Below are 57,671 nucleotides of genomic sequence, written 5' to 3' on the forward strand. Positions count from 1 at the left end.
TCATAACTTATTGTAAATCTGATTTTTACAAATCAAAGATTCGGCTAAACTTAGATAATCATTTCGATGGTACCACAAATTTCTTATCGAAGCTTATAAATATTTGGATATCATAAGTATTTATAAATTTACTTTTAACTGTACCATTAAGATAAAGACTAAAATGTCTATGAGAATAAAGTAGGAAGTTATTATACAACTTTTCCTAAATGGACATTTATCTATACTGTTGCCTCGCTAAAGCTTACTAAGAGTATCAACTTAGCTTTGAATATCTAAACTGAAATCAAAATCTTAAAGAGCTAGAAAACAAAAAGTATCTAAAGAGTCAAACTTCCAGTTAATTGCTTAAGAATTGTTTCAGATAATTTTGCTTGGTATTTTGCTTCGCTCAATCGCACTCTGGCATTTATATAGTTTAATTGTGCTGTCCTAAATTCAATCGTAGGAATTGTTCCTATGTCATATTTTGCTAATGTGATATCGAGATTCTCTTTATTGATTTCCTCATTCTCACTTTCTAATTCTATTAAACCGATATTCGTTATATAAGTTTGGTAGGCAGATGCTAACTGTGACATAATCATTTGTGTTTGTTGTTCAATGATTATTTCAGTATTCTCTAATTGAAGTTTTGCGATTTTTTCATTTCGGCTCTGATTGTTCCCGTTGAAAATATCGATGCTTGCGCTGAAGCCATAATTCCAACCCTGTGCGCTATTTTGTTTTGTAAATCCTAAGCTCGATTCAGAATCACTGAAGTTATAACCAGTATTTGCAGTAACAGTAGGATATCGATTTCCTTTTACATCTTTCAATTCTAATTCCGCAATACGTTTTTTAATAAGCTGCGCTTGAAGTTCTGGATTTTGTGCTTTGGCTAATTTTTCTAAATCAGCTAGCACTAAATCTTGTTGAACCAACATGTCGTTTTCCACCTTAAAATCTATAGTCACACTCCTGGCCATAAATTCATTGAGGCGGATTTTAGTATTTGCATACAGTTCGTTTTGTCTTACGAATAATGTTCTATCTGTATTTAAATCTACTTGCGCATTTAAAACCTCAAGTTTTGAAACTTTCCCGATGCTAAAACGGTTATCTGCAAGTTCTACGCGCTGCTGGGAAATCGTCAGAGTACTATCTAAAGCAGACAATTGTTGCTGCTGTTGCACGAGATCATAATAAGTGATCATAACATCGCTCACTCGACCTAGAACGGTAAATTGCAATTCTGCTTTACCTAGGTTTTCCATCTCCTTAAGCTTATCATACCTAGCAAACATGCTAAAGCCATCAAATATGGTCCAATCCAGACCGACTCCATAACTTAGATTATTATTTTTAGCACCATCTAAATCGATTTGAGTTCCATCATTTCGAGTTTGAGAGATGTTCTGTGTTCTATTGTCTGTGTCTGCAGAAGCAAATACTCTTGGAAGCATTCCTGCAAAACCAGGACTTACCGACATTTCATCAATCTCCAAGTCTTTGCTCGCCAAACGAATCTCATAATTGTTTTCTAATGCGATTTCAAGAGCATTCTCAAGAGTAAGTAAATCTTGAGCAGTTGTCTGTACAGTAATCATCCCGAACATTAAACTCAACAGCAAAGCAATAAATTTACTCTTTATCATAGCGCTCTATTTTATCAAATTCCACAGAATGGCTTTTTTCTCGCGACCATAACATATAAATGGAAGGGATTATAAAAAGGGTTAGGATTAAGGAAAAAATGGTTCCACCTATAATAACAACACCCATTCCGATGCGACTGGTAGAAGCTGCTCCTAGTGATAATGCAATAGGGAGTGCGCCTAAGGCAATGGTTAAGCTAGTCATTAAAATGGGACGTAAACGTGATTCTGAAGCTTTTACAATCGCGTCATATTTTGCCATTCCTTCCTCTCGCAACTGATTAGCAAATTCTACGATTAAAATTCCATTTTTGGTAACTAGACCTATGAGCATAATGGTCCCAATCTGGCTAAAAATATTCCACGATTGACCGGTTAACCATAAGGAGAATAGCGCTCCAGCAACTGCCATAGGTACGGTGAGAATAATTACAAATGGATCGATGAAACTCTCGAACTGTGCCGCTAAAATCAAGAATATTAGCAGCAGAGCTAGACCGAACGCAAATAAAGTATTGGAGCTACTTTCAACAAAATCTCGTGATTCTCCACCTAGATCAGTTGTAAAGGTTTCATCTAAAATTTTTTCTTTAATAGACTCCATAGCATCTATTCCATCATTGATACTCATTCCTGGAACTAGACTGGCAGAGACCGTCGCAGACATATATCTATTGTTATGATATAATTGAGGTGGGCTGCTGTGTTCTTCTGTAGATACTAGGTTGTCCATTTGAATCAAATCCCCCTTGTCATTTTTTACATACATCGACTTTAAATCCATAGGAGCATCTCGATCCTTCTTATCAAATTGACCAATGACTTGATATTGCTTACCATTCATCATGAAATAACCAAAGCGCTGTCCACTTAGTGAGAGCTGTAAGGTTTGTGCTACATCGAGAACAGAAACTCCTAAGCTCTTTGCCTTATCACGGTCAATGGTAACATAAATTTCAGGCTTGTTGAACTTCAAGTCTACATCTGTATTTGCAAATACTGGGTTCTTTTCAGCTTCTGCCATGAATTCTGGAATCTTTTCCTCTAGCTTTTCAAAATTTTGAGCCTGTATAATATATTGAATTGGCATTCCACCTCTTCGATTTACAGCGATTGTTGGTGTTTCTGAAACACTGGTACGGGCGTTTTCAAAATCCTTAGTCCATCGAGTAAGGTCATCAGCAATTTCCTTTTGGGATCGTTCCCGTTCACTTGGGTCTACTAGGGAGATAATTGCTCGACCACTATTTACAGATGATGATCCATAACCGGGAGAAGTAATTATTAAGCTCACCTTTTTTTCAGGAATAGAGTCATTAATTAATTCTGTAATTTCAGTCATAAAGCGATCCATATATTCATAAGATGCTCCCTCTTGAGCAGATACATTAACGCGCACATAACTGCGATCATCGTAGGGAGCAGTTTCTTTTTTAAGAAGATTGAAAAATAATGCAATCATCAAAAGACAGGCAACTAAAATCGGAAAGCTCAACCATTTCTTCTTCATAAAAGTTCGAAGAGAACTTGCGTATTTAGCATTCATTTTCATAAAATATCGCTCAGTCACTTCGTAAAACTTAGAATGCTTTTGTTTACCGGGCTTCATTAAATATGCGTTCAACATAGGAGTCAAGGACAACGAGACAAATGCAGAGATAAGCACAGCGGATGCAATTACTACACCGAATTCCCTAAACAAACGTCCTACGAACCCTTCTAGAAATATCACGGGTAGAAATACAGCCGCCAAAGTGATCGATATAGAAATAACAGCAAAGAAAATTTCGTTAGACCCCTTGATGGCAGCTTCAATAGGTGACATACCTTCTTCCACCTTTTTATAAATATTTTCCGTCACTACAATACCGTCATCTACAACCAGACCGGTTGCTAGAACAATAGCAAGAAGTGTCAAAACATTTATGGAAAAGCCGAACATCCACATTATAAAAAAGGTCGCAATCAAGGAAACGGGTATGTCAATCAAAGGCCTGAGTGCAATGGACCAATTTCTAAAAAATAAAAAAATCACTAAAATCACTAATACAATGGAAATAGCTAGTGTCTCAACAACTTCAACAATAGATCGTTTGACAAAGCGTGTGTCATCTATAACCACGTTGATTTTAAAATCTTCAGGAAGATCTTGTTTCAACTTTTCAAACTCCTCATAGAAAGCATCAGCAATCGCAACATAGTTTGCGCCTGGTTGTGGAACAATGGCCATAGCCACCATGGGCTGACCAGAATCACTCAATTTAGTTTCCATGTTTTCTGCTTCCAGTGTGGCATTACCTACATCACTGAATCTTACGATTTTCTCACCATCAGCGGTAATGATGATATTATTGAACTCTTCCTGCGTGGAAAGGTTCCCTATCGTTTTTACCGTCAACTCAGTATTTGCTCCCGATAATTTACCGGAGGGCAATTCTACGTTCTGTGCTGATAATGCCTGACGAACCTCAGATACCGTCACTCCATAAGAAGCCAGTTTTATAGGATCAATCCAGAGTCGCATGGCATATTTACGCTGTCCCCAGATTTGCACGCTACTCACCCCAGGAATGGTTTGCAGTCGTTGGGCAAGAACGTTGTCCGCATAATCAGATAATTCAAGAATGTTCCTGTTATCACTTTGGACCGTCATTGATATTATTGCCCTAGAATCTGCATCAGCCTTAGAAACTACAGGTGGCGCATCTAGATCTTCTGGTAGACTTCGTACTGCCTGAGAAACCTTGTCCCGCACGTCATTGGCGGCTTCTTCAAGGTCTTTATCAAGATTGAATTCAATATTGATCCTGCTGGAACCCTGGTTACTAGAAGAGGTTATGTTCCTAATGCCATCGATGCCATTAATTGATTTCTCAAGCGGCTCTGTAATTTGAGATTCAATAATATCTGAATTTGCACCAGAGTAGCTCGTGCTTACAGATATTTGTGCTGGATCAATAGATGGGAATTCTCGAACTCCTAGATAAGTGTACCCTATAATTCCAAACAATAGTATGGCCAGGTTCATTACAATGGTAAGTACAGGCCGCTTGATGCTTAAGGTTGATAAACTCACTGCTTGTCAGATTTATTCAATTCAACTTTCACAGGAGAACCATTCTTCAAAGACATTACTCCTGAAGTCAGAATAGTATCACCCGCTTTTATTCCTGAAAGGATTCGGACCATGCGATCTGTTCTGGTTCCTGTTTCTACCTTTACTTCCTGAGCTTTTCCTCCTTTTGAAACAAAAATAACTTTACCGTTTTGAACAGGTATCAGTGATTCCGTAGGAACTAGAATGGCATCATTAACCGTTTGTAAGGGTAACGTCACATTAGCAAATGTTCCAGGATATAATTTTCCCTCTTTATTATCTGCAATGGCTCTCACCTTTAAAGTTCTGGTAGCAATATCCACTTGAGGTTCAATAGCATAAATAGTTGCACTGTATTCCTCACCAGCATCTGATGTGCTAAAAGTCAGCGGATTCCCTACTTTCATTTGTGAAGCATATTTTCCAGGTATGGAAAATGTGATTTTGAGCTGGCTTGTATTTACCAGTTTTGCTATAGGGGTTGCTGGCGTTACATAAGTTCCTTTTGAAATGGAACGCAATCCTATAGTTCCAGAAAAAGGCGCACGCACCTTAGTCTTGTATAATTGTGCAGCAATTAGGTCAGATTCCGCCTTTGCTGATTGAAAGTTAGCATTGGAAACATCAAAATCTTCCTGACTTATAGCCTGCTTTTCAAGAAGGAGTTTAGCACGTCTTTGATTTTCAGAAGCTAATTGTTGACCTGTTTTTACCTTAGACAGTTGTGCTCGCAACTCCACATCATTCACGCTTAATAACAGCTGCCCTTTTGAAACTTTCGCTCCTTCCTCAAAATTAATATTTTCAACGACTCCTGATATTTCTGAACGAATATCAATCTCTTCATTAGCTTCTAATGTGCCAGAAAGAACCAGGTTATCCTCGAAGACTCTCGTCTCTAAAACCTCTCCTTGAACCGTCATTGCAGACGGCGCTTTTCTAGCGTTGTCTGAATTGTTTATTTTTTTATTCTCCATTATTCTGTAAATAATTAGAGCAATAATTCCAAGTGCAATAATGGAATAAATCAAATATCTTTTTTTCATTAAAAAGGAGAATTGAGTGCTGTTAGATAAGAGTCAGTAATTTTCACAAATTTAATTGTTAATACAAGTAAATGGGAACCTTGATCATAATTTAACAAATCGCAGTTTGTTCATTTTATAAAATTGACAATATATTAGAATAGAGCATTTTAAATCAGTATAAACGATGTCAAGCCATTTAAATATTGTCATTTGCTACAATTCAAAGTCTATGATCATTGCCTATAGCGCTTTAAAAATATTTCTAATTCGGCTCAATAGATTATTGGCAGGTTTTCAAGGAGAGTTTTACCGTGTCATATAAAAGTTAAAAAAGATGATGCGTTATTTTAATATTCTTAGAATAAGAATTTCACCATTTCGGTAACTAAAATTCATTGAACTAAATAATGCTCATAGAATCAACAAGTCTAGAAACCACGACATTTAAAAGAGTGAAATTTAATCGAATCCAGTTATATTTTGCTGAGTTTGCAACACAGTTGCAGGTTTCTTCTATTATCTTTGCATGGTGAGATACCTAGCAATCATATTATCGGTTTATTTCTTGTCACTCGGCTTTGCTCCGTGTCAAGATGCCATCGTTGATTCACAGGTCACTTCTTTAGAAGTTACACAGAATGCTACTGTTGATCACGATCACGCAGCAGTAGATCTTTGTACCCCTTTCTGTCAATGTCATTGCTGTCATGTCCACACTTTAGACGTGGGAATAGTGGCTTTTGAACCAGTTAAGTCTGATTTAATGCAAAAAGGCTTCTTCCATTTTGACAGTATTGGAAAGGATATTTCTCATTCTCTACTACAACCCCCACGAGTATAAACTCGATTTCTTAGGATAATTACATCCAGTTTTAATATTTCTAATATTAGTGATATTGAATCAATTTTCGCTTTCGCGAAAGCGAACCCTTATTTTTTTAACTGAATAAATGCCTTGATCCATGATTAATAAAATCATTGATTTTTCAATCAATAATAAATTTATTATTGGGCTACTTACACTCGCAATGATGGTTGCGGGAATATGGAGTATGACCCAAGTTCCCATAGATGCCGTGCCTGATATTACAAATAATCAAGTACAAGTCATCACACAATCCCCTAATCTAGGAACGGAGGATATTGAACAATTTGTTACTTACCCGGTGGAAGTCGCGATGAGTAATTTACCTAATGTTCAAGAAATCCGCTCCGTTTCAAGATTTGGTTTATCTGTCGTCACTATTGTTTTTGATGATGAGGTCGGTACCTACTTACCACGGCAACTGGTTGCAGAAAAACTAACCGAGGTGCAAGATCAAATTCCCATGGGATTTGGTGAGCCCTCAATGGGTCCCATTTCTACAGGTTTAGGTGAGATTTATCAATACACTCTGGAGGTAGACGATTCCATGCAAGGAACCTACAGTGCGATAGAATTACGTTCCATGCAAGACTGGATCGTGCGCCGTCAAATGGCAATGGTTCCTGGAGTTGTTGAGGTAAATGCCTTCGGTGGTCAACAGAAACAATATGAGGTTGAGGTTGACCCAGGTGAGTTGCGAGCCATTGGAATTACCATTTCTGATGTATTTTCTGCACTAGAAAATAACAATCAGAACACTGGTGGTGCTTACATCGAGCGCAATCATCAAGCAAATTTTATACGCGGTGAAGGTCTGGCAAGAACGGTGAGTGATATTGAGAATACCGTGGTGAAAATCAATAATGGTGTTCCTATTAAAATTAAGGATGTAGGTTCTGTAAATATAGGTGGTGCCGTACGTTATGGAGCACTGACTAAAGATGGAAAGGGAGAAGCTGTAGGCGGTATGATTTTGATGCTTAAAGGAGCTAATTCCAACGAGGTAATAAATAACGTGACAAATCGTATTGAGCAAATTCAAAAATCGCTTCCTGATGGAGTTACTATTGTTCCCTTTCTAGACCGTAGCGAGTTGATTGCTGAAACTACTGGAACCGTTACTGGCAACTTGCTAGAAGGTGGATTGATTGTGATTTTTGTACTGGTGCTCTTGCTAGGAAACTGGCGCGGTGGTCTGATTGTAGCATCTACAATCCCATTGTCCTTATTGTTTGCTTTTATTCTAATGTACACGTTTGACGTCTGGGCAAACTTGATGAGTTTAGGAGCTATTGACTTCGGGATTATTGTGGATGGCTCGGTGATTATTGTTGAAGCTACTGTTTTTATGATGTATTCCTATATCGTAAAGAAGAAAAAAATAAGTGATGAAAAAGCTTTAGCCAGTGCTGCTGGAAACGATGCTAATATTACTAAGCATGATCCAAAGTTAAATGATGAGGTAGCTGCCAAAGCATCAAAGAAAATGATGAATGCCGCCTTTTTCGGTCAGCTTATCATTTTGATTGTATTCTTGCCTATACTCGCATTAGAAGGTGTTGAGGGTAAAATGTTCCAGCCTATGGCTTTGACATTTATTTTTGCAATGATAGGAGCAATGATTCTTTGTCTTACTTATGTTCCTATGGTTTCTGCTTTGTTTTTGCGGGTTCCGAAAAATAATAAGAGATCTTACGGAGACAAATTTGTGCAATGGGTAGAACGAAAATACGAGCCATTACTTGCTAAATCTCTTTCAAAAGGGAAGGTGATTGTAGGTATTGCAGTAGCTCTATTCCTAGTCGCTATTTTTGCCTTTTCTAGAATGGGAGGTGAATTTATTCCACAGTTAGATGAAGGAGACATAGCTTTTCATGCCATTTTAAAACCAGGAAGTTCGCTATCAGAAACCATTGAAACTACTACTAGAATTGAGCAAATTGTTAAAGCTGAGTTTCCAGAAGCAATTACAGTAATTAGTCGCATAGGTGTTGCAGATGTTCCAACGGATCCTATGCCCATGGACATTGCAGATGTATTTGTGATTTTGAAACCTACTGATGAATGGACCAGTGCTGATTCAAAGGATGAATTAGTAGATAAATTGAAGGAAGCCGTAAGTATAGTTCCGGGAGTGAATTTTGAATTTACCCAGCCCATAGAAATGCGATTTAATGAATTGATTACTGGGGTAAGGGAAGATGTAGCGATCAAACTGTTTGGGGAAGACCTTAAAATATTGGCAAGTAAGGCAGAAGAAATGGGGAAACTCATTTCTACCATCCCAGGAGTAGGTGATTTGAAAGTGGAAGCTATCGATGGTTTGCCACAGATCACCATTAATTATAACAGAAACAAACTGGCACAATATGGCTTACAAATTAATGAGCTTAATAGTGTAGTCCAGGCTGCCTTTGCAGGTGGTAAAGCAGGTGTTATTTTTGAGGGAGAGAGGCGTTTTGACTTGGTCGTGCGACTCAAGGAAGAGAATCGGGCTGGTATTGACGATATTCAAAACTTATTTATCAACCTTCCTTCTGGAGAGCAGATCCCGCTTAGAGAAGTGGCTTCTATCTCTTACGAACCAGGGCCTATGCAAATAAGTCGGGATAACACAAACCGTAGAACTTATGTGGGAATTAACATAAGGGATCGAGATGTAAAATCTGTTGTGGAAGATATTCAAGCAAAGCTGGATGCAGAATTTGAATTGCCACCAGGATATTTTATTCGTTATGGTGGTGCTTTTGAAAATCTCGAAAGAGCTAGCAATCGATTAAAAACAGTCGTTCCCATCGCCTTGCTATTGATTTTTATCCTCATTTATTTTGCGCTCAAATCATTGCCTCAAACCATTATGATTTACCTCGCAATCCCTATGGCTACCATAGGTGGAGTTTTTGCATTATGGCTGCGGGATATGCCTTTTAGTATCTCTGCTGGAGTAGGATTTATTGTTCTTTTTGGAGTTGCAGTATTGAATGGGCTGGTGATGATTAGTGGTTTGAACGAGCTGAAAGAAGAAGGAGTTACTAATTTAAAAGACCGGATTTTCCAAGGTACAAAACGCAGAATACGACCTATTATGCTAACAGCGCTAACGGATATTCTAGGATTCTTACCCATGGCAATCTCAGCATCTGCTGGAGCGGAGGTGCAGCGACCACTAGCCACAGTTGTTATAGGTGGATTGCTAACCTCCACATTATTGACGCTATTCATTCTCCCTATATTCTATCAATGGGTAGAGAAAAGATCAGAACGAAAGATGAAATTGAATCCCAACTATGTTACGGCTATCGCTGGTATTTGTTTACTTTTTGCACTGCCCTATGTAGTTAATGCGCAAACGGGATCTGTGAAGAATGAGACAACAATCGATCAAGGTATAAATGCTCTAGAAGCCTTTCCTGAAATATCTATAGATAGCTCGGTTTCACTAGCAATGCGCAACTATCCTTTACTGCAAAGGGGAAGGCTAGAAATTGACCGTCAATATGCTTTGAATAAAAATACAGCTGATCTAGGTACAACCAAGGTTTTTACCGGTGGTGAGGAGATTTCTGACGATAGAGGAATATATACGTTGATAGGCATAGGTCAACAAGATATCGATCTGTTTGGGCTAGGTGCTAGAAAAAGATTGCAACAACAAAATGTTGCACTTGCCATTGCGGCCTATGATTTATCAGAAATCCAGGTCGTTCAAGAAGTTAAAACAGCTTGGTCTAACGCTTTTCAGAGCAAACGAAAGATGAATCTTTACAGGGAATTGGATTCCACATATGCGCAATTTGCAAAAGCTGTGGAACTAAACCTGGAGGTGGAAGCTATCTCACGTTTGGAGTACGCATCTGCTAAAAATCAGGCATTGCAAATTGAGAATAAGTACCAGCAAGCGCAAAGTGATTATGCCATCGCCTTGCAAAAACTTAATCTTTGGTTGGGTTCAGAATTATTTAGGACTGTGCCAAATGATTATGAACCCGATGTAGTTCCTAAGGCTTTGAATGATTTAGTTATTGGACATCCTGAATTGTTGCTTTCGCGAAAGCGAATAGATGCAGCTGAAGCAAACTATGATGTTGCAAAAAACAACTTACTGCCTAAATTTAATTTACAAGGAGGAATCCAGAGAGTGAATGGCAGTAGCGGTTTTTATAGTTATCAGGCAGGTATTACCATACCGCTACTTTCAGGTCCAGATCGCAGCATGGTAAAAGCTGCGGAAATTGAAAATAAAATAGCAAAATCTGAAGCTGATTTTAAAGAACGACAAATACAATCTCAATACCTTCAAGCAGTTCAATCTTTTGAAAAATGGCGAGAAACCTGGCGATTCTATAAAACTGAATCCCTGCCACTCGCCCTTGAACAGCGTCAAGGTGCCCTTCTCGCTTACCGGGAAGGAGCTGTTGATTATTCAGCATTTACACAGTTAATCCGCGATGCGATAACAACAGAAATGAATGCGCTGGAAGCACTCGATAATTATTTAAACGCACAATTCCAATTGGAATATTATACACAATAAAAATGAAGAAATTAAATACAGTGAAATGGATGTGGCTTATGGCAATCCTTATAGTTACTACAGCCTGCACCGACTCAAAATCAGAGGGGTCAGAGGTATCAGAAGAAAATAATGAAGAATCAACCGGTGTTACCGTGGTAGAAGCCATGTTAACACAACGACAGTTTGATGCATTGCAAATGAATATTGACACGGTACAAACCCGCAATATAAGTGGGTATGTAGAGGCTAATGGCCAACTGGAAGTGCCTCCTCAAAATGAGGCTACTATTACCACAGCGGTAGGGGCAAACGTGGTTTCCATTGAAGTCATAGAAGGCGATGCTGTTAAAAAAGGACAAAGTGTTGCTTACATCTCGCATCCTAATATTATAGAAAGACAAACGGCTTATCTAAATGCATATAGCAACAGTCAACTGCTTAAAAAATCCTTTGATAGGCAAAAAACTTTATATGATGCTGGTGTAGGGAGTGGCGCAAATTACCAAAGCGCAGATGCAGAATACACGGCCTCCCTTGCAATGGTAAATGGTATGGAAGCACAATTATTACAATTGAATATCAACGCAGCTGGAGTGAGAAAAGGAACCATTTATCAACGTGTGGCGCTGCGCAGTCCTATTGAAGGATTTGTGCAGAAAGTAAATGTTAGAATGGGTCAATATGTGGAGCCGCAGTCAGACTTGATGAATATTGTCAACACGCATCATGTGCATGCAGATCTTATGGTTTATGAAAAAGATGTCTATAAAATAAGTGTGGGACAGAAGGTGAATTTTAATATCCAATCCTTGAAAGGAAAAGAATTAACGGCAAAAATCTACTCCATCAGCAAGACTTTTGAAGAAGGACCTAAAGCGTTACATGTCCACGCGGAAATCGATAATAAAGAAGGGAATTTGATACCAGGAATGTATATACAAGGCCGTATTCTGACAGATGAAAATAGGGTAATTGCTTTTCCTGAAGGCGCTATTGCCGTTGATGGTGACAAAGCTTTTGTTTTTAGAGCAGATCCAGAGGGCGAGGACTGGAGTTTCAAACCTATGGAAGTTACAAGAGGTACTAAGGACGGTGAATGGATCCCAGTAACTTTCCTAGAAGAGTATGAGGACAATGTTCAATTTGCTATGAATAACGCATACTACTTAATGGCCGAAATGAAGAAGGGTGATGCAGGACATAGCCATTAATACGGTTTAAAAATGACTGATATTGAAGAGATCTTGATGAATCATGATGTTCGTCCCACAGCGATGCGCATTTTGATTTATAAGTATATGGCAAACAAAAATATAGCCGTGACTTTAAGTGATATGGAGACCGCTTTCGCGAAAGCGGAACGCACCACATTATACCGCACCTTAAAAACATTTGAAGAAAACGGAATTGCACATCAGATAGACGATGGAACAGGAATCGCCAAATATGCTTTATGTGAAAATGGATGCAATTGTGAGATAGATCAGGACTTACACTTGCACTTTCATTGCACAAACTGCGATGAGACGATTTGCTTGACAGAGCATAAAATCCCACACATAAATCTTCCTACCGGTTATATAGCGGAGGATGTGAACCTTGTGATTACTGGAATATGCAAGAAGTGTACTGGAAAAAATGCACTATAGTTGCATCTATTTTTCGTGTAAATTGGACTACTGACTTAAAAAGCATAGTTCTGTTTTTGTAAATGAGTCAAAAAACCACTTATTTAATTAAGTGACAATATGTCCAATAAATAATATTTGAAAGGTATTTAACGACCTGAATAGGACTTAAATATGTCTGCGTTTATTGGCATAAATGAAAATAAGAGAAATTAACTTGGATATAAATTAAATGAGCAAGAAGAAGGCAAACCTTAAAGATATAGATCTGGATCAACATGCGGGCGAGCACAGCCACGATGATGGTCACAATCATAGCAGTCCAGAAAGTACATCGAAATTTAAAACCTACATACCAGCAATTTTCAGTTTTGTGTTGTTGATTGTGGGAATTACTTTAGATTATTTTGACGTTCCCTTTTTTGATAAATGGGTGAGGATTGTGTGGTATGTAGTGGCTTACGTTCCCGTAGGTTTTCCTGTTTTAACAGAAGGTTGGAACAGCATTAAAAAAGGTGATTTTTTCACTGAATTTTTATTGATGTCTATTGCAACTTTAGGAGCATTTGCCATAGGTGAATATCCTGAAGGCGTTGCGGTAATGTTATTTTATGCCGTAGGTGAACTTTTCCAGCAAGCCGCAGTTAATAGGGCAAAAGGTAATATCAAAGCCTTGCTAGATGTACGCCCTAACGAGGCCATCGTCTCTCGAGATGGTGATTATACATCAGTTAATCCTGAGTCTGTAGAGATAGGAGAAAAAATACAGGTAAGAGTAGGAGAGAAGGTACCGCTGGATGGTATCCTGCTTTCTGATAAAGGATCGTTCAATACCGCTGCATTGACAGGTGAAAGTAAACCAGATACCGTGCAAAAAGGAGCAGCAGTTTATGCGGGAAGTATTAACCTTGATGGTGTTATAGAGATAGAAACTACTAAAGAATTTAAGGACAGTTCCATCGCACGCATTTTAGATATGGTACAAAATGCCACCGCAAGAAAATCTAAAACAGAACTGTTCATTAGAAAATTTGCACGTATTTATACGCCTATTGTGGTCTTTCTCGCGATAGGACTCACGTTTGTTCCTTATTTATTTGTAGAAGATTACATTTTCAGCGATTGGTTGTACCGCGCATTAATTTTCTTGGTCATTTCTTGCCCTTGTGCTTTAGTGATATCCATTCCACTGGGGTATTTTGGTGGATTGGGTGCAGCTTCACGTAATGGCATCCTTTTTAAAGGAGCGTCATTCCTGGATGCGATGACTAAGGTAAATACCGTGGTGATGGATAAAACTGGTACGGTGACAAAAGGAGTTTTTAAGATAAAGAAGATTGAAAATATTTCCGCTTTCGCGAAAGCGGAATTCATGAAATACATCATGGCCATGGAAGAGCAGTCCACGCATCCCATCGCGAGAGCCATTATGGAATACAGGACTGAGGGATCAGAGTTCAAGGCTACAGATGTATCTGAAATTGCCGGAAAGGGGTTGAAGGGATCTGTAAATGGAAAGATTGTACTGGTAGGAAACAAAGCATTGATGACCTCGAATCAAATCACGGTGCCCGCTGAAACCGATTCTATTGTAGAGTCCATCGTTATGGTCGCCATTGAGGGTAGTTTTGCTGGTTATGTTACTATCGCAGATGAATTGAAGGAAGACGCGCATGAAGCGATAAAAGCAATACGTGATTCTGGAATTTCTAAAATAATCATGCTTTCTGGAGATAAAGATTCCATTACACAGCAAGTAGCTAAAGAATTAGGAATCGATTGGGCAAAAGGAGGATTGTTACCAGAAGATAAACTTAAGGAAGTTGAAAAATTAAAAGAACAAATAGGAGTTACGGTTGCTTTCATAGGAGATGGCATTAACGATGCTCCGGTTATAGCCACAAGTAATGTGGGGATAGCTATGGGTGGTTTAGGAAGTGATGTGACTATTGAGACAGCAGACATTATAATCCAAAACGATCAGCCTTCAAAAATTGCTCAAGCAATCAAAATCGGTCGTTCTACGAGACGCATCGTATGGCAAAATATAGCATTTGCCTTTGGGGTAAAAATTATTGTTCTAATCCTAGGTGCTGGAGGACTTGCCACCATGTGGGAAGCTGTATTTGCAGATGTAGGCGTTGCAATGCTAGCCATCTTAAATGCAGTCAGGTTGCAAAAAATGAAATGGGATTAATTTAATGAACTACATTCTAGAAGGTTGAATTAAAGCAATTGAAAAAAACTTAAAAATTCAACCTGCAAACTAGGCCTAACTTTTTGTTTCATTTTACAATAAAAATTATTTACAGTAAAGAATCGATTACAGGACTGAAGCTAATTGCGTTTGAATTGTTTGATCTCTTCTGTCCTTAGCATAATTCGTTTTCTAGCAACTCTTCCAGAATAGATCAATTCTCAAAAACAAATGTGAGATTTTGTTTGAAACAATATTGAAATGGATGGGAAATGGAAACTTTAGGGAATCATCTCGATGGCTGTTTCAATTTTAGAAATCAGATCATTAATTTCAAATGGTTTATCTAGAAAAAAGTCTGCACCTGCATTTGTAGTTTCAGTTCTAGCCTCCGGGTGCGCTGACATCATGATGATAGGGATTTCTTTATAAGCATCGTCGCTTTTCAAAGTTCGGCACGCATCACAGCCGTTAGCGCCGGACAATAGCATATCCATTAAAATTATATCTGGTGCTATTGACGCGACATGGTCAACAAAGTCATTGAGATTTTTAAGTTTGGCAGATTCCCAGCCTTGTATTTCAAACATCAGTTCGAGCATTTCAAGAATATTTTCTGAATCCTCAACGATTAATATTTTAGGTACTTTATTCTTCATGTTTAATTAATTATTGATGGTAAGGAAAAATAGAAGGTAGAGCCTTTTCCCTTTGCACTTTTCACACCTATTTTACCACGGTGCTTTTTAATGATATCTGCAGCGATAAAAAGACCTATACCAAAACCTGGAAATGTCTTTTCGTCGCTGCCTTCTTCTCTGAAAAATCTTTTGAAGACCTTCTTTTCGTTAGACTTATTTATGCCGATACCATAATCTGTCACGCTTACTGTAAGCGTTTTATTTTCAATTTCTACAGCAACGTCGATCGATTTAGACTCAGGAGCATATTTTACAGCATTGCTTAGGAAATTAATTAGCACTTGTCTAAGTCGTTCCTTATCTGCTTTGACGTTTACCTTAAGTTTTCCTGTTAGTTTATAGGTGTGATCAGGGTTAATGATTTCCTGTTGCTCTAACACATCATGAAGGAAGGGCTTAAACTCGAAAGTTGTTTTATCCAACTTCAAACCGCCAGATTTCATTTTTGATAAATCCAGAAGATCTCTGATAAGTCCAGTCAATAAGCTGATTTGTGAATCAATTGTATGGAGCGTTTTACTTAAAAAAAGATCATCGCCTTTTCCATATTTCATATTTAAAAGCTGTACATAACCCTTTATAGAAGTGACTGGGGTATTAAGTTCATGACTTGCCATGCCTATAAAAAGATCTTTTTGTCGCTCTTGGATCTTGAGTTCGTTAATGTTCATAGCGGCATTTGTATACCCATCAAATTTTCCATCTACATCATATCGAGGTACTCCTACACTTGAGATCCAGTTGTACATGCCATTCTTATCCTTTATTCTATACTCAAGATTAAATTCACTAGAGGTTTTTATTGCTTTCTCGTAGGTCTTTTTATAAATAATTAAATCTTGAGGATGTAAATATTGATCCAAAGTACTTCCGAAAAGTTCTTTTTTAGTGGTATTCAAGAAAGCAAGCCAGTGTTCATTTACAAACGTCAATTTGCCTGACACGTCCGTCATGACTATGAATGCTGGAGTATTGTTAGCTAATCGTTTGAACCTGCTCTCACTTTCCATGAGACTTGCATTTATTTTCTCTAGTAAATGCTCTTTTTCTTTTATCGCGTCTATGTTAGAACCAGTCACGGCAAAAGCTATGATCTTGCCTGTGGATTCTTCTATGATTTGCGAGAAATTAGTCAGCATCCATTGCGCCGTTAGGTCTATATTATTAATGAACCTTAATTCCATGGATAATTCACGGCCAGAAGACAATTCTCTCAATATCTCTCTGGCTTCGCTTTTATCAGCTAGGTGAAGACAGCTCAATATGTTTGTTTCATTACTAACAATATCTCCTAAATATTTTTCAGCTGCAGGATTATATCCCGTTATAATCCCTTTTTGATTGGTAAGAAGAATAAGCTCACTACTGTATTGAAATAAGGAAGTAAGTTTTTTTTGCTCGACTTCAATCTCGTACTGTTTTGTGATGTCTTGAATCACTCCATTAAACCTTGTAGCTATACGGTTTTCATCAAAGTAAACCATACCCTGTGCACGCACAACTCTATCTTTTCCAGGTTCATTTACTATGTTGTAAATGATATCGTATTTAGGTGACGTGTCAGGGTCTAAAGCATAAGTCATAGCTTCTTTAACTCTAGACTTGTCTGAATCAATAATTGTAGCTAAAAAATTTTCTATATCTAGCGATTGTGTACCTTCTTGATTGAACCATTTTTTCAATCGATCATTACCGTATAATATATTTTCTTTAGGCCGCCATTCCCAAGTTGCAATATTTGCAGCTTCCATTGCAAAGTGCAGTTGATTTCTACTCTCTTCAAGAGCTGAAAAGTTTTTCACTTTATCAGTGGTTTCCATTACAGTAACCAGTGCTCCACCTATATTACCTAATTTATCACGTACAGGACTGTAACTATACGTCCAGTAAACATCTTCTATCCTGCCATTTCTAACAATGGGGATTAATTCATCGCTACTCCAATTAGCTTGCGAGCCATTTTTTATTTTTGCGATTTCCGGACCTGCAACTTTATCCCACACATCACCTTCCCAGAAAATATGCGCGGGAACACCTAGTAATCTATCGATTTCAAACTCTAATCCTAATGAAGGTAGGTATGCATCATTAATAAAGCACCGGTTTTCATCTCCCCAAAATAAAATGTAAGGGAATTTCGAAGATATTATGGTATTTAATATGGTAATAAGCTGTGGTGACCATTGTTTTATATCACCCATTACGGTAGCTTTCCAGTCTTTATTCCTAATGGCTTCTCCCATTAATCCACCTTCAAATATCATAGGAATGTGAATGGATTCTGAGGAAGCAGTTAAATCTTTTGACATTTAAGCAGAGAAAGTTAGTTGGTGATGTAATGAGTTGATAAAACATGTAAATATACTCTTAAATAATAAATCTATAAAGCAAGTTTTAAAATTCAACGTACTGTTTATTAGGTGTTTAATATGTAATACTATAACTTTAGTCGTTTTATCGAACGACAATTTCGGGATTCTAAATCAATTGATATACAAGTCATTTATTAGCTGTTCCTAAATATTTTCTCAAAAATAAAACTCTATGAATTTAGGGATTTTCCGCCGGAGAATTTGATGAATCAAAATACATATAAGGCACATTAGTAAAAACGCTTGATAAAAAATACAAATAAAGAATTCAAATGAGTGAAGAATTGAATAACGGGCTTTCAGTTGATCAACATTTTCATAAATGTTATGCGGTAATCAGCAGTCATATTTAGAATTCATCACGAACTGTAATTCCCATTTTTTCAAAATCGGTTTTCAATTCTTGCCAATTTCTTTTTCTCAATAGATCTGCACCCATCCTCAGTTCTTCGTAATCATTAAGAATTATCCTTAAGTTTCTCGATTTTAGTATATCAATGAGCATTACATTTTTATCTAAAACAATTGCTAAAATATCATTCAAGTCAATTTTAGTTTCAAACCAAAAGAAATTTTCGTTTCTAATAATTAAATGATGATTTGCTATTTGGAAATAATACATGGACCTAGATTGAACGTATACTATAACAGTACATAAACCTATGATGAAAAATTTACCATTGCTATTAATTGAATTAGATAAAGTAAAATTATTAATGAGCAGATAGGCTACAATGCCCCAAGTAATCCATCCACGCAATTTAAATAATTGATTGAACCTATAGATACAGTCCTTACTATCACGCGACATTAAACGCCGCTCTTTATGACCAAGGAAAAGTTTTGATAATTGTTGCTTGAATAAATAAAGATCTCTGTAGACGTGATTGAAGAGGTTTATAGTTTCTCCTTTTTGTAGTTTTAAGGAAAGCCCTTCTTTAAATTGTAGCTCTTTAACGTTATACCGGCCTGCATATTGATAGTGATATTTTCCAGTTAACTGAACATTTTGTAGATCATCCCATTTGAAACGTCTTTTTCCAATTTCAAATGAGTTTGAAGAAAAACGTATTGAAGGAGCTATTTTGAGTTGTTTATAAAGTACTTGAAAACAGACAATAACTAAAAGAAAACAGCCTAAAAATGATTGATAAAATGTTTAATCTAGCGGTTGATTAGAGCGCTGAAATTCGTTTATCAACATTACCATCCCACCGGCTCCTATTGGGAAAAACATAAAAAATAGAATTGCAGGTTTGAGTAAAATCTGGAAATAATTACTTTTAATCTTAACCTGTGTCAATACAATTTTATGTTTTTAGCTAAATAACACCCATTATTTATAAATAGGATCAAAGGTCAAAATAGACACGTATTCTATATTTATTATTGACTATTTTCTGAATTATTCTTCATCTCTTCCACATCAGATTTTGTTTCCTTTTTGATCTCCTTAATCTGCTTTTTCACATTGATATCATCGCTTTTATCCTCATTGTTATTCCTAAGGTCTGCTCGAAGCTCTACGCGATTAATCTTACGTTCCTCTCTACGTTTAGCACGATCATATTTTCTTCTATTACGATCGTCAACTTGATCAGCACCTAATTCTGCATCTCTAAAATCAATGGTTCCATCCACAGAGTTATTAAAGGCTCCAAACCATCCATTCTCAAAAATATTGAACACGGACGCCCACGCACTCGCCGCCGCATCGTCTAGCGGGCCTTCAATAGGAATTTTTGTCGCCAGTGTATCGTTTCCTTGATTCTTTAGCAAGAATTTAAACATCCCAACAAATCCTTCCCACATTTTTTTGAAGATATTAGAATCTTCCTTATCCCAACTATCAACGATCTTGGAATCTATAAAAAACGGTTTAAAATAGCCCTTCATGTACGAGTCAGCAATTGCTATTTCACTAAATAATTCAAAGGTTCCAGACTCAAAATCAATCCCAGCATAGTGCAGGGTTAGATCGTTTAAAGCAGTAATGTCAGCATCTTCTAGAGACATTTCTAGATTCATATCTGGAATCTCTTTAATCAGATTAATTTTACCATTGGTTTCAAACCGTCCATTACCTATCGTAGTGGCAGTGGCTTCAAAGTCTGACGGTAGAATGCGTTCAGATTGTATGGTATTCTGCAGGTTTGTGGCCAGGAGATTGACATTATTCATGTAAAGGTCAATATTAGGTTCAGAATAGAGTGCGACGAAAGTCAGTTTTCCATCCACGACTTCATAACGGTTTATTTCCAGCGGTACTATTTCGGTTAATGCTTTGGTCCAGACCTCGGTACTGGGCTCGTCCAGTGAACCATCTGCGGCAACATGATCTTCAAAAACATAAGTTACTTCTGGGCTTACCATTGTGATTTCACTCACGATACGGCCGTCTAGTAAAGCACGCCATTGTATGGAAATATCAGAAGTTGGAAAATTTAAGAAGGGACTGCGTTTGTTTGCAGGATCTACTTTATCCAGAAACAAACCATTGAGCTGGTAAGCGCCACGCCACAGGGAAATGCCTACATCATCTACCTGACCATAATATCCCGGAATGTCTGCAAGAGTCTCATTCAATTTATCCCTAATATAATAAGGAAGGTAAACGCGTCCCGCTATGAGAATTAGAATAATCACGAACGGTACGATAATTTTTTTCTTTTTGTAAAAAGGCTTTTTTACTTTAGACATGATCAGTTCTTATGAAAGGTATGTAAGTACAGCTCCTCCACTTTTTCTCGTGCCCATGGAGTACGACGTAAAAACTTTAAACTTGATTTTACCGTAGGGTTTGTATTGAAAGCGTTGATTTTAATCCTGCCGCCCAGATCGTGCCAGCCATAATGCTCAACGAGTTTTTCAACAATATGAGCTAGTTTGACGCCGTGTAACGGATTGTTAGGCTGGGCTTCCATTACTCTTTTTCAAATTCCATGGATTCCATCATGGCACTGGAATTACCTTTTTCATCAACCTTGACAATAAAATAATGATCAAAATCGGCATCATCTAGTTCGCCATAATTCTCATCAGTTTGTAGGTCATTTGCATAAGTATTGATCGTATTACTATGTCCGAAGAGCACAACGGTTTTCCCTCGATATTTATCCAATAATGTTTTGCCGTCTATTGCTTTGACATCATAGATTTCAGTGGTTAGTTTTTTTGCTTTGGCGAGTGGTGCGGCAGTGCTACGGGTACGCTCTGTATCTGACGATAACACCACGTCAACATCCTTTAAGAAGAAATAACTCACCCACTCATCAGCACGTCGCGCACCGGTTTCTGTCAACTGTGGATCAGATCCTTGGTCAGTTCGCTTTTCTGCATGACGCACAAAATAGAAGGTAGTCACGCCATCGTTATTTTCCTCTTGCGATTGCGAGTTTGAGTTGTTGCAAGACACCAGAGACAGGCATAATATAAAGAGTAGATTTTTCATAAATATATTTTGATAATTGTAAAAATAAGGAAACTTGCACGGCATCAGATTTTAGTTGGTAATTCCTTATTAGTTCAAACTGGTATTTTAAAGCCAAATTTTAAGGTTTGTGTATTTGGACGATAGCGATAGAAGCAGAAAATTATTGTTTGCTCGATAACACCATGTATTAATTTCAAGAAGTTTATAGTACGTTTATCCACAATTGGAGTAGTATTTATGTTGATTAAATTCGCTTTCGCGAAAGCGAACTCCCGACAACCTTTCTTATATTTCAAGCTGGGACATAAGGCAGCATATGAGCGAGGAAACTAAATATACAGAGGATAATATACGGTCGCTGGACTGGAAGGAGCATATTAGAATGCGTCCTGGGATGTACATAGGAAAACTGGGCGATGGGTCGAGTGCAGACGATGGAATCTACATTTTATTGAAGGAGGTTATCGATAATTCCATCGATGAATATGTCATGGGAGCTGGGAAAACTATTGAAGTTTCCATTCAGGGAGAGCGCGTGATCGTGCGTGATTATGGTCGTGGGATCCCGCTGGGAAAAGTTGTAGATGTGGTTTCTAAAATGAATACCGGTGGAAAATATGACAGCCGTGCTTTTAAAAAATCAGTGGGATTAAATGGGGTAGGTACCAAGGCGGTAAATGCACTTTCCAGTTTTTTTAGGGTAGAATCCACCAGAGATAGTAAAAGCGCTAGTGCCGAATTTTCCCGTGGCGAGCTCACTGACGAAGAGATGCTGGATGAAACCAGCCGCCGCAAGGGAACAAAAATCACTTTTATCCCTGACGAGGACATATTCAAAAATTTTAAATACCGTCCAGAATATGTGGCGCGTATGCTTAAATACTACGTTTATCTCAATCCGGGATTAACGATTGTTTTTAATGGTGAGAAGTTTTTCTCAGAGAACGGCCTAAAGGATTTATTGAGCGAAAATATTAATGAGAGCGATCGTTTATATCCCATAATACATTTGCGAGGCGAGGATATTGAAATAGCGCTAACCCACAGTAAAACCCAGTATTCTGAAGAATACCACTCTTTTGCAAACGGTCAAAATACGACACAGGGAGGAACGCATCAGGCGGCTTTTAGGGAATCGATTGTAAAGACCATCCGGGAATATTACAACAAGAATTATGAGGCGAGCGACATACGTAAATCCATAGTAAGTGCGATTGCAATAAAGGTAATGGAACCGGTTTTTGAATCACAAACCAAAACTAAACTAGGATCTACAGACATGGGTGGCGATTTGCCTACGGTACGCACATTCATCAATGACTTTATAAAAACCCAACTCGATAATTACCTGCATAAAAACCCGCAAACTGCCGACGCCTTACAACGCAAGATTATTCAGGCTGAGCGCGAACGAAAAGAACTTTCTGGAATCCGAAAACTTGCAAAAGACCGCGCTAAAAAATCCAGTCTTCACAATAAAAAACTAAGGGATTGTCGCGTCCATCTAACCGACACTAAAAAGGATGCTTATTTAGACAGCACTCTATTCATTACAGAAGGTGATAGTGCGAGTGGGTCCATAACCAAGTCGAGAAATGTAAAGACACAAGCTGTGTTTTCTTTGCGAGGAAAACCTTTAAATTCCTATAACATGAGCAAAAAGATTGTTTATGAAAATGAGGAATTTAACTTATTGCAGGCGGCGCTCGACATTGAAGACAGTATGGAAGATCTGCGCTATAACAAAGTGGTTATCGCTACGGATGCTGATGTTGATGGGATGCACATTAGATTATTGATTATTACATTCTTTCTTCAATTTTTTCCTGAATTGATTAAAAAAGGACATTTGTATATTTTGCAAACTCCACTATTTAGAGTGCGCAATAAGAAAGAAACTAGATATTGCTACACGCCTCAAGAACGTACAGAAGCGATGGCAGAGCTGGGTAAAAATCCTGAAATCACCCGATTTAAAGGACTGGGAGAAATCAGTCCAGATGAGTTTGTACACTTTATAGGTGAGGACATTAGATTGGATCCTATTATGCTGGATGACAATATGAGTATTGAGGAATTGCTGAGTTTTTATATGGGTAAGAATACGCCCGACCGACAGGAATTTATTATTGATAACCTGAAGGTGGAACTAGATGTTGTGGAGGATTTTGGAGGTTAGATAACTATGAGTCCAGTCTATTTCGAGAAATGAGAGGTTTAGTTCAGAGTTTTTTTTGAGAATTTGGAAAATAGTTCCGAGTAATTTGAATTGATGCAGAAGATCAAAGAAATACAAAATACCTAACCAAGGCTTTAGATACGTGAAGCCAGTATTAATTGAAAGAATATTAAAATACTTAAATTAAAAATGATTAAAAGAATTACCCTACTAGTTACCATATGTCTTATTCTTTCCAGCTGTAGAGCTGTCATAAGCACAATGCTAAATGTGGATGTATCTGACGCCAGGAGAACCGCAAAGATATTATTAAAAGATAATCCTGTCGAGATAAATTTTGAAAAAAATATGATCTCCGCAGACTTTGAAAAATACTTGAAATCTAAAGAAGGACAGGATTACTATCAAGACATCAAACTAAAACACGGCGAACTAAAAAGCTTAAAGTTTAAACTTATGAAGGGGAACTCGCAGGATACTATGAATTATATTTTTAAAGGAAAGTTTAAAAATCAGCCGAAAGAAGAGTTGGAAGTGAGGGTTCAGGCTTTTAAGGATAAGGAAATTATTGGGGTGCTGGTTATTGATGAGATCAGATATTTTTTTTAAACATTAAGAGGTCATACAATCAATAAAATTATGTAAAGCTCGGTAATATGATTTATGCAGTTTCAATTTTCTTCCTCCTTTGGATTTATCTACTTTACACAAAAATTAAGACGCAAAAACTAAGTATAAAAGAATCTAAATTAAAACGTTTTGAGTTAGACGGGCTAGTCAAAAAAGTCAAACAGCAGCAAAAAGAAAATACTGAAAAATTATCTTTTGAAAAGAAACTTTTGAATGGAAATAGAGTTTTATTGAATGAATTGAAAGATGAGAAAAGTGAGACTGACAAAATTTTAATTAAGTTAAAAGAAGATAACGAGAACTTCAATAAAGTGATTCCTGCACTAAAAATTAAAAACACTCTACTCTCACAAGAAAGTCTGAAAACTCTAGAATTACAGAAAGAATATCAACGAACAGCGGATAGAAGAATAGAATTTTATATAACAGAGATTGAGGATTTAAATGCCTCATTGAATAAATCACGGGAAGAGAGCAAATATCTTCGAACCTATAATAAAGCCTTGGAAAATAGTATTACTGAGCAAGTAAAAGAAATAAAATTAATTGGTTCGGAAGCAGATATTGCTGAGCAGACTATTGACAAAATAAAAATTGAAAATAATGCTCTTAAAAATAGTTATTCAGAACTGGTTAAAAAGGTAGGACTTCAAGAGGATTTAAAAACTCAAATTCAAAAGTTAAAATCTGAATCATCTGAATTAAACGCCATTATTGATAGGCAACTTTTATCGCTTAGTAATAAAGAAGTACGATTGAGAAGTCAGTTAAAATCCATTCAAACAATAGAAAAAAAACAAGTACGGTTTGAATCTGTCTTAGAAAAAATCTCCTCTAACCCAAATCAAGGAGTGTTAAGTTTAGCAACTGTTATAGCTGATTTAAAATTCTTAAATTTTGACATTTCAGCGTCACAACTGCTATCAAATAAAAAGCCTGCTAAAATAGAAGCAAAGAGGATTGGAGAGCTTAAAAAAGATGTAAAAGAAATGTTTGTAGAGTTCAAGGAAATGAAATACAAATATGAAAACCTTTTGAAACTGTTTCCAGAGCTAGAAATCTATATAGACGATTTAAGTATCTCATTTCATAATTCAGAACTCTCTTTAGATGGAGTGAAGAATAGTTTTGATCGAGTCAGAAATTTTGTTGATAAAGAAAAATATGATCTTCTTTCTACAACTGAAAGAAATCAACTTGCATTAGATAATTATATTTCTGGTCCGAAGTCAAAATGGCAAATTGGAAGAGATTATGAACTTTATTGTGGAAGTGTTTATAAATCTGAAAATTGGAACGTTCAATATTTTGGAATTGAAAAAAAGTTAGAAGATCTCGGGCGAGATTTAATCGCTATTAAAGATGATGCTGTTCATGTAATACAATGTAAGTACTGGTCTGAAAGAAAGTTAATTCATGAAAAACATATTGCTCAACTGTTTGGAACAACAATTATGTTTGAATTGGAGAACAAAGATTTATTTTTAAAGAGTTTCATTCCAGTTTTCATGACCAACATTGATCTATCTGAGACAGCTATGAGATTTGCCAAAAAGCTTGGAGTCATAATTAAAAAGGAAAGTTTTGGAGATTTTGATAGAATTAAATGCGTTGCAAGAAGACTAGAAAATAATAAAATCACAAATATCTATCACTTACCTTTTGATCAACAATATGACAAAATTAAAATGTCAAATGATGATGTCTTTTTTGCTTCTACTGTCAAAGAAGTTGAAGAACAAGGATATAGAAGAGCATTTAAATATATAAATAAGATAGTTTGATCAAAATTTATTAATCTGAAAAACTAAAAGAATCTGACTACCAAAGTGTTTTAGTGCAGACGTCTTTACACATTCAAAATAACTGATCGAAATTGAAGCGGGTAATAACCGGTAACAGTTAACCGATTACAGATAACCAACAAAAGAATGAACGAAGAAAACGAAGAATTAGAAAACCTGGACGAGGGATTTGAGGAGCAAGCGACGGAAACGATCACGAGAGTTACCGGCATGTATAAGGAATGGTTTCTAGATTATGCCAGTTATGTTATACTCGAGCGTGCAGTTCCTGCTATTGAGGATGGTTTTAAACCAGTACAACGACGCATCATGCAATCCATGAAAGATCTGGATGATGGACGTTATAATAAGGTGGCTAATATTGTGGGGCATACCATGCAATACCACCCGCACGGTGACGCTTCCATAGGTGATGCCATGGTGCAAATAGGGCAGAAGGACCTAATTATTGATATGCAGGGAAACTGGGGTAATATTCTTACTGGAGATCCTGCAGCTGCCTCCCGTTATATCGAGGCACGATTGTCAAAATTTGCTCTAGAAGTACTTTTTAATCCTAAAATAACGGAATGGCAATCCAGTTATGATGGTCGTCGTAAGGAACCTATCAACCTACCGGTAAAATTCCCCTTGCTGCTCACACAAGGAGCTGAAGGTATAGCCGTTGGTTTAAGTACAAAAATATTACCTCACAACTTTAACGAGATCATCGACGCGAGCGTCAAGCATCTGCAAGGCAAGCGTTTTAAGTTATTTCCAGATTTTCCAACCGGTGGTGAAGCAGATGTTTCTAACTATAATGATGGGATGCGTGGAGGAAAAGTTCGCGTTCGAGCCAAAATGCATTCTCCAGATCGCAGTACGATTTTGATAACGGAGATTCCGTTTTCTACGACAACGAGTTCGTTAATTGATTCTATCCTCAAGGCCAACGATAAAGGCAAGATCAAGATTAAAAAAATAGAGGATAATACCGCTGCAAATGTGGAGATTCAGATCCATCTGCCACCAGGATTATCACCAGATAAGACAATGGATGCCTTGTTTGCCTTTACAAATTGTGAGGTGAGCGTATCGCCGCTGGGTTGTGTTATTGAGGATAATAAACCCTTATTTGTGGGCGTGTCTGAAATGTTGCGCCGCAGCACAGATCATACGGTAGATATTATACGGCAGGAGCTGCAAATCCAGCTGGACGAGGTGGAAGGGCAGTGGCACTTTGCATCGCTAGAGCGTATTTTTATTGAGAACAGAATCTACCGCGATATTGAAGAGGAAGAAACCTGGGACGGTGTTATTAACGCCATTGACAAGGGTTTAAAACCACATATTACCCATTTAAAACGGGCAGTAACTGTGGACGATATCGTAAGATTAACGGAGATACGTATTAAGAGAATATCCAAATTTGATATTGGTAAAGCCCAACAAAAAATCGAGGCTTTGGAAGATCGAATCGCAGAGCTCAAGAAGAATCTTGAGAACCTGATCGAGTTTGCTATTGCCTACTTTCAAAAGCTTCAGAAAGATTATGGAAAGGATCGCACCCGTCAGACAGAATTGAAAGCATTTGACGATATCGTGGCTTCTAAGGTGATAATCCGCAATACAAAGCTATATGTCAACCGTGAGGAAGGTTTTGTGGGGACAAGCTTGAAGAAGGACGAATATGTAGGCGATTGCTCTGACATTGATGATGTGATCGTTTTCACGAAAAACGGGACGATGATGGTTTCTAAGGTAGATGCTAAAACTTTCGTAGGCAAAGGTATTCTGCACGTTGCTATCTGGAAAAAGAAGGATAAGCGTACCATTTATAATTTGATTTATCGAGACGGAAAAAGTGGACCGAGTTATGTCAAGCGTTTTGCGGTGACCAGTATGACAAGAGATAAGGAATACAGTGTAGGATATGGAACGGCTGGCAGCAGCGTACTTTATTTCAGCAATAATCCTAATGGGGAGGCAGAAATCGTGACTATAAACTTACGCCAACAAGGAAGCATTAAGAAGTTAAAATGGGATTTAAATTTCTCTGATATTTCCATTAAAGGAAGGTCGAGTAAAGGAAATCTCGTCACAAAATATAACATTAAAAAGGTGGAACTTAAGGAAGAGGGCGTGAGTACGCTAAAACCTAGGAAGATCTGGTTTGATGATATTGTCCGCCGTATAAATGTGGATGGACGTGGTGATTTACTGGGTGAATTTAAAGGTGAGGATCGGTTGTTAATTGTGAATCAAAAAGGAATCGCTAAAACAGTGATTCCAGAAGTAACTGCCAGATTTGACGAGGACATGATAATCTTGGAAAAATGGATACCGAATAAACCTATTAGTGCTATTTATTTTAACGGTGAAAAAGAATTGTTTTACGTGAAGCGTTTCTTAATTGAAAACGAAGACCGGGACGAACTCTTTATTTCTGAACATGAGAAATCCTATTTGGAAATTATTTCTACATCCCACAGACCAGTTGCCGAAATTGTTTACAGTAAACCACGAGGTAAGGATCAACCACCCAATGAGACATTAGAAATTGAAGAGTTTATTAGCATTAAAGGCATAGCTGCACAAGGAAACATGCTGACAAAGGATAAGGTTAAGCAAATCAATTTGCTGGACCCATTACCTTATGATGAGCCAGATGTGGAAGAGGTTGAAGTGGTGGAAGAAGGTGTTGATTCCGCCATGAATGTTACGGAAGACTCTAAATCTACAGAGGAACAAGTTCAAACCGAAAATAAAAATCAAAGCAAATATCAAGAAGATTCAGAGGATGATTCAAACTCCCAATCAGACGAGAAGGGACAAGGGAGTTTGTTTTAAAAACTAGAAGAGTTCCTGAAAGATTGGTCTCTCCATTTATAGCGATGCGATTAGAAGTGGTTTAAGCTACGGTGATGTTAATTCGGTTTAGATCAAGAATGGAGTTTTGTGGAACTTAAAGCAATCCTTCTCTAGAGCTATTGCTTTGGATTCACTTTTTCTATTTTTAGGAAAAGAGCTTTTTAGATCAATAATCAATTTTAAATTTTGTTGTCTAGAATTCTACATCTTATGTGTTTGAATCATTGTAATTTCTCTAGAAGCACAGTTTGTTCGTAAGACAGATTTAATAAAGGAATATTTACTTTTGCGGAAGTAAAATAATTACGAATCAATGGGAATACTCAAGGAGTTCAAAGAATTTGCAGTCAAGGGAAACATGATCGATATGGCTGTTGGAATCATAATCGGTACCGCGTTTAATAATGTTGTAAAAACCATGGTCGATAAAGTTGTAATGCCTCCACTCACAATTTTGACTAACGGAATTAATTTTGCCGATCGTAAATGGGTCATTCGTGAAGCAGTCGCAGGAATGGAGGGTGATTTTGGAAATGAGATTGCTATAGGTTACGGCGAGCTTATACAAGTGACTATAGATTTCTTAATTATAGGTTTTACTGTATTTGTAGTCATCAAATTGATGAACAGTCTGCGCAATAAAGCGCAGGACCCCAAGGATACAGAAGAAGTTACTCCTAAAGATATTGAATTACTCAACGATCTTAAAGAGTTGATGCAAGAGCAAAATAGGATACTTTCAAAAAAATAAACAAGCTTTGATTCTGTAGATATCAATTAGATTTCTTGATGCTTTGTCTAGTTTTTGTTTCCCTGCAGCAGTTTTATTTTAAAATACCCACGTTAGTATAAAATAATTTTACGATTAATTAAACTTTCCAGCTTTCTATGGGTCATAGATATAGAAACATCTGAGAAGTGTTTTTTAGCCAAAATACTTCTTGATAATATAGATTTTTCATTATTAGATTTATTTGAACAGCCTTTAAAAGCGCCAGAGAAAAACTCCGGCGCTTTTTTCATTTACCACTTTAGATTTTATTTAAAATGTAATTGGGACACAGATTTAAATAAATAACTCATATCAAACCATTTCAAAGGAATAGTTTATAATGTTCTTATCCTAAGTAATAGGTATCGTAAAGGCTATAAATGATAAATAGATCCTTTTTAAACGATAAGAAGATTCCACCATAAGAATAGACTGTGTGGAAAATTATTGAGCGTTGTAGGATTATTTGAAATTTACTTTAGCAGTATTTTCTCTAAATATAAAAAGCCTTAATTCTTGTCCATTAGTCATTTATCTTTTTTGCCTCACCACGATATATTTGATCGCGTCCAGATTGTGTGAATTCGAAAGTATACGAATCCTCAGTCGTGTTCAATATTTTAAAAAGATAAGCACGACTGTCGGCATTTGTTTTTGGATCGATGGGAATAACCCGCCATTCACAATCGTTTACCCATTCTACTTTTGATGTATCTACTTGATCCTCAAAATATTCTATTTGAATGGCCTCAGTGCGAACAAATTTAGTTGTCAGTAATTTACCGCCAGACTCTTGTTCCCATACAAAGGTTCCTGTTCTGAAATTATCACAATCTCTAACGTTATTATATTTTTTACAACTACTAACTGCTACTACCAGCAGTATTAAAAGGAAGCATCTTGCCATAATTATTCTTAAATATGATATATAATATGATGTAAACAAACATGTGAAGCAAAACGAGTGCGATAAACGCGTACACTGGAACACCTAGGATTTGATAAGGCCAGCTGTAACTCCAAACATCCATGTTGATCGCTACCATTTCTCCAAAAGCAGGAATGGTAAGCGTTAAAAAGATCATTAACATGATCCGTCTTAAGCGGCTAGGATTTTTTAGATAAGGTAAGATTTTATATTCCAACCTGTATAATAAATAGAAGGCAAGCATCCAGGCAAATGGCAACCATGCCGGTAATATACTATCAATATGGTAGTATTGCCAGTGATCGTTGGAAACACCCCAGTACTCTGCTATAATACCAAGCAGGCCTGTCAAAATCATTCCTACAACGGGAATCCAGTTACGGCCCGTTTTACTTTTAAATAGTGTTTTGTAAAAGACATATATGATGAGGGCTAAAAACACCACAGCCAAAATATAAGGCTGTGATTTTAATAAACCTATAATTACTCCCGCTAAAGATACCGCAGCTACCATCTTTAAGTATTCTAATATGACTTTACTAGTAGACGTAAACATGTTGAAATAATTGCAGTGTAAAAATAATGTTTTGAAAGATCATTTTACCAACTAGAGAAGTAGGATAAATAATGCTTTCGAACTTTATTAAGAACAAAGGCGATCGGATTTCTAAAAACCACTATCTATCAAAAGATTCAAAAGTTCCATCTTCATAAAACAAAATAACCTTTGTTATATTTTTCCCTTTTTTATTAGGCGAGGTTGCAGTTAATTTTGAATCAATATCCTGTGCATTGGGTATGTGTTCTGGTACAGGTTTAATGCTTTCCTGTTCTGATTGGAAGATAGGATTTGGTTTCGGTTGCTTTGAAGAACTTACGCTCGTTTTTTGATCACTCTCCACAATTGTTTTCGGGTAGGTGCCTTTACCGTTAAGAAACCAGTATAAATCAACATCTGAAAATTGCTTTAAAACAGAAAGGACAAAGTCGAGACTGGGCTTGTTCCTTCCGGAAAGTAAGTGCGAGATAGAACTGCGACCTACGCCTACGAGATCTGCAAAACTTGAAGCATTTAAGTCGTGCCGCTCCATGATTTGCACTAAACGTTTAGAAAAATCATCAGAATTTACCATTATACAAATGTAAACAAAACAAGTGATTTTTAATGTTTATAAATGTAAACAATTCCAATATGATTTCAATTAATATTCTTAATTCGCAAGGTTTAATATTATCCTTTTGTTTAGTTAAAAGCATATAAATATTTGATAAATAATACTTTGTATAATTAAATAGCCAAAGCAGGTTTAAATGATGAGGATCTTTCAATTATGATCTGAAATGCAACGTTCTTTTGTTTACAGCGATAAACATTGAGGAAGAAACGAGCGTTTACAGATGTAAACATTTGATAGTTTACAATTGTCAACTAAAGTTAGACTTGGTTCTAGTCGTATATTATATACTAAATTTGTTCTTATGATGAATGAACCTATTGCCACATTAGAGCCCTTAAGTCGCTACTTCACTTATACTGCATTTGAGGAACATTTCATGGCCGCTGTTAAGGCGTTACCACCAGATCAATATGCGTTTTCTTTTTTAGGGTCTTCTGTAGATAATCAATCCATTTATGGACTAAGGTTAGGACATGGAGCATTCAAAATTTTAGCTTGGTCTCAAATGCATGGTAATGAATCAACGTCGACTAGAGCTATTATTGATTTGCTACATTCAAAGGATTTATTTCAAGCACTAAAGAATATATCATTATATATTATTCCCGTTTTAAATCCGGATGGTCTCAGTAGTTGGTCACGGTTTAATTCGAATGGTATTGACTTAAATCGTGACGCTGTCAATTTGAGTCAGCCAGAAAGTGTAATTCTAAAAGAGGTAATCGATTTTTATGAACCTGATCTTGCATTAAACCTTCACGGACAGCGAACTTTTTATGGTATCGCAGGGAGTGTGTTACCTGCGCAACTATCATTTCTTACTCCCGCCGCTGATGTTTCCAAGGGTGTGAACGCATCACGGTTGAAATCAATGGCGCTCATAAATAATATAGTTAAAACAGTGAAACCTCAAATGCAAACTGCTATTGCACGCTATGACGATTCTTTTAACGTCAACTGCTGGGGTGACTATTGTCAATCTGTAGGAATACCCACATTGCTATTTGAAGCCGGTCATGCTGGCGATGATTATGCAAGGGATGAAGTAAAGACTTTAATTATCTCTAGTCTGAAATCGGTTTTTACAAACTGTTCTAAAGATGAGGAAATAGAAGAGGAGGTAACCTTAAATCAATATTTGGAAATTCCTGAGATAGCACGCAATTATTGTGATATTTTGATCAGAAATGCTCCTTCTGTTAAAGGAAATAGAGATTTAGCAATTATGTATCATGAGCAGATTGAAGATTCACAATTGCATTTTATACCTATGTTGTTTGCCGTTAACGATTCTACTATAATATATGGGCATAGGATGATAGACTTAAAAACAGATCTCCATTATTCCAATGATCTTGAAGTTCATGAAAATATGACAGTCACATCTGCATCATTGAAAATCGGAGCATTTATTAAATAATCAATATATCTATACAATTACTAGGAAAATATTAGTGGAATCTGTTATTTTGTATTAAAATCTATAAAATGAGAGCTAAGATTGATGATATTGATAAGCAAATTCTTGATGTGCTTATTGAAAATACAAGAACCCCCTTTACAGATATCGCAAAACGTCTCAATATTTCTGCGGGAACAGTTCACGTTAGGGTAAAAAAAATGGAGGAATCAGGAATTATTAGTGGATCTTCATTAACAGTAGATTACCAGCAATTGGGCTATAACTTCATTGCGTACATAGGTGTCTATTTAGAAAAAACAAGTCAAACCCAATTCGTTTTAGGCCGCATTTCAGAAATTCCCTACGTCACGGTCGCTCATATTACTACAGGTAAATTCAATATTTTTTGTAAAATCAGGGCAAAAGATACTACCCACGCAAAAAAAATAATTTTTCAACTGGATGATATTGATGGTGTAAGTCGTACAGAAACTATGATTAGTCTTGAAGAGAGCATCAACGATAAAAAGAGATTGCTTCATAAGGTTTTTCAAGATTTGTAATGGTATTTCGTAGAGACTTGCGTCCAGCAGAATACGCCGCCTATTATGAGCCATATTTAAATCTTCTCAAGCAAGAAAGTGAGATGATGTCAACCTTTCAAGACTCTTTAGACTCAATCCTTGAAAGAGTCGAGAGCATACAGAAGCCATTTGATTACCGCTATGAAGCTAATAAATGGAGTATAGGCCAGCTTTTGCAGCATTGCTTGGACACAGAACGCGTTTTTGCGTACCGTGCCTTATCCTTTATGCGTGGTGATACAGCGGCACTTCCCGGGTTTGATCAAGATATTTATAGCACTGGTTTGAGGGATTTCGCTTTCGCAAAAGCGAATTTAATTACATCCATACAGGTAGTCCGAGCTTCAACAATAGATTTATTTGCAAACGCAGCTCCCGAAAATCTGGATAAATTAGGAGTGGCTAGTGAAAATATTATGTCAGTTCGAGCCATTCCATTTGTGATCTGTGGACACTGGAAACATCATCTTAATATTTTACATGAAAGATATTAACTCGTTTTAAGAGTTTTCTTACATTTTTATCATCTCATATGGTTTCCTTTATGATTAGTTAACCATACATATATGAGTAAATTCTTGATCTTTGAAACGAACAAAAAAACAATAATTATGAACAAGAATGTAGCAATATTAGCAACTAACGGATTTGAAGAAAGCGAATTAGTAAGTCCTAAAAAAGCTTTAGAAGATGCTGGAGCAACAGTTCATATCGTTAGTCCCGAGAAAGGAGAAATTAAAGCGTGGAAGGATGGAAACTGGTCGAACTCTTACAAAGTAGATAAACATATAAGTGAGGTATCTGTAAATGATTACAACGCGTTAATGTTACCAGGAGGAGTTATCAATCCTGATAAATTAAGAACAGATAAAGCATCCGTCGATTTTATCAAGGCATTTTTTGAGCACAAAAAGCCAGTTAGTGCTATCTGTCACGGACCACAGTCATTAATAGAAGCAGATGTGGTTAAGGGTAGAAAAATGACATCTTACCATTCTATACGCAAGGATTTAGAAAATGCGGGAGCGCAATGGGAAGATAAAGAAGTAGTTTGTGATCAAGGTTTTGTAACTAGTAGAACTCCAGATGATCTTCCAGCCTTCAATAAAAAAATGATTGAAGAGTTGAAAGAAGGAAAGCACGATAGACAACACGCCTAGTATCAATTAATATATAAAATGCCCGTTCAGAATTTCTGAACGGGCATTTTAAGTTATTTATCTATTTATAATTTACTGGTTGAGCATTACCGGCATCACCAGCATAGTAACGTTCTCACCTTCATCAAGACCGTCCACAGGTGTCAAAATGCCTGCACGGTTGGGAAGGGACATTTCAAGAGAAACATGGTCACATGTTAGGTTATTTAACATCTCTATTAAGAAGCGACTATTGAAACCTATCTGCATATCATCACCTTGATAATCGCAAGTCAATCTTTCATCTGCCTTATTACTGTAATCTAGATCCTCTGCAGAGATATTCAATTCTGCTCCAGCCATTTTCAAACGGATCTGGTGTGTTGTTTTATTAGAGAAAATACTAACTCGTCTAACACTGTTCAAGAATTGCGTTCTTGATATGGTTAGTTTGTTAGGATTCTCTTTAGGTATTACAGCTTCATAATTAGGATACTTCCCATCAATCAAACGACAGATAATAGTTGTATTCTCAAATGTAAACTGAGCATTGCTATCATTATATTCTACCAACACTTCAGACTCGCTTCCTTGAAGAATTGATTTCAACAGATTCAAAGGTTTTTTAGGCATAATAAATTCAGCCGTTTCATTTGCTGCAATATCTTCCCTTCTATAACGTACTAGTTTGTGAGCATCAGTTGCAACAAACGTTAATCCATCACTTGCAAACTGAAAGTAAACACCACTCATTACTGGACGTAAATCATCGTTTCCAGCAGCAAATATTGTTTTGTTAATCGCTGTAGCAAGTGTATCTCCCATAATAGAAGTATTGCTAGGGTCTTCAATATTTACCGCTTTTGGGAATTCTTCTGCCGGTGCACAAGCAATCTCTGATTTACCCTTATCGTGGCTAACAGTCATCATCGTTCCCTCTGAATGAAAAGTTAAGGGCTGCTCAGGGAATGTTTTTAAGGTATCTAGAAGAAGTCTTGCAGGAATGGCAATATGACCATCATCCTGACTTTCCACCTCGAGACGTGTTATTATGGTGGTTTCCATGTCTGATGCAGAAACCTTAAGTTCATTCCCAACTAGATCGAAAAGAAAGTTGTCTAAGATCGGCAATGTGTTGTTATTATTGATCACACCACCTGAAAGCTGAAGATTTTTTTGAAGGTATGAACTTGAAACTATAAACTTCATTCTTTAATTTTATGATTAACCGCAACCTATTGAAAACCAAGCTTACGGCACAAATTTTGTAAATAATGCTCTAAATTGCGACATATTAAGTAGCATGCAAAGATATTTTTAATAATATTGACCTAGCAACATACTTATTAACAAATTCAGTCATTTTTTAAAGAAAATTATGCTTAAAAATTTACTCATAGCCGTAGCTGCTTTTATTTTTTCAAATCAGCTATATGCTCAAACGGCATCAGAACGTCAGCAGATTATCGCAAATAACGATGATACTGGTACACAAGTTCTGAAATCTTTATTAGAACAGCAGCGAGTAAAGAATCAAAATGAAGTGAGGACCTATTTAAACTTGCACCCTATCGTTGCTAAATCAAGTTTAATGAACGATGCCAATGTTTGGCTAGAACGTTTAGACAGGAATGGAAATCCAGTGTTTATTGTGCCTACAAATTTTACAGGAGCTAGAACAATAGGCATCAATCATGTACGTGAAGGAGGAAGTTTAGGATTAAATCTAGAAGGACAAGGAATTACAGCCGGCATATGGGATGGTGGCTATACCAGAAAAACCCATGAAGAGGTGATAGGAAGAGTTACTTATGGGGAGGCTGACAAGGAATTAGAAAATCATGCAACTCATGTAGGTGGGACAATTATCAGCAAGGGATTAAGTAGGTTATTAGAAGGTATGGCACCACAAGGTTCCTTAATTTCATATAAGTTTGATAATGATGCTAATGAAATGTACAATGAGGCGTTGGGAGGTATGATATTATCAAATCACAGCTATGGTAGACTGGTTGATGAAAACACACCTGTTATTGTATTTGGAAGATATGATCAACAAGCTTCATTTTTTGATTTAATTACAAATGAGTTCAAGTTTTATTTGCCAGTTGTAAGTGCAGGTAATGATCGTGATTCTGGTTTCAATTTTCCGGATAGAGGATATGATTATTTGACAGACCGGACGCTTTCTAAAAATGTAATGACCGTAGGAGCTATAAAAGGCTTTTTTAATTATACTAAACCAGAAGATGTCGTAATGTCAGATTTTAGTTCGTGGGGTCCTACCGATGATGGTAGAATTAAACCGGATATTGTTGCAAAAGGAGTAGGCGTGAAAAGTTTAGGTTCAGCCTCAGATGATGCAACGTCCACACTTAGCGGTACTTCAATGTCGTCACCTATGGTTACCGGTGGATTAATGCTTTTACAACAGCTTTATAACGAGAGAGAAGGTAGTTTCATGAAATCAGCTAGTCTTAAAGGTATTGCATTAATGACAACTAATGAGTCAGGTACAACTGATGGTCCAGATTATCGTTTTGGCTGGGGTGTTTTAAACGTAGAAGCTGCGGCAAAAATGATTCTAGCAAATAACCAGTCTAGTGTGATCGAGGAAAAGATATTATCTAGTGGAGAAAATTATCAAGCTTCATTTTCAACTCAGTCTGCAGACTTATTAACCTTTACTTTATCTTGGACAGATAGAGTTGGGGCTTATCCTGGTGATGAGGAAGATAATTCAACCCCAATAGAAGACGATCCTACTCCAATATTAGTGAACGATCTAGACATCAAGGTAACATCCGCTGATGGAACTGAATTTTTTCCATATAAACTAGATGTTGAAAACCCACAAGCAGCTGCAACTACAGGAGTCAATGATGTAGATAACATTGAAATAATTAAAATCACCGCACCATCGGGAGATTATACCGTTGATATCTCACATAAAGGAACATTGGTAGGAACGCAAGAGTACTCATTTTTGGTTAATGGGGCTACTCCCAAAACAGCATCTTCAAGATCTGATCAGATAGAATCCTTAACCATTTTCCCAAATCCTGCAAACGAGCAGTTTAATATTACTTTTAGTTCAGGTATCAATGGTGATACTGTGCATGTTGAAGTATATAACACCATAGGGCAACAAGTAATTCAAAAGAAATTTGACAACACTGGAAACTTCAATCAAAGCGTTGATATATCTGGTCTTTCTAGTGGTATGTATCTTGTTAAAATAGGAGATGGCAACGTTTCTTCTACTCGTAAGTTAATTGTACAATAAATCACATTTGATTCGAAAAACAAAAAACCTGCCAACTGGCAGGTTTTTTTACGCGCTAAAGTTTGTTTTAATAAACCTCTAAGATTTTTTGCTCCTTTTCATTAAACGTGAATGTATCGCCTCCTTTAAGACCCTTCATCACCTTGAAAATAGGCGCTTCCCTAGAAATGGCATAAACCTTTTTAGTATCATTTAATAGTGAAAGCTCACCCATAGGAACGCTAATAAGGACCACCTTATCTTCAATTACCACTAGGGCACCTTCTTGAACCGTACTTTTACCACCGTGAAAATCAATGTTTCTAAACTCCACCAACATATCTTCATGCTCTTCCCTCAACTGTGCATATCGTTCAAAATCACCTAGGAGTTCACCATGACTATCATCATTTTCATAGCCGTGTTTTGTTTCGTTCGATTCAATACTCTCATTAATCTCATCTAGTTTTGCCTGGTGAACATCAATCCGTTCCTTAATCTCTTTTTTACAAGCAGCAACCGCCGCAATTTTCAAATCTTTCATAGCTTGGTTTTATGAAGTTAAATATACAAGGCTGTGATTCTACTTATCGTTAGCTTAATTAAATTTTAGCATTCTTTACATTTCAGCAGCAGGGCGGTCAAAAAGCTGGATACTGCTTAGCAATCGCTCCCGCACAATATTCATCATACGTTTATTGAGCGCGCTAGAATTTGAAATATATAATTGGTATTCTTGAATGGTAAACATTCCCATTATAATTCCTTTCAGACTGTTCCTAAATTTTTGATCTCTATTGACGGCATTTTCAATGTAATCGGTTCTTTTTATCAATGTCAAACCATAAAATACATTTTTATGCTTTTTTATATAATTATGAAATACAGCTACTAGTAGATCGTGCTGTAATTTTGCAATAGGGCGTAAAGTTTGATTTTGGAAATGCTCGTCTGCACTCATGTTATCGTTGACTTTAGCATTTGGGATTTCAGGTCGCAGCGCAACAATATTTTCATCTCTATTTTCCATGGTGTGACTTTTCTTAAATGTAATGATGAAGGGGGTTTTTTCGCTTTCGCGAAAGCGAACTTTCTCCACAACCTTATCAACATCAGGATTAGTTAAACCATTGCAAAGGCTGACATTGTGGTGACCGGCACGTTGTATATTTAAAATAAAAATGATCACTACAACAAATCCATATACTGGCAACAAGTTAAAAACTTACGAGGAAGATACTACAGCTGTAATTACTAAGAAGCTAAAAATAGCCGATGTCGCTTTTAAGGAATGGCGCAAAACAGAAATGGATTTTAGAGGTCAACTCATTAAAAACGTCGCTACATTATTACGAAAGGATCCCATGAAATTTGCCCAACAGATGGCATTAGAAATGGGTAAACCTATTAGTCAGGGAAAGGGAGAAGTTGAGAAATGTGCCTGGTTATGTGATTATTATTCAGACAAAGCACTTGACTTTCTAAAACCAGAGTCTTTTGAAACGGACTACCATAAGTCTTATGTAAAATATGAGCCTATAGGAGTGGTTCTAGCCGTCATGCCGTGGAATTATCCATTATGGCAGGTCATGAGGTTTATTGTTCCTAGTTTGATGGCTGGAAATGTGGGTGTTTTAAAACATGCAAGTAGTGTCATGGGTTGTGCACAACAACTTGAAGAGCTATTCAGAGAGGCAGGTTTTCCAGAAGGCTGTTTTACAAACTTGATTGCAAGCAGCGATGCAGTTGAAGATATCATTAAAAATCCTATAGTAAAAGCCGTTACACTCACCGGTTCAAAACCCGCAGGTAGTGCTGTTGCCTCCACCGCTGGTGCCGAAATTAAAAAATCTGTACTTGAGTTGGGTGGGAGTAATGCACTTGTTGTTTTTGAAGATGTTGATGTTGACGCTGCCGTAGATACTTGTTTAAGCGCTCGTTATCAAAATACAGGTCAAAGCTGTATTGCCGGAAAACGATTGTTACTTCAAGAGGAAGTTGCTGCGGAGTTTTTAAGCAGATTGACTGAAAAGGCTAGCCAACTCAAATCAGGTGATCCTCTTGATGAAAATACTTATATAGGGGTAATGGCTCGAGAAGATCTAGCCATAGAACTTGAAGAAGCAATGCATAAATCTCTAAAGATGGGTGCCAAACTTCATTTTGGAGGCAAGCGCTCTGGAGCATATTTCGAACCAACTATTTTAACCGAAGTTACTCGCGAAATGCCTGTTTTTAAGGAAGAAACTTTTGGCCCATTATTATCTGTGACTCTTTTTAAAACGGAAGCTGAAGCCATTGAACTGGTTAATGAATCACCTTTTGGGCTGGGAGTAAGTTTATTTTCCAAGGATACTGATCGTTTAGAAAAAATGGTTTCACATTTTGATGATGGAGCCGTTTTCATTAATGAAAAGGTTTCCAGTCACCCCAACCTTCCTTTTGGAGGTACCGGGATATCAGGATACGGAAGAGAACTTTCTAGATTTGGAATCCACGAGTTTGTAAACATTAAAACCGTAGTGGTGAATAAGTACTAGTTTTGCTTAACTGCAAAACATGAAATTGAGGAGCATTCTATTAAATATAGCTGCGATAGGAATTGCTATAATCCTGCCGTACACTGGATGGATTCTGTTTCCGTTTGGGTATTGTTTTCCTGTATTTATTCTAGTTTGGCTCTGTTTGAAATATCAAGGTGATAGCTTTTCAAATATAGGGTTTAGATTTAAATCTTTCCGTTTCAAACCTATCTGGGTTGGAGTTTCAACAGCCATACTTATTTTTTGTTTTTTACAGTATGCATTTTTTCCAGTTTTGGAACAAGTTGTAGAATTTGAAGATGTAGGTAATGCGTTGTATGAACGCATAAGAGGAAATGCTGAACTTTATATTTTTATTTTAGTAATGGGATGGGTGGTAGGTGGATTGTATGAAGAAATTGTCTTCCATGGATTTATTTTTACCCGATTAGAAAAGATGCTTCCGGGAAAATATGCTACGCTAGCTGGATTTCTTATCACCAGTATTTTATTTAGTTTATACCACCTACAACTAGGTATGGTGGGTGCCATTAATGCCTTGATTGCGGGAGCTGGTTATCATGCTCTTATAATTTATTATAAGCGGAATTTATGGTTTGGAATATTCTGTCATGCCGCTTTTGATACCATTGCAGCTACCTTCTTGTATTTGGGTTACTTATAGAAAATACATTTTATCACTATTTATTATTGCTGGTTTGTACTGACATTTATAATTCTTGCGGGATTTTATGTTCAGTTTGTATCATTAAAATGAAACGTAAATGCTTTCATCGTTTCTAGTGAGATCTCTAGGGTTGAAGATTATTGGTTTTCATTTAAAAAGAACCACTGCAGACCTATCAAACTGATACTGTTATTAAATTCGTTTTCTAGCAGCATTTGCTTTGTTTGTTGTCGTGGAATTTTTACGATTTCAATATCCTCTTTTTCTTCTTTATTACCGCCTCCTGCATTGACTTGCTGGGAGGAATTAACAGCGGTGTAGAACAAATGAATTTGTTCTGAAGAGCCACCAGGCGATGGGAAATATGTGGCGATTTTTTGAAGATCCTGTACCTCATAGCCTATTTCTTCTAGAACCTCGCGACTTGCACTGATTTCAGCCATTTCATTCTGATCAATAGAACCTGCTACTAATTCCAGCATCCACGGCTGATTCCTGCGTGCACTGGGATAACGGAACTGTCTCGTAAAAATAAAGGAATCCGTATCTATTTCATAAATCAAAACAGCTACGGAGTCACCGCGCTCCATACATTCACGACTAGCGTCTATGGATTGTTTCCCTTTGAAAGACTCATGACTCACGTTTGCCTTCAGGATTTTTAAAAATCCATTGTAGACGGATATTTCATTTGTAATTTCAAACTTCATGAGAATGCTGTTAGAATGACAAGATACTAATGGTTAGGGCTTTTATTTCTATATCAAATCATTAACTTAGTGCATTCAAAAATTTCCTATGTATAAAAAAATTATTCTAGCTACAATTCTCTCTGGTACACTGGCTTTTTCAGGTTGTAAATCCAATAAATCAGTTGCTTCCTCATCTAAGTCTGAGTCCGCTAAATCAAAGGATAAGGAATCCGGGATGAAATCTTACGATAAAGTAATTACCAAAGAGGCCATTACTGATGAAGGACTTTTCAAGGTTCATAAGATCGACGACAAATATTTTTATGAAATTCCCAACATCGTCTTGAAAAAGGATATGTTGTTGGTAAGTCGTATTTCTCAAATCCCATCAAACTTAGGTGGTGGCTACTTGAATGCCGGAAGTAAAACAAATGAGCAAGTGGTCGCTTGGGAGCGCTTTCAAGATAAAATATTATTAAAAGTCAAGTCGTATTCTGAAGTTGCATTAGATTCCACAGCAGCCATTGGAAATTCAGTTAAGGTAAATAATTACGAGCCTACACTATATGCGTTTGACATACTCGCTGTAAACCCAGATTCTACGGGAACTGTTATTGATGTGACTAAATTCTTTAGTTCAGATATTCCAGCCTTGAGTGGTTTAAGTTCTGGTCTTCGTTCCTCTTATAAAGTTCGCAACCTTGATAGCGATCGCAGCTTTATCAATTCCATGAAAAGCTTTCCAGAAAATATAGAAGTGAAACAAGACTTCACGTATAATGCGTCTGAGCCACCTTCCAATGGATCAGTAGGTTCTATAAGTTTACAAATGAATCAGTCCATGATCTTGCTGCCAGCAGTTCCAATGGAGCCGCGATTGAATGATCCTAGAGTGGGCTTTTTTACGGTAGGTCAGATTGATTATGCTAGTGCAGCTTTAAAAGCAGATCAAAAAACATACATCCGCCGTTGGAAACTTGAGCCAAAAGATCCAGAAGCCAATGCTAGGGGAGAATTGGTAGAGCCCATCAAACCAATTGTTTATTATATCGACCCTGGAACACCAGAAAATCTAAAAGAATATATTAAACAAGGAATAGAAGACTGGCAAGGACCATTTGAAACGGCCGGTTTTAAAAATGCCATCATTGCTAAAGATGCTCCAACAATGGAAGAGGATCCTGAATTTAGTCCAGAAGACATCAGGTATTCCGTTGTACGTTATGTGGCAAGTACTACTAGAAATGCGGTTGGGCCTAGCGTAAGCGACCCCAGATCTGGAGAAATTATTGAGAGTGATATTATCTGGTATCACAACCATTTGAGATCCTATAGAAACCGTTATTTATTAGAAACTGGTGCTGCAAATCCTAGTGCTAGAACACTAGATACAAAACCAGAAGAAATAGGAGAAATGATGCGTCAGGTAATTGCTCATGAGATAGGTCACGCACTAGGTTTTCCACACAACATGGCTGCTAGTTACGCTTATGAAGTAGAAAATTATAGAGATGGTGATTTTACACAAGAAAATGGTATTGCTGCAAGTCTCATGGATTATGCACGCTACAATTATATAGCACAACCTGGAGATGAGAATATTCGCTTTGTTCGTCAAATGGGTCCTTATGATCATTATGCGACCAACTGGGGATACCGTGTGATTCCTAACGCAGCAACACCTGAAGATGAAGTCTCAACTTTAAACAAATGGATTCTTGAAAAAGCAGACGATCCTCGTTTCAAATATGGGCGTCAGAGCAGCAGTTTTGATCCGCAGTCACAGACGGAAGCTATAGGAAATGATCCAGTACGAGCTAGCTCTTACGGAATTAAAAATTTAAAGTATGTTGCTAATAACCTAACAAAATGGACTTCTGATAAGACTAATGATTACGATGATTTAGAAGAGTTATATGGTGAAATGTTGGGAGTTTACAGTCGTTATGTAGGTCACGTAATTAGTAATGTGGGCGGTGTTAAAGAAGATCTTAAGAAGCCAGAGCAATCAGGTGTTGTCTATTCTAACATTGACAAAGACACTCAGAAAGAATCAGTAGAATGGCTTAACAAGAATGTCTTTGATACTCCAAAATGGTTGATCGATAAAAATATCTTACAGAACATTGACTATGCAGGATATTTTGAAACGATGCGTTCTACTCAAGAACGTCATTTGAATAATGTTCTAAGTTTTGATCGCATCGGTAGATTGTTGAATGCCGAAACAGTGAGCACTGATTACTATAGCGCCATAGATTTATTCAGTGATGTGCAAAAAGGGTTATTCAATGGTAAAGCCAGTACGCTTGATATTTACGAACGTGATTTACAACGCGCATACGTGGATCGTTTGAGTTACTTAATGACCGGAGAATTGCAACGTGGTCGTGGAGGCGATTATTATGATGTAAGTCAAAGCGATGTGCGATCAATAGTTCGCGGGCAGCTTAAATCACTTCAAAGCCAACTGCGCAGCTCCATGCGAGGTTCTAGGGATACCGTAACACGTTTTCATTACGATGATCTATTAGCTAGAATCGACATGATTCTGAATCCAGAGAAATAATATAAATTACTGAGTTTAATTTGAAAGCAGGCCGCTAGGCCTGCTTTTTTTGTTCAATTAGAATTGGTTTCACAGAATGAATAGAATATGAATAGTAAACTCTCGATAGTAAGAGCAGTATCTAGGTTCTTTGAGATAACGTAAAGTCAAGTAGATCAATGCAGATTATTATTATATAATTCGTTTTACGTAAAGTTCATCTTTGTTAGTTTTAGAATCGAGTGCAGTAAATTTTTAAAACAAAACCCACTTTCGAAACCTTAGAGATACAACCTTAGATTGACATTAGGACAAATTTTTACATAAGTAAATACAAAACTTTACCGCTTTCAGTTGAATAATAATACCAGTAAAAAATCAAGCCAGAATTATCAATAAACTTTGAGTCTATTCTCCGTTTTAATACTGATGTATCATTGTGATTAAAGTATTTGAGCAGCAAAGCTCTTACCGTAGAGTCTATTCGTATAGGGTAAAATTGGAGTAAAGAATTTAAGGATCAACATAATATTCTCGCGCTCTTGATGTATTTATTAATGGGAACGGAATCATTTTGAAGTAATGAGAGTAACGATAATGTATTTTGCTAATCGTTACATCATAACTAGCATCTTCAAATCTACCCAAATAGACATATGAGGTTACCCATAAAAAAAGCCGATTCTAATTAGAATCGGCTTTGTGGCAAAATGTGAAAATTGTTATAGCGCTTAGTCCTGACGCTCGTACTTATCCATGTAACGCTCGTAAAGATCTTTCTGACGTGTGCCTAACGAGATGTCACGTCCATCAATAAAAGCACGACTCAGCTTATTAGTTCGCATATCTAGCGCGTTGCCCTCAGAGATGAAAAGAGTGGCGCTTTTACCTTTTTCTAAGGAACCGTAATCTTTATCGATCCCCAAAATTTTAGCAGGATTTAAAGTAATCATCATTAATGCTTTTTCCACATCTATATCAAAACCAGAAACGGTTCCAGCATAGAAAGGCAAGTTACGTACTTGATGACGTTCCATGCTGCCGCTATTTTCTAGAGCTACCATCACGCCAGCATCAGCTAGAAGCTTTGGAAACTTGTAGGGCATGTCGTAATCCTCATCCTCTCTCGATGGTAGATCATGAACTCGTCCAGCAAGTACTGGAACTCCAGCAGCTGCAATGGTTGTAGCAATGGTTTCGCCACCTTGAGCTCCTACTAGAACCAGGTTTTTAGTAAGGTTGTTCGCTTTCGCGAAAGCGAGCACATCAAGAATTGCTTTTTCTCCAGAAACATGGACGTACATTTTAGAAGTTCCATTCAAAACGGTTTTCAAAGATTCCATCTTCAAATCTTTCTTCTCTGGATTGTCATTTGATTTATAAGCCTTGCCATGGTTCAAAAACACTTGTAATTCTTCAACTTCCTTATCATAATCATCACTGGGCGCAATAGGGCCGAGGTCCGGCCAAGTACCAGAACGGCTGAAGCTGCGCGGCCAGTTCACGTGGATTCCATCATCCATGCGTACCGCTGCATCTTCCCAATTCCAAGCATCCATCTGTACCACGCTGGATTGACCAGAAATACGACCACCACGAGGAGTGATTTGTGCAAGTAAAACACCATTAGGTCGCATAGTTTCTACCACGCGACTTTCTGCATTGTAAGCAATAATGCTGCGTATATGCGGATTAAATGTTCCAATCTCGTCCTCATCATCACTGGCACCCACAGCATCGATTTCTACCAAACCTAAGGTGGTATTTGCTGCGATAAACCCAGGATAGATGTGCTTTCCACTAGCATCAATAACCTCCCCTGTAGGAGCTTTTAATTTAATAATAGTTGCATCTGCAATAAGTGTGATTTTCCCACCATCTATTTCTATCACAGAATTTTCTATGACTTCACCGTTGCCTAAATGAGCTGTTCCATTCATTATTCTAATGGGTTGAGACTCTTCAGCAGCTGGCATTTGCTGCCCAAAAGCCGTAAGGCCTAGAAACAGACTTGCTAAATATATTATGTTTTTCATATTATTTGATATCTTAATTTTTGTTCTCAAAATGCGCTCTCGCTTACTTATTCTAAAGTCAAAATTTGAGATTTGCTTTTTGAGATTTGAGATTTGAAATTGTTTTTTGGTCATTACCATTCTATGGTGTCACAATCATAAAGCGTCTTTGTATCCTGCTTTGGCGATTGAGTTTTCAAACCTTTATTTTTTGCCATGATCATCTCGTTTGAAAGTTGTTGGCGTTCTTTTTTAACTTCAGCTCTCATGCGGGCATCTTTTTCTATATCAAAGAAAACAGCACCTTCAATCATTGTGATTTGTGGCTTGGCCGTTATGTCTAAAGGATTTGCGTTCCATAAAACAAGATCCGCATCTTTTCCTTCTTTGATACTTCCCACGCGATTGTCAATGTGCAAAAGTTTTGCTGGATTAAGAGTTACAAACTTCCAGGCTTCTTCCTCACTTAAATTACCATATTTAACCGCTTTGGCCGCTTCTTGATTTAAACGTCTGGACATTTCTGCATCATCACTATTAAAAGCAGTTACAACGCCTTGAGAATGCATAATAGCACCGTTATAAGGAATAGCATCTAACACTTCATATTTATAAGCCCACCAGTCAGAGAAGGTAGAACCTCCAGCACCGTGCTCCGCCATTTTATCAGCTACTTTGTAACCTTCTAAAATATGGGTAAACGTATTCAGGACAAATCCGTAACGTTCTGCTACTTCCATCATCATGTTGATCTCGCTCTGTACATAAGAATGACAGGTTACGTAACGCTCGCCTTTCAATATCTCAGAAATCGTTTCCATTTCCTCATCATATCGGAAATCTTTTGTTCCTCTGGACTTGTCGTATTCCTGACCTCTTGTGAAATAATCCTCAAAAACTTGTTCCACGCCCATTCGCGTTTGTGGGAAACGAACACCGTTCTGGTATCTGGACTGCTTTACGTTTTCACCTAGAGCAAACTTGATAAATTTAGGAGAGTCACTGTAAATCATTTCATCTGGTTTATAGCCCCATTTCAATTTGATGATGGCACTGCGTCCACCTATTGGATTTGCAGAACCATGCAATAATTGGGAAGTCGTAACTCCACCGGCTAGATCTCGATAAATGTTAATATCTTCATGATCAACCACATCTTCTATAGTTACCTCTGCAGTAGAATTGTGTCCAGCCTCATTTACACCACCATCAATAGCAATGTGGGAATGCTCGTCAATAATTCCAGTGGTTAGGTGCATGCCACTGGCATCAATTACTCTGGCGCCGCCAGCACTCAAGCCTTTGCCTACTTTTAATATTTTACCATTTTTCACTAAGACATCAGTATTTTCAACGATTCCCGCAGCTTCATTTGTCCATACTGTTGCATTTTTATACAGAACGTTTTCTGCTTTTGGTTTTTGAGCAGACCCAAAAGCTACATTAGGATAGGTCATGCTTCCCATTTCTGGAGTTGCCGTGATCTCATCATCCTCTTCTTTATCGTCGCCGTCTTTCTTGTCCTCGTCTTTTTTAACTTCTGCATCTGTTTTTGTAGCCGTAAAGTTGCGTTCTGATCCGTTAGCCATATAAACCTTTCCGGTAATAGCAGTGTTTTCTGGGGTTAACATCATGGTCCATCTCGTGTACCCTTTATCAGCTGGATCTTTTTGAGAAGTGGTAATCGTTAACCAGTCGCCATTGCGGTCGATCTTGCTACCTAATTTTGTACTGTCTTGTTTTACGGTCACCTTTTTTGCATCGCCTGATATGTCAAACGTGTATTTATCTCCATCAAGTTGTGTTACATAAGTACCGTCAGCATTAATTACACTGCGATCCTTAATCATATGTTTAGATCCTTGAACCCAGTTTTCATAGATGTCCGTATCCTTTTCAAATAACTCACCAGAAGTCACAATGAAATTAGCCACTTTACCTTTTTCCAAAGTACCTAACATAGATTCTGCGCCCAGCATTTTTGCTGGAATGGTAGTTAGTGCTGCAAGTGCTTGTTCTTTAGTCAGTCCATATTCCATGGCACGTTTCAACTTCGCAGCAAGTTCGCTAGGAGATTTCAAACCATGGGTTGTGATGGCATAGGTAATTCCAGCCTTGCTTAATAACATAGGGTTTGCTGGCGCTTGCTTCCAGTCACGCATGGAGCTTAAGTTTACATACCATTCCTGATAGGGGTTTGTAACATCATAAGCATCTTCAAAATCTAGAGGTAAAATAAGTTGAGCGTTGGTAGCTTTAATATCATCCATCATTTCATAAGCATCAGCGCCACCTATAATGACGAATTGTTTCCCAACTCGATCACCCATTTTATCAGCACGCAGTACATTTTTCTTATCACCAGCCTCAAAGAACTGGGTGAGGCTTTTATTAGCATTTAATGCTTCTAAGGATCTATCTTTCGTTTTTGAATATCCCTTTGAATACCAGTCTGCATCAAAGTGAGACTGACGCAATAGCGCTAACATTCCCATAAGAGAAGTAGGGTAGGACTGGTTAGTCTGATCACTGCGATCAAAAGAGAAATATGCTCCGCTTTTATTTTTAAGTATTCTACCAGAGTCGTCACCATTATTATTAAGTGCCACTAACATTCCAGTCCCGCGAGCAATCCCATCATGTAAGTGGGTTTGTACGGCACCATAACCAGCAGCCATCATTTTCTCAGCGGTCTTGCTGTCATAAGAATAGAAATCGATCGCATTTTGTTCTGAACGTATGTGGTCGTTCCAGTAAAAACCTTTTCTGCCTTCATCATATTGCTGACCGCCTCGGGACGTGTTTTTAGGTTTTTCCATACCAAAATCGCCATAAGCTTCTACAAAGGAAGGATAGATAAAAGTACCGCTAGCATCATCTATCACAGCATCCTTCGGGATTTTGATATTAGTTCCTATGTCAACAATTTTTCCATCCCTCATTAGAATAGAAGCGTTTTTCATCATTTTTCCCGGTGCGGTGATAATAGTTGCGTTTGTAATTGCTCTAGAAGCTTTACTGACGGCAGATATATCGTCATTATTGGGGAAATACTCTTGGGCTTGCGACGTAATAGCTGTCGCCGCCAAGAGCGAAAAAAGTAATTTTTTCATATATAGGTTCGTTTAAGTTCTAAATATATGAAATAGGCTTTTATTTTAGGGGCTTTATAGGAACTTAGATAGGCTTTAATACCTATTAATGTAGTGAATTGGGCGTTACTTCAAACTTTCGCAGTTGCTCTAGCTAAGATGAATTATTACAGAAACTACATTTCTATAATTAATTTGGGCGTTACCACAAGGGTCGGGCTTTACGCTACAATCTTTTAAATGATAAGCGCACTTCATTTGCTCATAATTTAAAAGGATTTCCACTACAATCCCTAACGCAAAAATTAAAAGCGATTAACAATGAGAGATATTTGACAATAGAAAACGAAAAGAAATTTAGATAGATATTATTAGCTATAACTCTCAAGAAAATTAAGTTTCCAACTTCCAAATTCCTTTTTTAATGCAGAGTTCTACTTTTATTTATAATGATTCACCAGCAACGCAACGACATAAGAATAGGTGCGCATACCATCTGGCTGATTATTTGCCTTGAGATAAGAATTATAAGTAGTTTGGGAAATCTTTTCAATCACGTTATCTTCATAAGGCGCCCAGAAATCCCTAAGTTCTTGATAATTAAGAATAATCCCATAATTCATATCTGAACGTATCAAGGCTAATTGATCGGGCTGTTTTTCGAAGAGGTCATTGAGGCAGTAACCCAAAGCAAAAATCGTTGCGCTATACTGGAAATAAGGATCCTCGTGATTCATCCCGGCGAGGACGGCAATAAAATTGGCCTCATTCTCCTTTGCAAAACCCAACTGATGTGACATTTCATGCAAGATCAATACCGGCGTTTTGTAATTGTTGATATACGCATTAGTTTGTGCCTCACCCGTCAAGGGATTTAAATAACCACTATATCCCATATAGGTTAATGGTAATGTGAGCAGCGATTTTTTCACACTTGAAGGTCCATAATCTAAAGATGGGTAAACAGCTCCCAGGTTTTTAAATCCAGTGGGTGCTAACTCAAACAGTTCAGATTGTGGTCTGGTAAAAAGAACTTTTAAAGAATCATTTTGCTGCAATTGGGAATGAAGTTCGTTAGCTGTAAACACTAACTGGCGAGTAACTTGAAGTAGATCTTCATCAGTATAAGTAGATTCTAAGTTCAAAATTTCATTAAGCGGCTCTCTGTAATAATTAAAGCCCCAGGCAAATTGAAAAAATGCGAGAATGATGTTGAGCGCAATGAATAGATGCGTGTACCGCTTTCGCGAAAGCGTAATAACTTCCTTAAAATGAACAATTAACCAGCGCAGTGCTAGAAGGATGAGGGTTATATAAAGCAAATCCCCAAAGGAAAATGGAATCCAGCCTAGGCCCATGCGCATCGCACGCCCTATATATGGGTAAATACCAGTGCTGTACCAGCGTTCTACAAATTCTGGATAATCGCGCAATAAACTATAACTAAATACTTGAAGCAACAGCAAACCAACTGTCAGTAGGAGCGGAGTCCATTTTTTCATATAGAGTAGAAAATGTTTTTCAATTAATTTTTGATTTCAACAGGAATGGGACCGCCGTGACTTAAAAAACCTCCGCCTATTTCTTCAATATTGACATCCAGTTCATCCATGGTGCTTATGCGTGAAATATTAACGTCTAGGGTTTCTGTATTTGAAAGCCTTACTGTTATGGATCCATCTTCATTAACAGGAACGAACGCGGTGTTCACGGAACGTTCTGCAGCGGGAAAAAGAGTAGATACACTTATTACGGATAGATTTAATGCAATAACAGCTAAAATACTTTTGGTAAACAAATCATTTTTGAACATGGCGCTTATTTATTTGAAAGGTAAGTAATAGTAAATCGTTTTATTAATCATTCATAATTGGTTCCAAGCTCAATCTAATTTTAAACCATTTTCCCGACCTTTGATTCAAAATCTGATATATGAACATCGTTCTAGCCGACTTCAACCTACATACTCCATTATTGCCATTTACCTACACGCGACCCACATCTCATGTACGTTGCGGGATACTAACCATGGCAGAACGCTGGGAAAAGCTGCTGGATCGTAAAGTAAGCTATCAGACAGAAGATTATCTGCAAACTAAATACCCTCTCAAGGAAACGGAAGATAATCTAGTTGTGGCAGGACATATTTTTGCCACAGAGAAACTAGCTGCTGCAATTCTAAATCTAGAAAAGGGTCAAAAGCTCATGGGTGGTAATCACGTCATCGCCTACAGAGCAGAAAAAATCCATACGCCTACTATCGAATTGACCCAAGTACTTTTTACTGAAGAAGAAGTAGATGGCGTTTTCCAAACCTGGGACATTTTCTCAAAAAACGGAAAAGCTCTTGAAGCGGACTTCAATCTTATAACCAAAGGACGAAAAAGCCAGCCTATTCCTGATAGTGTTCAAACCGTAAATCCAGAGAATATATTTCTAGAAGAGGGCGCGATTGTTCAATTTTCCATTTTAAATGCATCGACTGGTCCTATTTATATAGGAAAGAATGCAGAAGTAATGGAGGGAAGTCTGATTCGTGGTGGATTTGCATTGTGTGAGTATAGTGCGACAAAACTAGGGACTAAAGTTTACGGTCCGACTACTATTGGTCCTCATTCAAAAATAGGTGGTGAGGTAAACAATTCCGTTATTTTTGGGTATTCTAATAAAGGTCATGAAGGGTTTCTTGGGAATAGCGTTCTAGGTGAGTGGTGCAACATAGGAGCAGATACCAATACCAGTAACCTTAAAAATAATTATACCGAAGTCAAGCTCTGGAATTATGAAACTGGACGGTTTGCGTCCACAGGCTTACAGTTTTGCGGCTTGATGATGGGAGATCATTCTAAATGTGGTATCAATACGATGTTCAACACAGGAACCTTAATAGGCGTGAGTGCAAACATTTATGGTGCTGGGTATCCTCGAAATTTTATGGCTAGTTTTTCTTGGGGAGGACAACAAGGGATGATGACTTATAAACCATCTAAAGCCTTTGAGGTTGCAGAGATTGTCATGAAACGTCGCGGCATATTATTCGGACAGGTAGATATGGATATATTGACCGCTGTATTTAATAAAACGGCACAATACCGTAAGGACTAATCTATGCAAGAATAACTTTCATGGTCTTGTTATAAACATTGATGACCTATCTATAAATATTAGTTTCAATGGTATCATCTACAGTAGCGTCTTCAGAATAAATAGTTTTGGCAACACAATTGACATTTCCTTTTCTAGATTATAGTATAAACCTTTAATTGAGGTTGTGAAATCTATATAGTTTAATTAGAGTAGCTTATTTGTTTTAATTGTGTAAAAAAAATCATACGATTAGGAGAGCTGAAATAATCTCAAGTGAATTTCGCTGGACTAGTTGCCATTAGATTTTAAGCATCATTATAGAACTCGCGGCTATTTATTAAAGAGTACAATACAAAGTCAGCTATCTATTTTAGAAACTAAAATTTATGGATAAATAAATTCGATAAAACACCGGTTGAAGAACTCATTTCAACATTATGAACAGATCATAATTTATTTAGCACGGACGTATTTCTCGCCGCACGCTTCCATGCATTGATAGGAAACGGTAAGTGTTTCTTGCGCTTCATCTAGTTCGTAGCTCGCTATACAATCACCAGCGTTAAAACTATTTTCATCAGGATTCCAAGTCGCTACGGTGGCATCAGTATAGTTATTACCCACGCACACATTTTTATTAGAGATTACTGTGCCATAGGCTGTAAATAATAGAGTTTTGTCGCTGTCCACTTTTTGATAGGTGGCGTTGCCATCACCTATGTCACTTAAAGATTCTACATGTTCCCAGGCTCCAAATGCTGGATTGTTTTCTGCTCCATCCCTGCAGGAAGTGATCGCGATAAGTACTAACAATAGAACAGTGATTTTCATAATAGGAAACTGGATTAAAACTAAGTCGATGATAGCACCTTAAAGTTTAATTGGTATTTTAGATGCTTTGCATAAAATTATGAAAATCAAACCAACTCTGCCTTTTTATTTACTTGTTTTTTGTTTCGCTTTCGCGAAAGCGCAATCCCCACAGAATCTGCAACAATTTGAGGGATTTTTCAACTTTTCTTATGATGACAGCAAAGGAACGATAATACTCGAGGTGAAAGAACTTGACACAGAATTCTTATACGTACACTCGTTATCCACAGGTTTAGGTTCCAATGATATAGGGCTGGATCGAGGTCAATTGGGAGATGGCGTAGTCGTGAAATGGGTAAAGGCAGGAAATAAATTATTACTGGTACAACCCAATCAGAAGTACCGCGCTATCACAGATAATGTCGAAGAAAAAAAGTCTATCGAACAAGCTTTTGCTCGATCTGTACTCTATGGATTTGATATCATAGAAGATAAAAAGGACGCCAAAAAAAGTGATGCCGATAAAGATGTATATCGCATTGACCTATCTACATTTCTCATGGAGGATGCCCACGGAGTTGCAAAACGCTTGAAAGATAGAGATCAGGGAACCTATAAAATTGACAAAACGCGTAGTGCCTTGTGGTTAGAAAATACAAAGACATTCCCCAAAAATGTAGAGTTTGAAGCATTACTAACTTTTACAGGAGAAGCAAAAGGCAGCGATGTAAGAAGCGTGGCGCCAGATGCAGGGTCAATATCTGTCATCCAGCACCACAGCTTTGTAGAGTTGCCAGATAATGGTTTTGAAACACGAGAATTCCATCCCAGATCTGGTTCGTTCTACACCAGTTATATGGATTACAGCAGCCCGATAGGTTCACCTATGGAAAAGCGCTGGATCACGCGTCACCGTCTTATTAAAAAAAATCCACAAGCTGCGATGAGTGAAGCGGTGGAGCCTATCATTTATTACCTAGATCGTGGAACACCAGAACCGGTGCGCAGTGCGCTGCTAGAAGGAGCGAGTTGGTGGAATGAAGCTTATGAAAGTGCTGGATTCATCAATGCCTTCCAGGTTAAAATGTTACCAGAAGATGCAGATCCCATGGACAGTCGTTTCAATGTCATCCAGTGGGTGCACCGCAGTACACGCGGCTGGAGTTATGGCGGTAGCATTACAGACCCTAGAACCGGCGAGATTATCAAGGGTCATGTGAGCCTGGGAAGTTTGCGTATAAGACAGGATTATTTGCTTGCTCAAGGAATGCTTGAAGCGCCTTTTGCAAACGGTCAAGAATCTCCTGAAATGCTTAAAATGGCTTTGGCTAGAATTCGCCAGTTGGGAGCTCATGAGATAGGACACACGTTAGGATTTGCACATAACTTTGCAGCTAGCGTGAGCGACCGTGCTAGTGTCATGGATTACCCGCACCCTAAATATGATCTTGTGAATGGGAAGATATTACTGTCAGATGCCTATGATACAGGAATGGGAAAATGGGATAAACTAGCCGTACAATACTCGTATGGAAGTGCACCAGATGGGGTTTCTGAAAAAATGTTTTTAGAGAGCATCATCAAATCGGCTAGCGATCAAAACCTCCAATTTATAACTGATAGTGATGCAAGAACAGCCAGCGGCGCTCACGCAGATGCTCATTTATGGGACGGTGGGAGCAATGCGGTGGAGGAATTAGAAAAAATGCTGGAAGTTCGTCAAGTGGCGATGCAGCAATTTGGTTTAGATAACATTCCCGACGGACAGCCGCTCAGTGTTTTAGAAGATGTTTTTGTTCCCGTTTATTTCTCACATAGATATCAGGTGGAAGCAGCATCAAAAATGTTGGGCGGTATGCGTTATTCCTATGCATTGAAAGGAGATTCTCAATTTACCTATGTTTCTAAGAAAGAACAAGAAGCTGCAATGGACGCATTACTGGCAACTTTAAAAGTGGAGCAATTAACAATACCGCAGGAATTATTGAAATTATTTCCTCCTCGTTCCTACGGCTACAATCGCGATCGGGAGAGTTTTAAATCTCAAACAGGTGTTGCTTTTGATCCTGTTTCTGCTGCAGTTACCAGCGCTGAAGTGACTCTTGACTTTATGCTTAACGCTACACGATTGAATAGAATAGCACAGCAAGGAATCTATGGTCAGAATTTAGAATTAAATGACTTAATGGAGGAACTAACCGAAACTATATTTGACAACAGAACTTCAAACGACTACGAACAAATGATCCAGCAACGATTGAAAGAATTGTACTTGAATAAATTGCTAATAGCAAATAATTCCAGCCGATTAAATGTCTTAGTCAAATCAGAAGTAAAAGAACAAATAGCGGGAATCCAGAGAAGACTTACAGGTTCTAAAGATTACATCGATATTTCTTTGAACGAAATGATCAAAAACGCCATGGAGCATCCTGAAACAATTACGGAGGTTCCGGTACAGGTAATTCCTGATGGAAGCCCTATAGGGAGCTGTGGGATGTAGCTAAAATTTAAAAAGAAAAAAAACCAATCTCTGTAATCATGAAGAACACAATCGTTTTACTGCTCTTAATATTTAGTTGTCATCAAAGTTTTGGACAGTTAGAGACAGGTGTGGATAGAAAAATATCAGCAATTTTTGAACAAAAATTCAATACCGAAGATTTTACTGGAATCTTTGAAATGTTTTCAACCGAGATGCAAACGGTACTTCCAAAAGAAAAAGCGATCAATTTTCTGACTAGTTTTAAGGCTCAACTAAGTAAAATAAAAGAACGAGAATTTACAAGTTATGTGAGAGGATCATTTGCTTCTTACAAAACAACCTTCGAGAAAGGGATATTTATTATTAACATTTCTACGGATGGCGATTCCAAAATCAATGGTCTTCTCTTAGAGCCTTATAAAAGTGACATCGTATCCATTTCAGCTCGCAATACTTCAACGCTAATTCTTCCATTCAATGATGAATGGACGGTTGTTTGGGGTGGCGACACGGCGGCCTTGAACTATCATGTAAAAAGTATTGCTCAAAAAAATGCATTTGATTTGGTTATTACAGATGAGAATGGGAGATCCTATAAATCTGATGGAACTACCAATGAAGATTACTATGCTTTTGGTAAGGAGTTAATAGCACCAACTAATGGGACCGTAGTTGTAGCTACAGATGGAATCGAGGACAATATTCCTGGACAAATGAATACGGTTGACTCTTTAGGAAATGCTGTCGTCTTGAAAACCGAAAGTGGTGAGTATATCTATTTCGCCCATTTAAAAAGGAACTCCATCAAAGTCAAGCAGGGACAGAAGGTTGTTGCAGGGGATGTTTTAGGACTTTGTGGAAATTCAGGAAATTCTTCAGAACCACATTTACATTTTCACATTCAGGATGCTCTCAACGAGAGCACTGCAACAGGGATAAAATCCTACTTTAAAGAAATAATGGTTGACAATATAATCAAGAAAGACTACTCACCAATTCAAGGTGAAAAAATTAAAAACGTTCCATAGCTAAAGTCCACCAACAGCAGCCTCTGCACATCTTTCCCCATCCATTGCTGCACTTACTATACCTCCCGCGTAGCCACCACCTTCACCACATGGGAAAAGGTTCTTGATTTGCGGGTGTTCTAAAGTATCATTTCTTGGAATTTTAACGGGAGAGGAGGTTCTCGATTCTACACCCACAATATTTGCTTCGTTGGTATTGTAACCATGCATTTTCTGACCAAAAGCCTCAAATCCTTTGCGCAATCTGCTGCCTAACAGTTTTGGAAGCAAGCTGTGAAGTGGAGCACTTAATAATCCTGGCTGATAAGAACTTTCGTTCAAATTAGGCGATAATTTACCGTCTATAAAATCAGTTAGACGCTGTGCTGGGGCGGTCTGGGATCTTCCACCAGCAGTGAATGCGGTGCGTTCTAGGCTCTTTTGAAATTCTAGACCTGCTAGTGCTCCATATTGAGTAAAGGATCGAAGATCCTCGTCGGCATTGATTTCTACGAC

General features: G+C 37.5%; 44 protein-coding genes (1 of these 44 cut by a window edge). 21 read left to right on the plus strand and 23 right to left on the minus strand.

Annotated features, from left to right (window positions below):
- Nucleotides 1-320 precede the first annotated feature (320 nt).
- The 3 genes from IQ282_RS13635 to IQ282_RS13645 are packed head-to-tail and all read right to left on the minus strand — an operon-like array spanning nt 321 to nt 5,780.
- Nucleotides 321-1,637, minus strand: coding sequence for a TolC family protein (locus IQ282_RS13635; protein WP_194852424.1), 1,317 nt, complete (start codon nt 1,635-1,637; stop codon nt 321-323).
- Entirely contained in the window at nt 1,624-4,713 is a 3,090-nt protein-coding gene (locus IQ282_RS13640; RefSeq protein ID WP_194852425.1) for an efflux RND transporter permease subunit, read from the minus strand. Before IQ282_RS13640 ends, IQ282_RS13635 begins: the two co-directional genes overlap by 14 nt.
- A complete protein-coding gene (locus IQ282_RS13645) occupies nt 4,710-5,780 on the minus strand; it encodes an efflux RND transporter periplasmic adaptor subunit (RefSeq protein ID WP_194852426.1) in 1,071 nt (356 codons plus the stop codon). Before IQ282_RS13645 ends, IQ282_RS13640 begins: the two co-directional genes overlap by 4 nt.
- Before the next feature lie 508 nt (nt 5,781-6,288).
- Here IQ282_RS13645 and IQ282_RS13650 point away from each other — a divergent pair.
- From IQ282_RS13650 to IQ282_RS13670, 5 genes are all read left to right on the plus strand, one after another.
- A complete protein-coding gene (locus IQ282_RS13650) occupies nt 6,289-6,603 on the plus strand; it encodes a DUF6660 family protein (RefSeq protein ID WP_228547339.1) in 315 nt (104 codons plus the stop codon).
- A 121-nt stretch (nt 6,604-6,724) separates the two neighbouring features.
- Nucleotides 6,725-11,161 (plus strand): CusA/CzcA family heavy metal efflux RND transporter, encoded by a 4,437-nt coding sequence (locus IQ282_RS13655; RefSeq protein WP_194852427.1) that lies wholly within the window; start codon nt 6,725-6,727, stop codon nt 11,159-11,161.
- A gap of 2 nt (nt 11,162-11,163) precedes the next feature.
- Nucleotides 11,164-12,354: an efflux RND transporter periplasmic adaptor subunit gene (locus tag IQ282_RS13660; RefSeq protein ID WP_194852428.1), complete on the plus strand. Its 1,191-nt coding sequence runs from the start codon at nt 11,164-11,166 to the stop codon at nt 12,352-12,354.
- Between the two features lie 12 nt (nt 12,355-12,366).
- Nucleotides 12,367-12,792 (plus strand): Fur family transcriptional regulator, encoded by a 426-nt coding sequence (locus IQ282_RS13665; RefSeq protein ID WP_194852429.1) that lies wholly within the window; start codon nt 12,367-12,369, stop codon nt 12,790-12,792.
- Nucleotides 12,793-13,003: 211 nt separating this feature from the next.
- Nucleotides 13,004-14,968 carry a heavy metal translocating P-type ATPase gene (locus IQ282_RS13670; protein ID WP_194852430.1) on the plus strand — a complete coding sequence of 655 codons (1,965 nt, stop codon included), beginning with the start codon at nt 13,004-13,006 and terminating at the stop codon, nt 14,966-14,968.
- 281 nt (nt 14,969-15,249) lie between these two features.
- Here IQ282_RS13670 and IQ282_RS13675 read toward each other — a convergent pair whose 3' ends face one another.
- The 6 genes from IQ282_RS13675 to IQ282_RS13700 form a co-directional block, all read right to left on the minus strand.
- Nucleotides 15,250-15,627 carry a response regulator gene (locus IQ282_RS13675; RefSeq protein ID WP_194852431.1) on the minus strand — a complete coding sequence of 126 codons (378 nt, stop codon included), beginning with the start codon at nt 15,625-15,627 and terminating at the stop codon, nt 15,250-15,252.
- Nucleotides 15,628-15,629: 2 nt separating this feature from the next.
- Nucleotides 15,630-17,978, minus strand: coding sequence for a PAS domain-containing sensor histidine kinase (locus IQ282_RS13680; protein ID WP_194852432.1), 2,349 nt, complete (start codon nt 17,976-17,978; stop codon nt 15,630-15,632).
- Between the two features lie 412 nt (nt 17,979-18,390).
- Nucleotides 18,391-18,663, minus strand: coding sequence for a hypothetical protein (locus tag IQ282_RS13685; RefSeq protein WP_194852433.1), 273 nt, complete (start codon nt 18,661-18,663; stop codon nt 18,391-18,393).
- Nucleotides 18,664-19,427: 764 nt separating this feature from the next.
- Nucleotides 19,428-20,741, minus strand: coding sequence for a DUF748 domain-containing protein (locus tag IQ282_RS13690; RefSeq protein ID WP_194852434.1), 1,314 nt, complete (start codon nt 20,739-20,741; stop codon nt 19,428-19,430).
- A 2-nt stretch (nt 20,742-20,743) separates the two neighbouring features.
- Entirely contained in the window at nt 20,744-20,965 is a 222-nt protein-coding gene (locus IQ282_RS13695) for a VF530 family protein (RefSeq protein WP_194852435.1), read from the minus strand.
- Nucleotides 20,965-21,492: a SixA phosphatase family protein gene (locus IQ282_RS13700; protein ID WP_194852436.1), complete on the minus strand. Its 528-nt coding sequence runs from the start codon at nt 21,490-21,492 to the stop codon at nt 20,965-20,967. The genes IQ282_RS13695 and IQ282_RS13700 overlap by 1 nt, the downstream gene beginning before the upstream one ends.
- Before the next feature lie 298 nt (nt 21,493-21,790).
- Between IQ282_RS13700 and IQ282_RS13705 the strand changes: the two genes are divergently transcribed.
- From IQ282_RS13705 to mscL, 5 genes are all read left to right on the plus strand, one after another.
- Nucleotides 21,791-23,653, plus strand: coding sequence for a DNA topoisomerase IV subunit B (locus tag IQ282_RS13705; protein ID WP_194852437.1), 1,863 nt, complete (start codon nt 21,791-21,793; stop codon nt 23,651-23,653).
- A 189-nt stretch (nt 23,654-23,842) separates the two neighbouring features.
- Nucleotides 23,843-24,262: a hypothetical protein gene (locus IQ282_RS13710; RefSeq protein ID WP_194852438.1), complete on the plus strand. Its 420-nt coding sequence runs from the start codon at nt 23,843-23,845 to the stop codon at nt 24,260-24,262.
- A gap of 47 nt (nt 24,263-24,309) precedes the next feature.
- Nucleotides 24,310-26,067, plus strand: a complete 1,758-nt coding sequence (locus tag IQ282_RS13715) for a restriction endonuclease (RefSeq protein ID WP_194852439.1) — start codon at nt 24,310-24,312, stop codon at nt 26,065-26,067.
- A gap of 147 nt (nt 26,068-26,214) precedes the next feature.
- On the plus strand, nt 26,215-28,917 hold the full coding sequence (locus IQ282_RS13720) for a DNA gyrase/topoisomerase IV subunit A (RefSeq protein ID WP_194852440.1): 2,703 nt from the start codon (nt 26,215-26,217) through the stop codon (nt 28,915-28,917).
- A gap of 334 nt (nt 28,918-29,251) precedes the next feature.
- Nucleotides 29,252-29,689 (plus strand): large-conductance mechanosensitive channel protein MscL, encoded by a 438-nt coding sequence (mscL, locus tag IQ282_RS13725; RefSeq protein ID WP_194852441.1) that lies wholly within the window; start codon nt 29,252-29,254, stop codon nt 29,687-29,689.
- A 92-nt stretch (nt 29,690-29,781) separates the two neighbouring features.
- On the opposite strand, the gene IQ282_RS13730 is transcribed toward mscL, so the two are convergent.
- The 4 genes from IQ282_RS13730 to IQ282_RS13745 all read right to left on the minus strand — a co-directional run bounded on the left by IQ282_RS13730 (nt 29,782) and on the right by IQ282_RS13745 (nt 31,771).
- A complete protein-coding gene (locus tag IQ282_RS13730; RefSeq protein WP_194852442.1) occupies nt 29,782-29,961 on the minus strand; it encodes a hypothetical protein in 180 nt (59 codons plus the stop codon).
- 272 nt (nt 29,962-30,233) lie between these two features.
- The gene (locus tag IQ282_RS13735; RefSeq protein WP_194852443.1) at nt 30,234-30,617 is read right to left on the minus strand and encodes a DNA topoisomerase IV; all 384 of its coding nucleotides are present in this window, start codon (nt 30,615-30,617) and stop codon (nt 30,234-30,236) included.
- Nucleotides 30,574-31,194, minus strand: a complete 621-nt coding sequence (locus IQ282_RS13740) for a hypothetical protein (RefSeq protein ID WP_194852444.1) — start codon at nt 31,192-31,194, stop codon at nt 30,574-30,576. The genes IQ282_RS13735 and IQ282_RS13740 overlap by 44 nt, the downstream gene beginning before the upstream one ends.
- Nucleotides 31,195-31,315: 121 nt before the next feature.
- Nucleotides 31,316-31,771, minus strand: coding sequence for a helix-turn-helix domain-containing protein (locus IQ282_RS13745; protein WP_194852445.1), 456 nt, complete (start codon nt 31,769-31,771; stop codon nt 31,316-31,318).
- A gap of 346 nt (nt 31,772-32,117) precedes the next feature.
- Here IQ282_RS13745 and IQ282_RS13750 point away from each other — a divergent pair, with 346 nt between their 5' ends.
- From IQ282_RS13750 to IQ282_RS13765, 4 genes are all read left to right on the plus strand, one after another.
- Nucleotides 32,118-33,236 carry a M14 family zinc carboxypeptidase gene (locus IQ282_RS13750; protein WP_194852446.1) on the plus strand — a complete coding sequence of 373 codons (1,119 nt, stop codon included), beginning with the start codon at nt 32,118-32,120 and terminating at the stop codon, nt 33,234-33,236.
- Nucleotides 33,237-33,304: 68 nt separating this feature from the next.
- Nucleotides 33,305-33,781, plus strand: a complete 477-nt coding sequence (locus IQ282_RS13755; protein WP_194852447.1) for an Lrp/AsnC family transcriptional regulator — start codon at nt 33,305-33,307, stop codon at nt 33,779-33,781.
- Nucleotides 33,781-34,296 (plus strand): DinB family protein, encoded by a 516-nt coding sequence (locus tag IQ282_RS13760; RefSeq protein WP_194852448.1) that lies wholly within the window; start codon nt 33,781-33,783, stop codon nt 34,294-34,296. The genes IQ282_RS13755 and IQ282_RS13760 overlap by 1 nt, the downstream gene beginning before the upstream one ends.
- A 117-nt stretch (nt 34,297-34,413) precedes the next feature.
- Nucleotides 34,414-34,962 carry a type 1 glutamine amidotransferase domain-containing protein gene (locus IQ282_RS13765; RefSeq protein WP_194852449.1) on the plus strand — a complete coding sequence of 183 codons (549 nt, stop codon included), beginning with the start codon at nt 34,414-34,416 and terminating at the stop codon, nt 34,960-34,962.
- A 72-nt stretch (nt 34,963-35,034) separates the two neighbouring features.
- Here IQ282_RS13765 and dnaN read toward each other — a convergent pair whose 3' ends face one another.
- Nucleotides 35,035-36,150 carry a DNA polymerase III subunit beta gene (dnaN, locus tag IQ282_RS13770; protein ID WP_194852450.1) on the minus strand — a complete coding sequence of 372 codons (1,116 nt, stop codon included), beginning with the start codon at nt 36,148-36,150 and terminating at the stop codon, nt 35,035-35,037.
- Nucleotides 36,151-36,319: 169 nt separating this feature from the next.
- Between dnaN and IQ282_RS13775 the strand changes: the two genes are divergently transcribed.
- On the plus strand, nt 36,320-38,227 hold the full coding sequence (locus IQ282_RS13775) for a S8 family serine peptidase (protein ID WP_194852451.1): 1,908 nt from the start codon (nt 36,320-36,322) through the stop codon (nt 38,225-38,227).
- Nucleotides 38,228-38,294: 67 nt separating this feature from the next.
- Here IQ282_RS13775 and IQ282_RS13780 read toward each other — a convergent pair whose 3' ends face one another.
- Both IQ282_RS13780 and IQ282_RS13785 read right to left on the minus strand, forming a co-directional pair.
- Complete coding sequence (locus tag IQ282_RS13780; RefSeq protein ID WP_194852452.1) at nt 38,295-38,750, minus strand: hypothetical protein; 456 nt, start codon at nt 38,748-38,750, stop codon at nt 38,295-38,297.
- 75 nt (nt 38,751-38,825) lie between these two features.
- Complete coding sequence (locus IQ282_RS13785) at nt 38,826-39,395, minus strand: glyoxalase (protein ID WP_394355205.1); 570 nt, start codon at nt 39,393-39,395, stop codon at nt 38,826-38,828.
- Between IQ282_RS13785 and IQ282_RS13790 the strand changes: the two genes are divergently transcribed.
- Together IQ282_RS13790 and IQ282_RS13795 are read left to right on the plus strand one after the other, a co-directional pair.
- Nucleotides 39,388-40,746, plus strand: coding sequence for an NAD-dependent succinate-semialdehyde dehydrogenase (locus tag IQ282_RS13790; RefSeq protein WP_194852453.1), 1,359 nt, complete (start codon nt 39,388-39,390; stop codon nt 40,744-40,746). The genes IQ282_RS13785 and IQ282_RS13790 overlap by 8 nt on opposite strands.
- Nucleotides 40,747-40,765: 19 nt before the next feature.
- Nucleotides 40,766-41,413 carry a CPBP family intramembrane glutamic endopeptidase gene (locus IQ282_RS13795; RefSeq protein ID WP_194852454.1) on the plus strand — a complete coding sequence of 216 codons (648 nt, stop codon included), beginning with the start codon at nt 40,766-40,768 and terminating at the stop codon, nt 41,411-41,413.
- A gap of 140 nt (nt 41,414-41,553) precedes the next feature.
- On the opposite strand, the gene IQ282_RS13800 is transcribed toward IQ282_RS13795, so the two are convergent.
- Nucleotides 41,554-42,126: an NUDIX domain-containing protein gene (locus IQ282_RS13800; RefSeq protein WP_194852455.1), complete on the minus strand. Its 573-nt coding sequence runs from the start codon at nt 42,124-42,126 to the stop codon at nt 41,554-41,556.
- 88 nt (nt 42,127-42,214) lie between these two features.
- On the opposite strand from IQ282_RS13800, the gene IQ282_RS13805 reads away from it, so the two are divergent.
- Nucleotides 42,215-44,677, plus strand: a complete 2,463-nt coding sequence (locus IQ282_RS13805; protein ID WP_194852456.1) for a zinc-dependent metalloprotease — start codon at nt 42,215-42,217, stop codon at nt 44,675-44,677.
- A 710-nt stretch (nt 44,678-45,387) separates the two neighbouring features.
- On the opposite strand, the gene IQ282_RS13810 is transcribed toward IQ282_RS13805, so the two are convergent.
- From IQ282_RS13810 to IQ282_RS13825, 4 genes are all read right to left on the minus strand, one after another.
- Complete coding sequence (locus tag IQ282_RS13810; RefSeq protein WP_194852457.1) at nt 45,388-46,692, minus strand: amidohydrolase family protein; 1,305 nt, start codon at nt 46,690-46,692, stop codon at nt 45,388-45,390.
- Nucleotides 46,693-46,805: 113 nt separating this feature from the next.
- Nucleotides 46,806-49,784, minus strand: coding sequence for an amidohydrolase family protein (locus tag IQ282_RS13815; RefSeq protein WP_194852458.1), 2,979 nt, complete (start codon nt 49,782-49,784; stop codon nt 46,806-46,808).
- 419 nt (nt 49,785-50,203) lie between these two features.
- Nucleotides 50,204-51,265 carry a DUF3810 domain-containing protein gene (locus tag IQ282_RS13820; RefSeq protein WP_194852459.1) on the minus strand — a complete coding sequence of 354 codons (1,062 nt, stop codon included), beginning with the start codon at nt 51,263-51,265 and terminating at the stop codon, nt 50,204-50,206.
- Nucleotides 51,266-51,288: 23 nt separating this feature from the next.
- Nucleotides 51,289-51,576, minus strand: coding sequence for a hypothetical protein (locus tag IQ282_RS13825; RefSeq protein WP_194852460.1), 288 nt, complete (start codon nt 51,574-51,576; stop codon nt 51,289-51,291).
- A gap of 119 nt (nt 51,577-51,695) precedes the next feature.
- On the opposite strand from IQ282_RS13825, the gene IQ282_RS13830 reads away from it, so the two are divergent.
- Nucleotides 51,696-52,868: a GlmU family protein gene (locus IQ282_RS13830; protein ID WP_194852461.1), complete on the plus strand. Its 1,173-nt coding sequence runs from the start codon at nt 51,696-51,698 to the stop codon at nt 52,866-52,868.
- 435 nt (nt 52,869-53,303) lie between these two features.
- Here IQ282_RS13830 and IQ282_RS13835 read toward each other — a convergent pair whose 3' ends face one another.
- Nucleotides 53,304-53,681, minus strand: coding sequence for a hypothetical protein (locus IQ282_RS13835; protein ID WP_194852462.1), 378 nt, complete (start codon nt 53,679-53,681; stop codon nt 53,304-53,306).
- 79 nt (nt 53,682-53,760) lie between these two features.
- Between IQ282_RS13835 and IQ282_RS13840 the strand changes: the two genes are divergently transcribed.
- Nucleotides 53,761-56,166 carry a zinc-dependent metalloprotease gene (locus IQ282_RS13840; protein ID WP_194852463.1) on the plus strand — a complete coding sequence of 802 codons (2,406 nt, stop codon included), beginning with the start codon at nt 53,761-53,763 and terminating at the stop codon, nt 56,164-56,166.
- A gap of 38 nt (nt 56,167-56,204) precedes the next feature.
- Nucleotides 56,205-57,176 carry a peptidoglycan DD-metalloendopeptidase family protein gene (locus IQ282_RS13845; protein WP_194852464.1) on the plus strand — a complete coding sequence of 324 codons (972 nt, stop codon included), beginning with the start codon at nt 56,205-56,207 and terminating at the stop codon, nt 57,174-57,176.
- Here IQ282_RS13845 and IQ282_RS13850 read toward each other — a convergent pair whose 3' ends face one another.
- Nucleotides 57,177-57,671 carry the end of an NAD(P)/FAD-dependent oxidoreductase gene (locus tag IQ282_RS13850; protein ID WP_194852465.1) on the minus strand. Its footprint extends 1,062 nt past the window's final position, so 495 of the gene's 1,557 nt are visible here — the last part of the coding sequence; its start codon lies beyond the right edge, outside the window; it ends in the stop codon at nt 57,177-57,179. It abuts the gene before it with no gap.

Origin of the sequence: Nonlabens antarcticus (assembly GCF_015356755.1) — a bacterium.
In the GTDB taxonomy this organism is placed as follows: domain Bacteria; phylum Bacteroidota; class Bacteroidia; order Flavobacteriales; family Flavobacteriaceae; genus Nonlabens; species Nonlabens antarcticus.

What these genes read in the sequence shown, in the direction of transcription:
- mscL (WP_194852441.1), top strand. Translation starts at nt 29,252, where the DNA reads ATGGGAATACTCAAGGAGTTCAAAGAATTTGCAGTCAAGGGAAACATG.
- dnaN (WP_194852450.1), bottom strand. Translation starts at nt 36,150, where the DNA reads ATGAAGTTTATAGTTTCAAGTTCATACCTTCAAAAAAATCTTCAGCTT.
- IQ282_RS13755 (WP_194852447.1), top strand. Translation starts at nt 33,305, where the DNA reads ATGAGAGCTAAGATTGATGATATTGATAAGCAAATTCTTGATGTGCTT.
- IQ282_RS13710 (WP_194852438.1), top strand. Translation starts at nt 23,843, where the DNA reads ATGATTAAAAGAATTACCCTACTAGTTACCATATGTCTTATTCTTTCC.
- IQ282_RS13845 (WP_194852464.1), top strand. Translation starts at nt 56,205, where the DNA reads ATGAAGAACACAATCGTTTTACTGCTCTTAATATTTAGTTGTCATCAA.
- IQ282_RS13675 (WP_194852431.1), bottom strand. Translation starts at nt 15,627, where the DNA reads ATGAAGAATAAAGTACCTAAAATATTAATCGTTGAGGATTCAGAAAAT.
- IQ282_RS13765 (WP_194852449.1), top strand. Translation starts at nt 34,414, where the DNA reads ATGAACAAGAATGTAGCAATATTAGCAACTAACGGATTTGAAGAAAGC.
- IQ282_RS13655 (WP_194852427.1), top strand. Translation starts at nt 6,725, where the DNA reads ATGATTAATAAAATCATTGATTTTTCAATCAATAATAAATTTATTATT.
- IQ282_RS13685 (WP_194852433.1), bottom strand. Translation starts at nt 18,663, where the DNA reads ATGTATTATTTCCAAATAGCAAATCATCATTTAATTATTAGAAACGAA.
- IQ282_RS13780 (WP_194852452.1), bottom strand. Translation starts at nt 38,750, where the DNA reads ATGAAAGATTTGAAAATTGCGGCGGTTGCTGCTTGTAAAAAAGAGATT.
- IQ282_RS13805 (WP_194852456.1), top strand. Translation starts at nt 42,215, where the DNA reads ATGTATAAAAAAATTATTCTAGCTACAATTCTCTCTGGTACACTGGCT.
- IQ282_RS13810 (WP_194852457.1), bottom strand. Translation starts at nt 46,692, where the DNA reads ATGAAAAACATAATATATTTAGCAAGTCTGTTTCTAGGCCTTACGGCT.
- IQ282_RS13745 (WP_194852445.1), bottom strand. Translation starts at nt 31,771, where the DNA reads ATGGTAAATTCTGATGATTTTTCTAAACGTTTAGTGCAAATCATGGAG.
- IQ282_RS13820 (WP_194852459.1), bottom strand. Translation starts at nt 51,265, where the DNA reads ATGAAAAAATGGACTCCGCTCCTACTGACAGTTGGTTTGCTGTTGCTT.
- IQ282_RS13665 (WP_194852429.1), top strand. Translation starts at nt 12,367, where the DNA reads ATGACTGATATTGAAGAGATCTTGATGAATCATGATGTTCGTCCCACA.
- IQ282_RS13700 (WP_194852436.1), bottom strand. Translation starts at nt 21,492, where the DNA reads ATGAAAAATCTACTCTTTATATTATGCCTGTCTCTGGTGTCTTGCAAC.
- IQ282_RS13835 (WP_194852462.1), bottom strand. Translation starts at nt 53,681, where the DNA reads ATGAAAATCACTGTTCTATTGTTAGTACTTATCGCGATCACTTCCTGC.
- IQ282_RS13790 (WP_194852453.1), top strand. Translation starts at nt 39,388, where the DNA reads ATGATCACTACAACAAATCCATATACTGGCAACAAGTTAAAAACTTAC.
- IQ282_RS13670 (WP_194852430.1), top strand. Translation starts at nt 13,004, where the DNA reads ATGAGCAAGAAGAAGGCAAACCTTAAAGATATAGATCTGGATCAACAT.
- IQ282_RS13775 (WP_194852451.1), top strand. Translation starts at nt 36,320, where the DNA reads ATGCTTAAAAATTTACTCATAGCCGTAGCTGCTTTTATTTTTTCAAAT.
- IQ282_RS13695 (WP_194852435.1), bottom strand. Translation starts at nt 20,965, where the DNA reads ATGGAAGCCCAGCCTAACAATCCGTTACACGGCGTCAAACTAGCTCAT.
- IQ282_RS13735 (WP_194852443.1), bottom strand. Translation starts at nt 30,617, where the DNA reads ATGGCAAGATGCTTCCTTTTAATACTGCTGGTAGTAGCAGTTAGTAGT.
- IQ282_RS13750 (WP_194852446.1), top strand. Translation starts at nt 32,118, where the DNA reads ATGATGAATGAACCTATTGCCACATTAGAGCCCTTAAGTCGCTACTTC.
- IQ282_RS13760 (WP_194852448.1), top strand. Translation starts at nt 33,781, where the DNA reads ATGGTATTTCGTAGAGACTTGCGTCCAGCAGAATACGCCGCCTATTAT.
- IQ282_RS13680 (WP_194852432.1), bottom strand. Translation starts at nt 17,978, where the DNA reads ATGTCAAAAGATTTAACTGCTTCCTCAGAATCCATTCACATTCCTATG.
- IQ282_RS13635 (WP_194852424.1), bottom strand. Translation starts at nt 1,637, where the DNA reads ATGATAAAGAGTAAATTTATTGCTTTGCTGTTGAGTTTAATGTTCGGG.
- IQ282_RS13815 (WP_194852458.1), bottom strand. Translation starts at nt 49,784, where the DNA reads ATGAAAAAATTACTTTTTTCGCTCTTGGCGGCGACAGCTATTACGTCG.
- IQ282_RS13825 (WP_194852460.1), bottom strand. Translation starts at nt 51,576, where the DNA reads ATGTTCAAAAATGATTTGTTTACCAAAAGTATTTTAGCTGTTATTGCA.
- IQ282_RS13830 (WP_194852461.1), top strand. Translation starts at nt 51,696, where the DNA reads ATGAACATCGTTCTAGCCGACTTCAACCTACATACTCCATTATTGCCA.
- IQ282_RS13660 (WP_194852428.1), top strand. Translation starts at nt 11,164, where the DNA reads ATGAAGAAATTAAATACAGTGAAATGGATGTGGCTTATGGCAATCCTT.
- IQ282_RS13650 (WP_228547339.1), top strand. Translation starts at nt 6,289, where the DNA reads ATGGTGAGATACCTAGCAATCATATTATCGGTTTATTTCTTGTCACTC.
- IQ282_RS13795 (WP_194852454.1), top strand. Translation starts at nt 40,766, where the DNA reads ATGAAATTGAGGAGCATTCTATTAAATATAGCTGCGATAGGAATTGCT.
- IQ282_RS13720 (WP_194852440.1), top strand. Translation starts at nt 26,215, where the DNA reads ATGAACGAAGAAAACGAAGAATTAGAAAACCTGGACGAGGGATTTGAG.
- IQ282_RS13730 (WP_194852442.1), bottom strand. Translation starts at nt 29,961, where the DNA reads ATGAAAAAAGCGCCGGAGTTTTTCTCTGGCGCTTTTAAAGGCTGTTCA.
- IQ282_RS13740 (WP_194852444.1), bottom strand. Translation starts at nt 31,194, where the DNA reads ATGTTTACGTCTACTAGTAAAGTCATATTAGAATACTTAAAGATGGTA.
- IQ282_RS13690 (WP_194852434.1), bottom strand. Translation starts at nt 20,741, where the DNA reads ATGTCTAAAGTAAAAAAGCCTTTTTACAAAAAGAAAAAAATTATCGTA.
- IQ282_RS13705 (WP_194852437.1), top strand. Translation starts at nt 21,791, where the DNA reads ATGAGCGAGGAAACTAAATATACAGAGGATAATATACGGTCGCTGGAC.
- IQ282_RS13840 (WP_194852463.1), top strand. Translation starts at nt 53,761, where the DNA reads ATGAAAATCAAACCAACTCTGCCTTTTTATTTACTTGTTTTTTGTTTC.
- IQ282_RS13715 (WP_194852439.1), top strand. Translation starts at nt 24,310, where the DNA reads ATGATTTATGCAGTTTCAATTTTCTTCCTCCTTTGGATTTATCTACTT.
- IQ282_RS13645 (WP_194852426.1), bottom strand. Translation starts at nt 5,780, where the DNA reads ATGAAAAAAAGATATTTGATTTATTCCATTATTGCACTTGGAATTATT.
- IQ282_RS13800 (WP_194852455.1), bottom strand. Translation starts at nt 42,126, where the DNA reads ATGAAGTTTGAAATTACAAATGAAATATCCGTCTACAATGGATTTTTA.